Source organism: Pseudomonas sp. P1_A1 (assembly GCF_056406935.1).
On the sequence record NZ_JBFTZE010000010.1, the window covers coordinates 170,471 to 225,991 of the forward strand.

A 55,521-nucleotide genomic window follows, 5' to 3' on the forward strand; every position below is an offset into this window, starting at 1 on the left:
TTGGTGGCGACCGGTACTTCGACCGTTACTGTGGCCAGCAACAACGATGGTCTGAAAGCGTCGATCCAGAAGTTCGTCGATGCTTACAATGCTCTGGCCAACGGCATCACGGCATTGACCAAGCCTTCGCTCGACAATAATGGCAAGCCGACCGTTTCGGCTGCATTGACCGGCGACGCGTTGCCGCGTTCGATTCTCTCGTCCATACGCAGTCCGCTGGCGGAAACCGGAGCGGGTGACAAACTGACTGTTCTGGCGCAGCTGGGTATTACCACCGATCAAAAAACCGGTGCCCTCAACTTCGACAGCACCAAGTTCACCAGCGCCATGAATGACAAGAAGCTGGGCGGTGAAGTCCAGAAGATGTTTGTCGGTGACGCTGGCAGCGACAATGGTCTGTTGGCGCGCATGACGAAGGCTATCGCACCGTTCACCGATACTGGCGGTGTTCTGGATCAGCGCACAACAAGTCTGAACAAGACAAAGACCAAGTTGAGCAATGACCAGGACGCCCTGGATCGCCGAATAGAGACCCTGACCTCGGTACTGACCAAAAAGTACAATGACATGGATACGCTTGTCGGCAAGCTGAAAGCGACAGCCAGTAACATCACGTCGATGTTCGAAGCCATGACCGCGCAGCAGAAGAACTCGTAACACTCATAGTGCCAAAAGCCCGGCAGCGTTTACACGCTCCGGGCTTTTTGTTTTTGAATCTAAAGTTTTTTGACGCATCGTCGATACACTGGTTATGCGAACCACAGAATTCTGATGAGGTACAACATGAATCCAATGTTAGCCCTTCGCCAATACCAGAAGATTGGCGCTCAGGCGCAAACTTCCGAAGCCAGTCCCCATCGTCTGGTGCAGATGCTGATGGAAGGCGGTCTGGATCGTATCGCCCAGGCCAAAGGCGCGATGGAGCGTAAGGATATTCCGAACAAAGGTGTTCTGATCGGCAAGGCCATCGGCATTATCGGTGGATTGCGAGAGGGGCTGGACCTGGAGAAGCAGGCAGAGTCCGTCAGTGAGCTGGATAATCTCTACGCCTACATGATGAAGCGCTTGGCGGAAGCCAACCTCAGGACCGATCCAAAAATCCTCGACGAAGTCTCCGACCTGCTTCGCACGGTGAAAGACGGTTGGGATGCTATTGGCGCACCTGCTCCCCAGTTTTAAGGAGATCACCATGAGTCTTGTATTGCAGCGAATCGAGCATACCCGGGACGCCCTGGTCGAGGCATTGGCCGAGCGTAACTGGGAAGCCATCGGTGAATTGGACCTGGCTTGCCGTTCCTGCATGGAAGACGTCTTGAGTGAAGCTTCGGTGGACGAGACCGCGTTGCGCGAAAACCTGGAGGAGTTGCTGGGGGTGTATAAACAGCTTCTGGCAGCGGCGACGGGGGAGCGTCAGGCGATAGTCGACGAGATGTCGCAGATCCACCAAGCACAGAGCGCGGCAAAGGTTTACCATCTGTTTGGTTAATTAACCCTCAGTTAATCCAAACATAGTGCGCCATAAATTTGACTGTGCACGGTTTTTTGACTTAACTAGTGGCTGGTTCCAGATTTCAGGCGTCTACAGGCACAACGTGTCTGCAAGCGTCTAGCTTGCCCCTCATTTTGGGCATTGAGTTGACTAGGGAAGTTGCTATTGCATGTGGCGTGAAACCAAAATTCTGCTGATTGATGACGATAGCGTCCGCCGCCGCGATTTGGCGGTGATTTTAAATTTTCTCGGCGAAGAAAATTTACCCTGTGGCAGCCATGACTGGCAGCAGGCGGTCGGCTCTCTGTCATCAAGTCGTGAAGTAATCTGTGTCCTCATCGGGACGGTAAATGCTCCTGGTGCACTTTTGGGCCTGTTAAAGACACTCTCAACCTGGGATGAGTTCCTTCCAGTTTTGTTAATGGGCGATAATTCTTCCATTGACTTGCCGGAAGACCAGCGTCGCCGAGTGCTTTCCACGCTCGAAATGCCGCCCAGCTACAGCAAACTGCTCGATTCGCTGCACCGTGCCCAGGTCTATCGCGAGATGTATGACCAGGCCCGTGAGCGCGGTCGTCACCGTGAACCGAATCTTTTCCGCAGCCTTGTTGGCACCAGTCGGGCGATTCAACACGTCCGTCAGATGATGCAGCAAGTCGCCGACACCGACGCCAGCGTGCTGATCCTCGGTGAGTCCGGCACTGGCAAGGAAGTGGTCGCGCGCAATCTGCACTACCACTCCAAGCGTCGTGAAGCGCCGTTCGTTCCGGTCAACTGCGGGGCGATTCCGGCCGAGTTGCTGGAAAGCGAATTGTTCGGTCACGAGAAGGGCGCCTTCACCGGGGCGATCACCAGTCGTGCCGGGCGTTTCGAGCTGGCCAACGGCGGTACGCTGTTCCTGGATGAAATCGGCGACATGCCGTTGCCGATGCAGGTCAAGCTGTTGCGCGTCTTGCAGGAGCGCACCTTCGAGCGCGTGGGTAGCAACAAGACCCAAAGCGTCGATGTGCGGATCATTGCGGCAACTCACAAGAATCTCGAAAGCATGATCGAGATCGGCACGTTCCGCGAAGACCTCTACTATCGCCTGAATGTGTTCCCGATCGAGATGGCGCCACTGCGCGAGCGCGTCGAAGACATCCCGTTGCTGATGAACGAGTTGATCTCGCGCATGGAGCACGAGAAGCGCGGCTCGATCCGGTTCAACTCGGCGGCGATCATGTCGCTGTGCCGTCACGGCTGGCCGGGCAACGTTCGCGAGCTGGCCAACCTGGTGGAGCGCATGGCGATCATGCACCCGTACGGGGTGATCGGGGTGGTCGAGTTGCCGAAGAAATTCCGCTACGTCGATGACGAAGATGAGCAGTTGGTCGATAGCCTGCGCAGTGATCTCGAAGAGCGGGTGGCCATCAACGGTCATACCCCGGACTTCACCGCCAATGCGCTGCTGCCGCCGGAAGGCCTGGACCTGAAGGACTACCTCGGCGGTCTGGAGCAAGGGTTGATTCAGCAGGCGCTGGATGACGCCAACGGCATTGTGGCGCGGGCGGCCGAACGGCTGCGTATTCGTCGCACGACCCTGGTGGAGAAGATGCGCAAGTACGGCATGAGCCGTCGTGATGGTGATGAACAGGCGGATGATTGACGCCTGTTTTTCAACCCCTTCATTTATAGGCAGTTTTTTTTAGGCACGGGTATTGCTACATCCCTCGCAACGTTCCGTTTAACTGACGGTCAACCACGCGAGAGAGCACAATGCCCCAAGCCGCCCAGATGTCTCCTGTCCCTGATGTTTCGGGGCAACCGTCGTCCGTAGAGCAGGCAAGCCGGCTTGGCCTTGAGCAGGCGTTTGCGCTGTTCAACCAGATGTCGAGCCAATTGACCGATTCCTACAGCATGCTCGAAGCCCGGGTCACCGAGCTCAAGGGTGAGCTGGCGGTGGTCAGCGCCCAGCGCATGCAGGAGCTGGCGGAAAAAGAGCGTCTGGCCAACCGGCTGCAAAACCTCCTCGATCTATTGCCTGGCGGCGTCATCGTCATCGACGCCCAAGGCATCGTGCGTGAAGCCAATCCCGCCGCGTGTGAGTTGCTCGGCTTGCCCCTCGAAGGCGAGCTATGGCGCCACGTCATTGCTCGATGCTTTGCGCCGCGCGAAGACGACGGCCACGAAATCTCCCTCAAGGACGGTCGGCGCCTGTCGATCGCTACCCGCTCGCTGGATGCCGAACCCGGTCAGTTGGTGTTGCTCAACGACCTGACTGAAACCCGTCATCTACAAGATCAACTGGCCCGCCATGAGCGCCTGTCGTCGCTCGGTCGCATGGTCGCCTCGTTGGCCCATCAGATTCGTRCGCCGTTGTCAGCCGCGTTGCTCTATGCCAGTCATTTGACTGAGCAGGAGCTGCCGGTCGCCACGCAGCAGCGTTTTGCCGGCCGCCTGAAAGAGCGTCTGCATGAGCTGGAACACCAGGTGCGCGACATGCTGGTGTTCGCTCGCGGTGAGCTGCCGTTGACCGATCGCGTCACCCCAAAAATGCTGATGCAGTCGCTGCAAGCGGCGGCGCTGACTCATGTTCAGGATCTGCCGGTGCGTTGGCAATGCGACAGTCATGCCGGTGAGTTGCTGTGCAATCGCGACACGCTGGTCGGAGCGATCCTCAATCTGATCGAAAACGCTATTCAGGCCAGTGCCGGGGACGTCCGTTTGAAGGTTCACCTGTATACCCGCGACAACAACCTGCGCGTATCGGTCAGCGACAGCGGCAGTGGTATCGACACGAAAGTGTTGGCACGTTTGGGCGAGCCGTTTTTCACCACCAAAACCACGGGTACCGGTCTGGGGCTGACCGTGGTCAAGGCAGTGGCCCGTGCTCATCAGGGGGAATTGCAGTTGCGTTCGCGGCCGGGTCGCGGCACTTGCGCGCAGGTGATCCTGCCGCTTTTCGCGGGTGAGCAGTCCAGCGCTCAGGGAGTGAAGTGAAGGATATGACCATCAAGGTTTTACTGGTCGAGGATGATCGCGCGCTACGGGAAGCACTGGCCGATACGCTGGTGCTTGCCGGACACGATTACACCGCTGTCGGTTCGGCGGAAGAGGCGCTGGCTGCGGTTGGCACCGAGGCCTTTAACCTGGTGGTCAGTGACGTCAACATGCCGGGCATGGACGGTCATCAGTTGCTTGGATTGCTGCGGGCTCGTCAGCCGCAACTGCCGGTGTTGTTGATGACTGCTCACGGTGCGGTCGAGCGTGCGGTCGACGCCATGCGTCAGGGCGCGGCGGATTATCTGGTCAAGCCGTTCGAGCCCAAAGCCTTGCTCGATCTGGTGGCGCGCCACGCCTTGGGCAATCTCGGCGCGATCGAGAGCGAGGGGCCTGTGGCGTTCGAGCCGGCCAGTGCGCAATTGCTGGAATTGGCTGCGCGCGTGGCGCGCAGTGATTCCACGGTGTTGATCTCCGGTGAGTCCGGGACCGGCAAGGAAGTGCTGGCGCGTTACATCCATCAGCACTCCCATCGCGCCAGTCAGCCGTTCATTGCGATCAACTGCGCAGCGATCCCGGACAACATGCTTGAAGCTACTTTGTTCGGTCACGAAAAGGGTTCGTTCACCGGCGCCATCGCGGCGCAGGCCGGCAAGTTCGAGCAGGCCGATGGCGGGACGATCCTGCTCGATGAAATTTCCGAAATGCCCCTTGGTCTGCAGGCCAAGTTACTGCGCGTACTGCAGGAGCGTGAAGTCGAGCGAGTCGGCGCCCGCAAGCCGATCACGCTGGACATTCGAGTGGTCGCTACCACCAACCGTGACCTGGCCGGTGAAGTGGCGGCGGGGCGTTTCCGCGAAGATCTTTACTATCGCCTGTCGGTGTTCCCGTTGGCCTGGCGTCCGCTGCGCGAGCGCACCGCCGACATCCTGCCGCTGGCCGAGCGCCTGCTGGCCAAACACGTCAATAAAATGAAGCACGCCGCGGCAAAGCTTTCGCCCGAGGCGCAGGCGTGCCTGATTGGTTATCCGTGGCCGGGCAACGTGCGTGAACTGGATAACGCGATCCAGCGGGCCTTGATTCTGCAGCAGGGCGGTTTGATCCAGCCGCAGGATTTCTGCCTGGCCGGGCCTGTGGCGTGTGCGCCATTGCCAGCATTGACGCCGACGCCTGCGCGCGTTGTGGAGGTCGAAGCCGAATCGGCGGGCGCCCTCGGCGATGACCTGCGGCGCCGTGAGTTCCAGATGATCATCGACACCTTGCGCTCCGAGCGCGGTCGGCGCAAGGAAGCCGCCGAGCGACTGGGCATCAGCCCGCGCACCTTGCGCTACAAGCTGGCGCAGATGCGTGACGCTGGAATGGATGTGGAAGCGTATTTGTTCGCCACGTAACGGTCGGCAAACTAAAGCACAGGAGAGCTTTTGTTTAGAGCGGCCACGGAGCTGGCACCCTTGTTGCTAACACCTCACTACTCGCCGAGTGAGTGTCAAAAAATTGCGAGTAGCCAAAGAGAGCAGACCATGAGCCAAGGTATTGAATTCAACCGGTTGATGCTGGATATGCGCGCCATGCAAATGGATGCCATGTCTGCGCCGAAATCGACTGCCGCAGTCCCTGAAGTGGGTGGCAGCAGCTTTGCCGACATGCTCGGTCAGGCCGTCAATAAAGTGAACGACACCCAGCAGGCGTCCAATCAGTTGGCCAGTGCCTTCGAGATCGGTAAAAGCGGCGTTGACCTGACGGACGTGATGATTTCCTCACAGAAGGCCAGCGTGTCTTTTCAGGCACTGACCCAAGTGCGTAACAAGCTGGTTCAGGCTTACCAAGACATCATGCAGATGCCGGTTTAAGGACGAGATTGAGTCATGGCAGAAGCAATCGCCGATAATGTTCCGGCCAAGGCCACTCCAATAGACGGCAAACCGCCGCTGTTCGGATTGTCTTTCCTGGAAAACCTCTCCGAGATGACCATGTTGCGTCAGGTGGGCCTGTTGGTCGGCCTGGCTGCGAGCGTGGCGATTGGTTTTGCCGTGGTGTTGTGGTCCCAGCAGCCGGACTACCGGCCTCTGTACGGCAGCCTTGCCGGTATGGACGCCAAACAGGTCATGGAAACCCTGGCCGCCGCCGACATTCCCTATACCGTCGAACCGAATTCCGGTGCCTTGCTGGTCAAGGCCGATGACCTGTCCCGGGCGCGGCTCAAGCTCGCGGCCGCTGGTGTCACTCCCAGCGACGGCAACATCGGTTTCGAGATCCTCGACAAGGAACAAGGGCTGGGTACCAGTCAGTTCATGGAGGCGACGCGTTATCGTCGTGGCCTCGAAGGCGAACTGGCGCGGACCATTTCCAGCCTGAACAACGTCAAGGGTGCCCGCGTGCACCTGGCGATTCCGAAAAGTTCGGTGTTCGTGCGTGACGAGCGCAAGCCCAGCGCTTCTGTTCTGGTTGAACTGTATTCCGGTCGCTCGCTGGAGCCAGGTCAGGTCGTCGCCATCATCAATCTGGTGGCGACCAGTGTTCCCGAACTGAGCAAATCGCAGATCACCGTTGTCGACCAGAAGGGCAACCTGCTGTCGGATCAGGCGGAAAACTCCGAACTGACCATGGCCGGCAAGCAGTTCGATTACAGCCGTCGCATGGAAAGCATGCTCACCCAGCGCGTGCACAACATCCTGCAACCGGTGCTGGGCAACGATCGCTATAAAGCCGAAGTCTCGGCCGATGTGGATTTCAGCGCCGTCGAATCGACTTCCGAGCAGTTCAACCCGGATCAACCGGCGTTGCGCAGCGAGCAGTCGGTCAACGAACAACGTACCGCCAGCAATGGCCCGCAAGGTGTGCCGGGTGCCTTGAGCAACCAGCCGCCGTCGCCAGCCTCGGCGCCGCAAACCACTGGTGGCGCCACCGCGTCGGCCGGCATGGTGCAGCCAGGCCAGCCATTGCTCGATGCCAACGGTCAGCAAATCATGGACCCGGCCACCGGTCAGCCGATGCTGGCGCCGTACCCTGCGGACAAGCGTCAACAATCCACCAAGAACTTCGAACTCGACCGTTCCATCAGCCACACCAAGCAACAGCAGGGCCGTTTGAATCGCCTGTCGGTGTCGGTGGTGGTGGACGATCAGGTCAAGGTCAACGCGGCCAATGGCGAAACCACCCGAGCGCCGTGGAGCGCCGATGAATTGGCGCGCTTCACTCGCCTGGTGCAGGACGCGGTCGGTTTCGACGCCAGCCGTGGCGACAGCGTCAGCGTGATCAACATGCCGTTCTCCGCCGAGCGCGGTGAAGTGATCGCCGATATTCCGTTCTATTCCCAGCCGTGGTTCTGGGACATCGTCAAGCAAGTGCTGGGCGTGTTGTTCATCCTGGTGCTGGTGTTCGGTGTGCTGCGTCCGGTGCTCAAGAACATCACCGGCGGCGGCAAAGACAAGCAACTCGCTGGCTTTGGCGGCGACATGGAACTGGGTGGCATGGGCGGCCTGGACGGCGAACTGGCCAACGACCGCGTCAGCCTGGGTGGCCCGACCAGCATCCTGCTGCCGAGCCCGAGCGAAGGCTATGACGCACAGTTGAACGCAATCAAGAGTCTGGTGGCAGAAGATCCGGGTCGCGTGGCCCAGGTCGTGAAAGAGTGGATTAACGCAGATGAGTGATAACCGAGCCGCTGTCGCCAAACTGTCCCGGGTTGATAAAGCCGCGATTCTGCTGCTGTCCCTGGGTTCTACCGATGCCGCACAAGTGCTGCGCCACATGGGGCCCAAAGAGGTCCAGCGTGTGGGCGTGGCCATGGCCCAGATGGGTAACGTGCACCGCGAGCAGGTCGAACAGGTCATGAGCGAGTTCGTCGACATCGTCGGCGACCAGACCAGCCTGGGCGTCGGCTCCGACGACTACGTGCGCAAAATGCTCACCCAGGCCCTGGGCGAAGACAAGGCCAACGGCCTGATCGACCGGATTCTGCTGGGCGGCAACACCAGTGGCCTCGACAGCCTGAAGTGGATGGAGCCGCGCGCTGTCGCCGACGTGATCCGTTACGAGCACCCGCAGATCCAGGCGATCGTGGTGGCGTACCTCGATCCGGACCAGGCCGGTGAAGTGCTCGGCAACTTCGATCATAAGGTGCGACTGGACATCATCCTGCGGGTGTCTTCGCTGAACACCGTGCAGCCGGCGGCCCTGAAAGAGCTCAACCAGATTCTCGAGAAGCAGTTCTCCGGCAACTCGAATGCCTCGCGCACCACCCTGGGTGGCATCAAGCGCGCGGCAGACATCATGAACTTCCTCGACAGCTCGATCGAAGGTCAGCTGATGGACTCGATCCGCGAAGTCGACGAAGACCTGTCGGGTCAGATCGAAGACCTCATGTTCGTGTTCAACAACCTGTCCGATGTCGACGACCGCGGTATTCAGGCGCTGTTGCGCGAAGTGTCCTCGGACGTCCTGGTGCTGGCCCTCAAAGGCTCGGACGAAGGCGTCAAGGAAAAGATCTTCAAGAACATGTCCAAACGAGCGGCCGAACTGTTGCGCGACGACCTCGAGGCCAAAGGCCCGGTGCGTGTCAGCGACGTGGAAACGGCGCAGAAAGAAATCCTCACCATTGCCCGCCGTATGGCCGAAGCCGGAGAAATCGTTCTCGGCGGGAAGGGCGGCGAAGAGATGATCTAAGGTCACTATGTCGTCCAAACATGATGAGTCCCAGACCGACCTGATCCGTGGCAAGGCCGTCGCAGGTTTCGACGTCTGGGCGCTGCCCAGCTTCGACCCGTTTGTGCCGGAACCCGAGCCGGAACCTGAGCCCGAACCGCCGGAAATGGAAGAAGTGCCGCTGGAAGAAGTTCAGCCACTGACCCTCGAAGAGCTCGAAAGCATTCGCCAGGAGGCCTACAACGAAGGCTTCGCGGTTGGCGAGAAAGAAGGTTTCCACAGCACCACGCTCAAGGTCCGTCAGGAAGCCGAAGTGGCCCTGACGGCCAAGATCGCGCACCTGGAACAGTTGATGGTTAACCTGTTCGAGCCGATTGCCGAGCAGGACACCCAGATTGAAAAGTCGCTGGTCGACCTCGTTCGGCACATCACCAAACAGGTGATTCAGCGCGAGCTGGCCATCGACTCGACCCAGATCGAACACGTCATGCGTGAAGCGCTCAAGCTCTTGCCGCTGGGCGTGGGCAACGTGCGGCTGTACGTCAATCCGCAGGATTTCGAACAGGTCAAAGCCCTGCGCGAGCGCCATGAAGAAACCTGGCGCATCGTCGAGGACGAGTCCTTGTTGCCGGGCGGTTGCCGGGTCGAGACCGAACACAGCCGTATCGATGCGACCATCGAAACCCGTGTGACCCAGGTCATGGCCAAGCTGTTCGACCAATTGCACGATCAGGCGTTGCACCCGGCCGCGCCGGACCTCAGCCTGGAATTGCCGATCGACAAGAAGCCTGCCGCCACCCCGGTCGAACCGGAACTGGACCATCCCGATGCGCCTTGATCGCACCAGCTTCGCCAAACGCCTCGGCAGCTACGCCGAGGCCACGGAGCTGGCTGGCGCGCCGATCCTCGAAGGTCGCCTGTTGCGCATGGTCGGCCTGACCCTCGAAGCCGAAGGTTTGCGCGCCGCCATGGGCAGCCGCTGCATGGTCATCAACGATGACAGCTATCACCCGGTGCAGGTCGAAGCCGAAGTCATGGGCTTCTCCGGCAGCAAAGTTTTTCTGATGCCGGTGGGCAGTGTCGCGGGCATCGCCCCTGGCGCGCGCGTGGTTCCTTTGGCTGACGCCGGTCGTTTGCCGATGGGCATGAGCATGCTCGGGCGGGTGCTCGATGGCGCCGGTCGTGCGCTGGATGGCAAGGGCGGGATGAAGGCTGAAGACTGGGTGCCGATGGACGGTCCGACCATCAACCCGCTCAAGCGTGACCCGATCAGTCAGCCGCTGGACGTGGGCATTCGCTGCATCAACGGTTTGTTGACGGTCGGTCGCGGTCAGCGCCTCGGGCTGTTCGCCGGTACCGGCGTCGGCAAGAGTGTGCTGTTGGGCATGATGACCCGTTTCACCGAGGCCGACATTATCGTGGTCGGGCTGATCGGCGAGCGGGGTCGAGAAGTTAAAGAGTTCATCGAGCACATCCTCGGTGAAGAGGGGCTCAAGCGTTCAGTGGTGGTGGCGTCGCCGGCGGACGATGCGCCACTGATGCGTCTGCGCGCGGCCATGTACTGCACGCGGATCGCCGAGTATTTTCGCGACAAGGGCAAGAATGTCCTGTTGCTGATGGATTCCCTGACCCGTTTCGCCCAGGCCCAGCGGGAAATCGCCCTGGCCATCGGCGAACCGCCAGCAACCAAGGGCTATCCACCGTCGGTGTTCGCCAAGTTGCCGAAGTTGGTGGAGCGGGCCGGTAACGCCGAAAAGGGCGGCGGTTCGATCACCGCGTTCTACACGGTATTGTCTGAAGGCGACGACCAACAGGACCCGATTGCCGACTCGGCACGGGGCGTGCTCGACGGGCACATCGTGCTGTCCCGGCGTCTGGCCGAGGAAGGGCATTACCCGGCCATCGACATTGAAGCGTCCATCAGCCGGGTCATGCCATCGGTGGTCGGTATCAAACACCTGAATCACGCGCAGATGTTCAAGCAATACTGGTCGCGCTATCAGCAGAGCCGCGATCTGATCAGTGTCGGCGCCTACGTGCCCGGCGGTGACCGGGAAACCGACACCGCGATCAATCTGCAACCGGCCATGTCCCTGTACCTGCGCCAGGGCTTGAACGACAACATCAGCATGGGCGCCAGCGAAAACCATCTTGCTTCGGTCTTCGCGCCAGCGCCAGGCGGTTAACCGGTCATGGCCTCGAGTCGCGCGGCACGCCTGGCGCCTGTGGTGGACATGGCTGAAAAGGCCGAGAAAACCGCCGTCCAGCGCCTGGGGCACTTCCAGGGCCAGGTTCGTTTGGCGGAAAGCAAACTCGCCGACCTCGAAGCCTTCCGTCTCGACTACCAGGAGCAATGGATCGTGCGCGGCAGCGGCGGCGTTTCGGGCCAGTGGTTGCTGGGCTATCAGGGTTTTCTCGCGCAATTGGGCACGGCCATCGACCAGCAGCGCCAGAGCTTGAACTGGCATCAAAACAACCTGAACAAGGCCCGAGAAGCCTGGCAACAGGCATTTGCCCGGGTCGAAGGCTTGCGCAAACTGGTTCAGCGCTACATGGATGAAGCGCGGCAACTGGAAGACAAGCGCGAGCAGAAGCTGCTGGATGAGTTGTCCCAGCGGTTGCCGCGTCAGGATTCGTATTGAATCAAGTAGCCCGCGAAGGCGATTTCACAAACCGTACATTTTTTTCAGCCTTGCTCCAGCCCCCATCAGGTGCTAAACCTTCTACACGTACGTTCGCCAATGACAAGGAAGCCGTGAAATGTCAGTCGTTACAGAAGTATCCCCGGATGGGCAAAAGTTGACGATTTCGGTTAAGGGGCGATTCGATTTCGGTCGGCATCAGGAGTTTCGCGAGTCCTACGAGCGACTCAACAAGAAACCCGAGTCCATTGTCGTAGATCTGAAGGAAGCCACCTACCTCGACAGTTCGGCGCTTGGCATGCTGCTCTTGCTGCGTGATCACGCCGGTGGCGACAATTCCGATATTCGTGTCGTCAACAGCAGTTCCGATGTGAAGAAGATCCTCGCCATCTCCAACTTCGACAAACTGTTCGACATCAGTTGACCGTCATGCAGCCGCCGCTCGAGCCGCTGACGATACTGATTGCTGAAGACAGCGCGGCCGATCGCATGCTGCTGTCGACTATCGTCCGTCGTCAGGGCCATGAAGTGCTGACCGCCAGTAATGGCGCCGAGGCGGTCGAGGCGTTTTGCTCGCAGCGACCGCACCTGGTGCTGATGGACGCCATGATGCCGGTGATGGACGGCTTCGAGGCCGCGCAGCAAATCAAGGCGCTGGCCGGCGAAACCCTGGTGCCGATCATCTTTCTGACGTCGCTGACCGAAAGCGAAGCCCTGGCTCGTTGTCTGGAGGCCGGGGGCGACGACTTTCTGGCAAAGCCTTACAACCAGGTGATCCTCGCGGCCAAGATCAAGGCCATGGACCGCTTGCGGCGTTTGCAGGCCACGGTGCTGGAACAGCGCGATCTGATCGCCAGGCACCACGATTACCTGCTCAACGAACAGCGAGTGGCCAAAGCCGTGTTCGACAAGGTGGCCCACTCCGGTTGCCTGAATGCGCCGAACATCCGCTATCTGCAATCGCCCTATGCGCTGTTCAACGGCGATCTGCTACTGGCCGCGTTCACCCCGGCCGGCGACATGCATGTGTTGCTCGGCGATTTCACCGGCCATGGTTTGCCGGCCGCTGTCGGTGCCATGCCGTTGGCCGAAGTCTTCTATGGCATGACCGCCAAGGGTTACGGCTTGTCCGAAACCCTGCGCGAGATGAACGCCAAGCTCAAACGCATCCTGCCGGTCGACATGTTCTGCTGTGCGGCCATGCTGTGCCTGAGCTTTCAGCGAGGATCGGTGGAAGTCTGGAACGGCGGGATGCCGGACGGTTATCTGCACAGCATCGCCAGTGGCGAGCGTACAGCGCTGACGGCACGGCACTTGCCGCTGGGCGTGTTGAGCCCGCAAACCTTCGATGACCGCACCGAGGTGTTCCCGATGGCCGTCGGGGATCGGGTGTTCCTGTTGTCTGATGGAGTGATCGATACCAGCGATGCCAATGAGCAGTTGTTTGGCGTAGAGCGATTGGAGCAGGTGTTTGCAGTCAATCGTCAGCCTGATGCGCTGTTCGAAGAAATCGAACAGGCCCTGCGGGACTTTCGCGGCGAGGCTCGCGATGACGTGAGCATGGTTGAAGTCCGTCTGCTGGAAGCTGCGCAACTGAGCCTGCCGGCGCCGGTGTATTCCGACAGCGGCCAATCGAGCCCGCTGGACTGGTCGGTCAGTTTCGAGTTCCGTGCCACTACCCTCAAACGCTTCAACCCGCTGCCGTACCTGATGCAATTGCTGCTTGAGGTGCACGGCCTGCGGGCCCAGAGTGGCGCACTCTACAGTGTGCTGGCAGAACTTTATTCCAATGCCCTGGAGCATGGCGTGCTGGGCCTGGATTCAAACCTGAAGCGCGATGCTTCGGGTTTTGCTCGCTATTATCAGCAGCGCAATGCGCGCCTGGACGAATTGCGGGACGGCTATGTGCGAGTGCATTTGCAGGTGACGCCAAACGACGAGGGCGGTTGCCTGGCCGTCCGGGTCGAAGACAGTGGCAAGGGCTTCGATGTAGCGCGGGTGATGGAGCGTCCGGTCGATGATGTCCGTCTGTCGGGACGTGGCGTCAGTTTGATCCGCCAGTTGAGTCATCGTGCGCGCTGGTCCGATAATGGGCGCAGTGCTCACGTGGAGTTTTTCTGGGAGGCTCAGGCATAATCCCAGGCATTCTTGATCAAAGGAGTGAACAAGTGGACGACACACATCTGGATCGCGACGTGCTGAGCGCGCTGCAAGAGGTTATGGAAGACGGGTACCCAGAATTGCTCGATACCTTTCTCAGCGATTCCGAAGAGCGCTTGAGCTTGCTGCGCCAGGCTGACGATGCCGATCGGTTAGGCGCCACGGCGCACAGTTTCAAGGGCAGTAGCAGCAACATGGGCGCGACCCGGCTGGCCGAACTGTGCCATGAGCTGGAGCAGCGAGCCAAAGAGAAAAAACTTGAAGGCATTGAAGCGCTGGTTGGAGAAATCGACGGCGAATTCGCGATTGTTCGACCGCTTTTCGAGGCAGAGCGCCAGCGCTCCCTGGCTGAATAAGACAACCATCCGGCGCTTTTGGCGGCCAGCGAACAAAGCTGGCTCGACCCTTGCAGTCAACTTACTCAACTGTACCTACGATCCCAGTGCAGCGGAGACCGTTCCATGCCCGTTACCCCAAATATTCTTCTTCAGGCCGCGGCTGCGGCCAAGACTCAAGCCGTGTCCGCCAATACCCCGGCGTCGACGGCTGAGCCCGGGGACAAGGCGTCCAGCTTCGCTCAGGTCTACGCCAATCAGGCCCAGAACAAGCCTTCGTCCACGGCGGACGGATCGGCTAAACCCGTACGTGACAATGCCTCGGACAACACTGGCAAAAAGGACGTGGGCAACGACTCGTCTGCCGCCCAGGAACCGACGGTTGCCGATAGCGGCAAATCCTTGCCCGCCGATAAACCGGCGCAGGCCGATGACAAGACCGCCAGCGATGACGCGCCCGATACCGCCGAGCCGACGACGCCGGTAGTCGATACCGCGCCTGTCGATCCAGCCCTCGATCCGGCGTTGATGCAAGTGGTACAGCCGGTGCTGCCAGCCCCTGTGCCGGAAACCCCACCGGTTGTCGCCGCTGTGCAGTCAACCGTACAAACACCCGTCGCAGCCGCTGTTGCCGCGACAGCGACGCAGGCCGCTGCGACCACCGACCCTGATTTCGATCCCGAAGCCGATCCTCTCGATGCGCTGCCGGCCGTGCGCATGGCGATGGAGCAGAGCGGGCACGTTTCGGCCGCCAGCCAGGCTCAGCCAAAAGCGGCGCCGACTCAGGCTCACGTCGACGGCGAGCTGACCTCGGCACAGAACTTTGCCGCGGGCATGGCAAGCATGCTCGATGTGCAGGCCGATCAGGACAGTACCAGCCAGGGCGGCGAGAAGGCTTTCAGTGGCCTGATCGATGATGGCCTCAAGGATCTCAAGTCCGCCAGCAGCGACACCCGTGTCGATGACTTCGCCAATCGTCTGGCGGCTCTGACCCAGGCGGCAACACCCAAGACTGCCAATGCATTGCCGGTGAACCAACCGATCGCCATGCATCAGAGCGGTTGGACCGAAGAGGTGGTCAACCGGGTCATGTACCTGTCCAGCGCCAATCTCAAGGCGGCGGACATCCAGTTGCAACCGGCCGAACTGGGACGCCTCGATATTCGGGTGAACATGGTTCCGGATCAGCAGACCCAAGTGACCTTCATGAGCGCTCACCCAAGCGTTCGCGAAGCACTCGACGGGCAAATGCATCGCCTGCGGGACATGTTCGCGCAGCAGGGCATGGGCCAGGTCGACGTCAACGTTTCCGATCAGTCACGTGGCTGGCAGGGCCAGGGGCAGGAACAGGCTCAACAGGGGCAGGGCGGGCGCACCAATGCCAGTGGCGGTCGCCTCGATTCCATCGATGAGGAGCTTCCTGCGACGGTCGCTGACGTGGCCGCCAACACCACCAGCGTGATCGGCACCAGCGCGGTCGATTATTACGCCTGATAAATCAGGCCCCCCCCTCAAAAGATCGCAGCCTTCGGCAGCTCCTACAGGTGTACACCATCCAAATGTAGGAGCTGCCGAAGGCTGCGATCTTTTGATTTTCGTTGCCTGCCTGCCGCCTCCATATAGCCCCAGACACTTCTGGCATAACACTTGCTCTTGCCTTGCCGTGCGACTGTGAAAACCCGAATAGTGACGGATTATTGGCATGGCGAAGAGCGAAGCAGTAGTAAAAGACCCCGCAACCAAAGGCAAAATCAAGCTGATCATTGTGATCGTCGTGGCCCTGCTGCTGGCGATCGGCTTGTCCGTGGGGGCGACCTGGTTCTTCATGCACGGCGCCCAGAGCAAGCCTGCCGCCGCGGCTGAAACCGCTGTGGTCGGCAAGCAGCCGGCGATCTTCGAGCCAATGGCTCCAGCCTTCGTGGCCAACTACACCCAGAACGGCCGTCAGCGCTACATGCAGGTGAGCATCACCATGCTGGGGCGTAATCAGGCTGATCTGGAGGCGCTCAAAGTCCACATGCCAGTGATCCGCAATAACCTGGTCATGCTGTTTTCCGGTCAGGATTTCGCCACGCTGGCGACCCCGGTCGGCCAGGAGATGTTGCGTCAGAAAGCCACGGCCAGCGTGCAGGAAGTGGCGCAGAAAGAGCTGGGCAAAGTGGTGATCGAACAGTTGCTTTTCACTAATTTCGTACTGCAGTAGGAACACGACATGGCCGTGCAGGACCTGCTGTCCCAGGATGAGATCGATGCGCTGTTGCATGGCGTCGACGATGGTCTGGTACAGACCGATAACGCTGCCGAACCCGGCAGTGTCAAAAGCTACGACCTGACCAGCCAGGATCGCATCGTCCGTGGACGCATGCCGACGCTGGAAATGATCAACGAGCGTTTCGCCCGCTACACCCGCATCAGCATGTTCAACATGCTGCGCCGCTCGGCGGACGTTGCCGTCGGTGGTGTGCAGGTGATGAAGTTCGGCGAATACGTGCACTCGCTGTACGTGCCGACCAGCCTCAACCTGGTCAAGATCAAACCGCTGCGCGGCACCGCGCTGTTCATCCTCGACGCCAAACTGGTGTTCAAGCTGGTGGACAACTTCTTCGGCGGCGACGGCCGTCACGCGAAGATCGAAGGGCGTGAATTCACCCCCACCGAACTGCGTGTGGTGCGCATGGTGCTGGAGCAGGCTTTCGTCGATTTGAAGGAAGCCTGGCAGGCGATCATGGAAGTGAACTTCGAGTACATCAACTCGGAAGTGAACCCGGCCATGGCCAACATCGTCGGCCCGAGCGAAGCCATTGTGGTGTCGACGTTCCACATCGAACTCGATGGCGGTGGCGGCGACCTGCACGTGACCATGCCGTACTCGATGATCGAGCCGGTGCGCGAGATGCTCGATGCCGGCTTCCAGTCGGACCTCGACGATCAGGACGAACGCTGGATCAACGCCTTGCGCCAGGACGTGCTGGACGTCGACGTACCGATTGGTGCCACCGTTGCTCGCCGCCAGCTGCGCCTTCGCGACATCCTGCACATGCAGCCCGGGGATGTGATCCCGGTCGAGATGCCGGAAGAAATGATCATGCGCGCCAACGGCGTGCCGGCCTTCAAGGTCAAGATGGGCTCGCACAAAGGCAACCTCGCGTTGCAAGTGATCGAGCCGATCGAGCGCCGCTGACCGGCGCTCGTACCCCCTACGCATTTAACTGAATTGTTGCCCGCCGAGGACAAATGATGAACGACGATATGAACGCCCAGGACGACCAGGCACTGGCCGACGAATGGGCTGCGGCCCTGGAAGAAACCGGTGACGCCGGGCAGGCCGACATTGATGCGCTGCTGGCGGCCGATGCCGGTACGTCGGGCTCCAACCGTCTGCCGATGGAAGAGTTCGGCAGCGTGCCGAAGAACCACGATCCAGTGACGCTGGACGGTCCGAACCTGGACGTGATCCTCGATATCCCGGTGTCGATTTCCATGGAAGTCGGCAGCACCGACATCAACATCCGCAACCTGTTGCAACTCAACCAGGGTTCGGTAATCGAGCTCGATCGCCTGGCCGGCGAGCCGCTGGACGTGCTGGTCAACGGCACGCTCATCGCCCACGGCGAAGTGGTCGTGGTCAACGAAAAGTTCGGCATCCGCCTGACCGACGTGATCAGCCCAAGCGAACGCATCAAGAAGCTGCGCTGAGTGAACAAGGTTCTTGCGGTTCTGTTGGCCTTGCCATCCAGCGTACTGGCGGCCGAGTCGGTGACGACTGCTGCGACGGCGGCCGCCGCACCAGCCGTCAGCAGCGGTGTGGCCGGGCAATTGACGCAATTGGTGTTCGGCTTGCTGCTGGTGCTGGGGTTGATCTTCTTCCTCGCCTGGCTGCTACGCCGGGTCCAGCAGGCCGGGCCGGCGGGCAAGGGGCAAGTGATCGAGTTGATCGGTTCCCGAGCCCTCGGCCCCCGTGACCGTTTGATGCTGGTACAGGTCGGCAACGAACAGATTCTGCTCGGCCTGAGCCCCGGCACCATCACCGCGTTGCATGTGCTCAAGGAGCCGGTACAAGTGCCGAGCGCAACCGAGAAAGCGACTCCGGAGTTTGCCCAGCGTCTGTTGGAGATGCTCGGCAAGGATCAGAAGGATAAGAAGTAATGGGTGCGTTACGCATCGTCTTGACGCTGGCCCTGATGCTGGCTGCGCCACTGGCGTTCGCCGCCGATCCGTTGTCGATCCCGGCGATCACCCTGGGCACCAATGCCAATGGCGCTCAGGAATACTCGGTCAGCCTGCAAATCCTGCTGATCATGACGGCGCTGAGTTTCATCCCGGCGTTCGTCATGCTGATGACCAGTTTCACCCGGATCATCATCGTTTTCTCGATCCTGCGTCAGGCCCTGGGCTTGCAGCAGACACCGTCGAACCAGATCCTCACCGGCATGGCGCTGTTCCTCACCATGTTTATCATGGCGCCGGTGTTCGATCGGGTGAATCAGGATGCCTTGCAGCCGTATCTGGCGGAGAAACTCACCGCTCAGGATGCTGTCGCCAAGGCTCAGGTGCCGATCAAGGACTTCATGCTGGCCCAGACTCGCAGCAGCGATCTGGAGCTGTTCATGCGCCTGTCCAAGCGCACTGATATTGCTACGCCGGATCAGGCGCCGCTGACGATTCTGGTGCCGGCGTTCGTGACCTCGGAACTGAAAACCGCGTTCCAGATTGGCTTCATGATCTTCATTCCGTTCCTGATCATCGACCTGGTGGTGGCCAGTGTGCTGATGGCGATGGGTATGATGATGCTCTCGCCACTGATCATTTCCCTGCCGTTCAAAATCATGCTGTTCGTGCTGGTGGATGGCTGGGCGTTGATCATCGGCACGTTGGCCAGCAGCTTCGGCGGTGTTTCACCATGACGCCCGAAGTTGCCGTAGACATCTTTCGCGAAGCGCTGTGGCTGACCACCATGATGGTCGCCGTGCTGGTGATCCCGAGCTTGCTGGTGGGGCTGTTGGTGGCGATGTTCCAGGCGGCCACGCAGATCAACGAACAGACCCTGAGCTTCCTGCCGCGTCTGCTGGTGATGCTGGTGACGCTGATCGTTGCCGGCCCGTGGCTGGTGCAGACCTTCATGGAATACATTCTGCAGCTGTACCACAGCATTCCTCAGGTCATCGGTTAAGCCATGTCGCTGCTGCAGCTGACCGATACCCAGATCAGCACCTGGGTGGCGACGTTCATGTTGCCGCTGTTTCGCATCGGCTCGTTGCTGATGGTCATGCCGATTTTCGGCACGACGCTGGTGCCCAAGCGCGTGCGTTTGTACTTCGCGGTGGCGATCACTGTGGTCATCGCACCGGGTCTGCCGCCCATGCCCGCGGTCAACGCGCTGGACCTGAGCGCGATGCTGCTGATCGCCGAGCAAATCATCATCGGGGCGGTGTTGGGCTTCTCCTTGCAGCTGTTTTTCCAGGCATTCGTGGTCGCCGGGCAAATTGTCGCGATCCAGATGGGTATGGGTTTCGCTTCGATGGTCGACCCTACGAACGGCGTGTCGGTGGCGGTGATCGGGCAGTTTTTCACCATGCTGGTGACGCTGTTGTTCCTGTCGATGAATGGCCATCTGGTGGTGTTCGAAGTCCTCACCGAAAGTTTCACCACGCTGCCGGTCGGTGGCGGGTTGATGGTCAATCATTTCTGGGAGTTGGCCGGCAAGCTCGGCTGGGTGCTCGGTGCGGCGCTGTTGCTGGTGTTGCCGGCGATCACTGCGTTGCTGGTGGTCAACATTGCGTTTGGCGTGATGACCCGGGCGGCGCCGCAGTTGAACATCTTCTCGATCGGCTTTCCGCTGACCCTGGTACTTGGGCTGTTCATCGTTTGGGTCGGCCTGGCGGACATTCTCAATCAGTATCAACCGCTGGCCGCCGAGGCCTTGCAGTTGTTGCGCGAACTGGCACAGGCACGCTGAGTCATGGCTGAGAGCGAAAGCGGTCAGGACAAAACAGAAGACCCCACGGAGAAACGCAAAAAGGACTCCCGTGAGAAGGGCGAGATTGCGCGCTCCAAGGAGCTCAACACCCTGGCAGTGATGCTCGCCGGTGCCGGCGCTTTGCTGATTTTCGGTGGTGCCCTGGCCCAGGATTTGATGGAGCTGATGCGCATGAACTTCTCGCTCTCGCGAGAGGTGATTCTGGATCAGCGCTCCATGGCGACTTATCTGCTGCACTCGGGACAGATCGCCTTGTTCGCGATTCAGCCGGTGATGATCACCTTGCTGCTGGCCGCGCTGATCGGCCCGATTTCCCTGGGGGGCTGGCTGTTTGCGGCTGGCTCCATGGCGCCCAAGTTCAGTCGTATGAACCCTGCCGCAGGCCTGAAACGAATGTTCTCGGCCAAGGCGCTGGTGGAGTTGCTCAAGGCTCTGGCGAAGTTTTTCATCGTGTTGTTCGTGGCGTTGGCGGTCTTGTCGTCGGACATCGACGATCTGCTGCGCATCGCTCACGAGCCGCTGGACATGGCGATCATTCATAGCCTGCAAGTGGTCGGCTGGAGCACCTTGTGGATGGCTTGCGGGCTGATCATCATCGCAGCGGTCGACGTGCCGGTGCAGCTCTGGGAGAGCATGAATAAGCTCAAGATGACCAAGCAGGAAATCCGTGACGAGCACAAGGACCAGGAAGGGCGGCCGGAGGTCAAGCAACGCATTCGCCAGTTGCAGCGCGAGATGTCGCAGCGGCGGATGATGGCTGCGATCCCTGATGCCGACGTGGTCATCACCAACCCGACCCACTACGCCGTGGCGCTCAAGTACGATCCGGAAAAGGGCGGGGCGCCGATGCTGATCGCCAAGGGTAGCGACTTCCTGGCCTTGAAGATCCGCGAAATCGCCGTGGCCAACCAAGTGCAGTTGCTCGAATCGCCCGCCCTGGCGCGTTCGATTTACTACTCCACGGAACTGGATCAGGAAATTCCAGGTGGGCTGTATCTGGCGGTGGCTCAGGTATTGGCTTACGTCTACCAGATCCGCCAGTACCGCGCGGGCAAGGGCAAACGTCCGGATCCGCTGAAGGATGATTTGCCGATTCCGCCGGATCTGCGTCGCGATTCCTGATCGGGTCTACGGCTCTGAAATCAAAAAGATCCCCGCCTTCGGCAGCGCCTACGGGCGCTGATGCCGCCTATTGGCTTTTTCATTGCCGGGCTCTTTCGCGATACTGTTTTCCTGTTTCTTCCTGTCGTCCTGTTGCTTGGGCGCAACCAGATCGAAGCCTTTGGCATCGTTGAATGACTTGACCGCTTTCTTGGGCATGATCGCTGCTCCGGCGCTTGGTATTACCAACGCTGATGATCACCATCCAATACCCATAAGGCGGTTTTGGCTACTATCAAAACTTACGGCTGTGCAGGTCTCTGGACGAATGGCAGGGGCAGTGAGCTTGAGCGATGTCATGCCCTGCCTCTGATCCACCCTATTCGTAGCAGCTGCCGAGCCTGCTGCCCGGCTCAACAAATCTCTCTATTTCCCTCCTTGGCAAAAGTTGGAAGGCTTCTTGCAATAGCCGCCCTGCGCCTGCTTCAGGCGTCAAAAGTTTGCTTTAAAGGAACGGGGAAAACCGGTGGATCGCTCTCAGTTAATCAACAGTGCCCGCACAAACGTCGCCGACCTCAGTCGGGGCAATCTGGGTGTGCCGCTGTTGCTGCTGGTCATGCTGGCCATGATGATGTTGCCGGTGCCGCCGTTCCTGCTGGACGTGTTTTTCACGTTCAACATTGCCCTGTCCATTGTCGTGTTGCTGGTCTGTGTATACGCCTTGCGGCCGCTGGATTTTGCGGTGTTCCCGACCATTCTGCTGGTGGCGACGTTACTGCGGCTGGCGCTGAACGTAGCCTCCACGCGAGTGGTGATGCTCCACGGTCAGGACGGCCATGCCGCCGCCGGTAAGGTGATTCAGGCCTTCGGTGAAGTGGTGATCGGCGGTAACTACGTGGTCGGTATCGTGGTCTTCGCGATTTTGATGATCATCAACTTCGTTGTGGTCACCAAAGGCGCGGGGCGGATTTCCGAGGTGAGCGCGCGTTTCACCCTCGACGCGATGCCCGGTAAACAGATGGCGATCGACGCCGACTTGAACGCCGGCCTGATCGATCAGAACCAGGCGAAACTGCGCCGGATGGAAGTCGCCCAGGAGGCCGAGTTCTACGGTTCCATGGACGGTGCCAGCAAGTTCGTGCGCGGTGACGCCATCGCCGGCCTGCTGATTCTGTTCATCAACCTGATCGGCGGCATGGCGGTGGGTATCTTCCAGCACGGCATGAGCTTTGGTGATGCCGGCAAGGTTTATGCGCTGTTGACCATCGGTGACGGTTTGGTGGCGCAATTGCCATCACTGCTGTTGTCGACCGCCGCCGCGATCATGGTGACCCGTGCTTCCGGCTCGGAAGACATGGGTAAACAAATCAATCGTCAGATGTTCGCCTCGCCGAAAGCCTTGGCGGTGGCCGCAGGCTTGATGGCGGTGATGGGCCTGGTGCCCGGCATGCCGCACGTTTCCTTTCTGTCCATGGCAGCCCTGGCGGCCGGTGGCGCTTACCTGTTCTGGAAGAAGCAGAACGCGGTCAAGGTCCAGGCCCTGCAAGAGGTCAAACGTCAGCAGGAGTTGCTGCCGTCGCCGGCCCGGGCTCAGGAAACCAAGGAGCTTGGCTGGGATGACGTGACGCCGATCGACATGATTGGCCTGGAAGTGGGCTACCGCCTGATTCCGCTGGTGGATCGCAACCAGGGTGGGCAGTTGCTGGCGCGGATCAAGGGGGTGCGTAAAAAGCTCTCCCAGGACCTGGGCTTCCTGATGCCGACTGTGCATATCCGTGACAACCTCGACCTGGCGCCTAGCGCCTATCGCCTGACCCTGATGGGCGTGATCCTGGCTGAAGCGGAGATTTACCCGGAGCGCGAGCTGGCGATCAACCCGGGGCAGGTCTACGGCACGCTCAATGGCATCACCGCCAAAGATCCGGCTTTTGGCCTGGAAGCGGTGTGGATCGAAATCAGCCAGCGTGCCCAGGCGCAATCCCTCGGTTACACCGTGGTCGATGCCAGTACGGTGGTGGCGACCCACTTGAACCAGATTCTGTACAAGCACTCCAGCGAGCTGATCGGCCACGAAGAAGTCCAGCAACTCATGCAATTGCTGGCCAAAAGCTCACCGAAGCTGGCCGAAGAGTTGGTGCCAGGGGTGGTTTCGCTGTCGCAACTGCTCAAAGTCTTGCAGGCGTTGCTGGCCGAACAGGTGCCGGTGCGGGACATCCGCAGCATCGCCGAAGCCATCGCGAACAACGCTGCCAAGAGTCAAGATACCGCCGCTTTGGTGGCCGCGGTGCGCGTCGGCGTATCCCGTGCAATCGTGCAAAGCATTGTAGGCACTGAGTCGGAGCTGCCTGTGATCACCTTGGAACCAAGGTTGGAACAAATATTGCTCAATAGTCTTCAGAAGGCAGGACAAGGCTCGGAAGAGGGCGTTCTGCTGGAGCCAAGCATGGCGGAAAAACTGCAACGCTCGTTGATCGATGCGGCGCAGCGTCAGGAAATGCAAGGTCAGCCGGTGATTCTGCTGGTGGCCGGGCCGGTTCGCGCGATGCTCTCGCGATTCGGTCGGATGGCAGTGCCGGGTTTGCACGTGTTGGCTTACCAGGAAATTCCTGACAACAAGCAAGTGACCATCGTTGCGACAGTAGGGCCCAACGGCTGAGGTAGTGGTTTATGCAAGTTAAGCGTTTTTTCGCCGCCGATATGCGTCAGGCCATGAAACTGGTTCGTGATGAGCTGGGCGCTGATGCCGCCATCATTGGCAATCGCCGGATCGCCGGCGGTGTCGAGCTGACGGCTGCCCTGGATTACAAATTGTCGGCGCTGGCCCCGCGTGTTCCGAACATGGAACTCGAGGATGAGCTGCGCAAGACCCAGTCGCGGATCGTCACCGCCCAGGCCGAACTGAGCCTGCGCGGCGATGGCGAGAGCGACAAGACCACCAATCGCCAGTTGTTCGCCGGCCTGCCGTTGACCGCCGCCGAACCGCTGATCGAACCGGCGCTCGCCGAACCTCGGCGTCCGGCCCCCGCGCCTGCTGCGGCGACCGGTGTCGATCCGCGCGCCTTCGATTCGATGCGTTTCGAGCTCAACAGCCTGCGTGAACTGATGGAAGTGCAGCTTGGCTCGCTGGCCTGGAATCAGCTGCAAGGCAGCCGTCCGGCCCAGGCCAACCTCTGGCGTCGCCTGCAACGCATCGGCCTGTCCGGCCCGTTGTCGCGCGATCTGCTGGCACTGATTACCGACATTGAAGAGCCTCGTCAGGCCTGGCGCATGTTGCTCGCGCACCTGGCGCGGATGATCGCCACCCCGGAAGTCGAGCCACTGGAAGAGGGCGGTGTGATTGCCATGGTCGGTCCGGCCGGCATGGGCAAGACCACCACGCTGGCCAAGCTTGCGGCCCGTTACGTGCTCAAGTACGGCGCGCAGAACATCGCGCTGGTGAGCATGGACAGCTATCGCATTGGTGCCCAGGAGCAGCTCAAGACACTGGGCCGGATCCTCAATGTGTCGGTGACCCACGTTGACCCGGGCCAATCCCTGGTGCAGGCGCTGGAGCCCTTGCTGCGCAAACGCGTGGTGCTGATCGATACCGCCGGCCTTCAGGCCAGCGATCCGGCACTGCGGATGCAGCTCGAAAGCCTGGCCGGGCGCGGCATCAAATCAAAAAATTATCTGGTCCTGGCAACCACCAGCCAGAAACAGGTTCTAACCGCCGCTTATCACAGTTACAAACGCTGCGGCCTCGCCGGCTGCATCCTGACTAAACTGGATGAAACGGCAAGTCTGGGCGAGGTGTTGAGCCTGGCGATCAGTCATGAGTTGCCGGTGGCTTACCTGACCGATGGTCCGCGGATTCCGGATGATTTGCATCTGCCACGTCGTCATCAGTTGGTCAGCCGCGCCGTTAGCGTACAAATGCAGGAAGAACCCAGCGAAGAAGCCATGGCTGACATGTTCGCTGATATTTACCACAGCCCGACCAAGCAGGTTGGCTGAGGTGTTAATGAACATTTTTTGTACCTACATCGATGGTCTGCCATGCATTGTTCCGATGGTGAACGCGCAGCCAGTAATGTGGCCTCCGTCTAAGTAAGACAAGGTAAAGAAATAACATGGGCAGCATGCATCCCGTACAGGTGATCGCGGTGACCGGCGGCAAAGGTGGCGTCGGGAAGACTAACGTGTCAGTGAACTTGTCCCTGGCTCTAGCTGAGCTCGGCCGGCGCGTCATGCTGCTGGATGCCGATCTGGGGCTGGCGAACGTCGACGTTCTGTTGGGACTGACACCCAAACGCACGCTGGCCGACGTGATCGAAGGCCGCTGTGAGCTGCGCGACGTGCTGTTGCAAGGGCCTGGCGGTATCCGCATCGTTCCGGCCGCCTCCGGCACCCAGAGCATGGTTCATCTGAGCCCGGCCCAGCATGCCGGCCTGATCCAGGCATTCAGCGACATCGGCGACAACCTCGACGTATTGGTGATCGACACCGCTGCGGGCATTGGTGACTCGGTAGTCAGCTTCGTGCGCGCCGCGCAGGAAGTCTTGCTGGTGGTGTGCGACGAGCCGACCTCGATCACCGACGCCTACGCGCTGATCAAACTGCTTAACCGCGACTACGGCATGAACCGCTTCCGCGTCTTGGCCAACATGGCGCAGAGCCCGCAGGAGGGCCGCAACCTGTTTGCCAAGTTGACCAAGGTCACGGATCGCTTCCTCGACGTCGCCTTACAATATGTCGGTGCGGTGCCTTACGACGAAAGCGTGCGCAAGGCTGTGCAGAAGCAACGCGCGGTGTATGAAGCCTTTCCGCGTTCCAAGTGCGCCCTGGCGTTCAAGGCGATCGCACAGAAGGTCGATACCTGGCCACTGCCGGCCAACCCGCGTGGGCACCTGGAGTTTTTCGTCGAGCGCCTCGTGCAACAAACGGCAGGACCCGTGCTATGACAGCCAGCGGTTACAACCTCTACAAGAAGTCGGCACGTGACGCGCAGTACGAGCTGATCGAGCGTTACGCGCCACTGGTCAAACGCATTGCCTACCACTTGCTGGCGCGTCTGCCGGCCAGTGTCCAGGTCGAAGACCTGATCCAGGCCGGGATGATCGGCCTGCTTGAAGTATCAACCAAATACGACGCCAGCAAAGGCGCGAGTTTCGAGACGTACGCGGGCATTCGAATCCGCGGCGCGATGCTCGATGAAGTGCGCAAGGGGGACTGGGCGCCACGTTCGGTCCATCGCAATACCCGCATGGTCAGCGACGCGATTCGCTCGATTGAAGCTAAAACCGGCCGTGACGCTAAAGATCACGAAGTTGCGGCCGAACTCCAATTGAGTCTCGACGATTATTACGGGATTTTGAACGACACCCTGGGCAGCCGGTTATTCAGTTTCGACGATCTGTTGCAGGACGGCGAACACGAAGGGCTGCATGAGGATGGCGCGAGTGCTCATCTCGAGCCGTCACGCGATCTGGAAGATGAACGCTTCCAGGCGGCGCTGGCGGACGCGATTGCCAATTTGCCGGAGCGTGAGCGACTGGTGTTGGCGCTGTACTACGACGAAGAGTTGAATCTCAAGGAAATCGGTGAGGTCCTGGGGGTTAGCGAATCTCGGGTCAGCCAGTTACACAGCCAGTGCGCGGCCCGTTTGCGGGGGCGTTTGGGGGAGTGGCGAGCGCGCTGAAGGCAGTGTGGGGACACTGCGAATGGAGCTGGTGTGGTGTTGAACCGTACCGGTCTCGATCTGTTGTGCTCCAGACAGTCATTGAGTGCTTTGCCGGATTGATTGAAATGGCGCGTCCAGGTGCTGGGCGCGTTTAAGACTGCTTGGAGGTCGAATTGGACAAGAACATGAAAATCCTCATCGTTGATGACTTCTCAACGATGCGGCGGATCATAAAAAACCTGTTGCGTGACCTTGGGTTCACCAACACCGCCGAGGCCGATGACGGGTTGACCGGGTTGCCGATGCTGCAAAGCGGTAACTTCGATTTTCTGGTGACCGACTGGAACATGCCCGGGATGACCGGCATCGACCTGCTTCGTGCGGTGCGCGCCGATGAAAGGCTCAAGCATCTGCCGGTGCTGATGGTGACCGCTGAAGCCAAGCGCGAGCAGATTATCGAAGCGGCCCAGGCCGGTGTTAACGGCTATGTGGTCAAGCCCTTCACGGCCCAGGCGTTGAAAGAAAAAATCGAGAAGATTTTCGAACGCATTGGCTGATGTACTGCGCACGGGGGAGCTATGGAGCATAACGAATCTTCACAGGGCGATTTCGAGTCGACCCTGAAAAAACACGCGGTCGAACTGGTCGACAGCCTTGAAAAAGGCAAGTTCGGCGACGCTGTGCAACTGATCCATGAGCTCAACCAGACCCGTGACCGCGGCCTGTATCAGGAAGTGGGCAAGCTCACCCGCGAGCTGCATAGCGCGATCGTCAATTTCCAGATTGACCCGCACATGCCGCAAGCCGAGGAAGTGTCTCAGATCACGGATGCCACCGAGCGCCTGTCCTATGTGGTCAAGCTGACCGAGGCCGCGGCCAACCGCACCATGGACCTGGTGGAAAACGCCACGCCGCTGATCAACAGCCTGAGCGACGAAGCCCAGGCGCTGAGCACGGATTGGGGACGGTTCATGCGTCGCGAAGTCGGGGCTGAAGAGTTCCGCGAGCTGGCCCGGCGGGTCGACGGTTTCCTGACACGCAGCAGTGAAGACAACCGCGTCGTGTCGAGCAACCTCAACGACATTCTGCTGGCCCAGGATTACCAGGACCTCACCGGCCAGGTGATCAAGCGTGTGACCCAATTGGTCACCGAAGTTGAAAGCAACCTGCTCAAGCTCGTACTCATGGCCAGTCACGTAGACCGCTTTGCGGGTATCGAACATGACCGTGAGGCGATGCTGGCTGAAAAAGATCCACAAAAACATCTCTCTCAGGGTGAAGGTCCGCAGATTCATGCCGATAAAAGAGAAGACGTTGTGTCCGGTCAGGACGATGTGGACGATTTGTTATCCAGTCTTGGATTTTAGTTTTCTGGGTTTTTAGACCTGTAGGAGCACCCCCTTAATGAGCTTCGGCGCCGATGAAGAGATCCTTCAGGATTTCCTGGTTGAGGCCGGCGAGATTCTAGAGCAACTGTCCGAGCAGCTGGTCGAGCTGGAAAGCCGACCCGATGATGCGGACTTGCTCAATGCAATTTTTCGCGGTTTTCACACTGTAAAAGGGGGCGCCGGCTTCCTCCAGCTCAACGAGCTGGTGGAGTGCTGTCACATCGCCGAGAACGTGTTCGACATCCTGCGCAAGGGTGAGCGTCGCGTCGACTCGGAACTGATGGACGTGGTTCTCGAAGCGCTGGACGCGGTGAACAGCATGTTCAGCGAAGTCCGCGAACGCAGCCCGATCACGGCTGCCACGCCTGAATTACTCGCGGCGCTGGCCCGTCTGGCCGAGCCGCAAATGGAAGACGCACCGGCGCCGGTCGCTGAAGTGGTTGAAGCACCGGTCGCTGAAAGCGAATCGGGTGACATTACCGATAACGAATTCGAACAACTGCTGGACTCGCTGAACGCCGTCAAGGCCCAGGCCGAGGCGCCTGTAGCGGCTGCGCAGCCTGTTTCGCAGCCTGCTGCCGATGCAGCCGCCAGTGACGAAATCACCGATGCCGAGTTCGAGTCGTTGCTCGATCAACTGCACGGCAAAGGCCAGTTCGCCGCCGATGCAGTAGCCGCAGCGCCCGCCGCACCGGCTGCTCCGAAAGCCGCCGGCGACAGCTCCGACATCACTGACGACGAGTTCGAAGCACTGCTCGACCAGTTGCACGGCAAAGGCAACTTTGCGGTCGATGCGCTGGAATCGGCAATCGCTTCGGCGCCAGCCCCGGCTGCGCCAACCGCCGCTGCGGCCGGTAGCGACCTGATCTCCGATCATGAATTCGAATCGCTGCTCGACGAATTGCATGGCAAGGGCAAGTTCACTGAAGTGGGCACTGCTTCTGCTGTTGCTTCGGTAGCGACTCCGGTTGCCAAGGCGCCAGCACCTGTGGCCAAAGCTCCCGAGCCAAAAGCTGAAGCGCCGAAGCCTGCCGCCGCCGCAGCACCGGCTCCTGCTCGTGCCCCGGCCGCGCCGCCCGCAGAAAAACCGACCAGCGAAGCCGAGACCACCGTGCGGGTCGACACCGCGCGTCTCGACGAAATCATGAACATGGTCGGCGAGCTGGTACTGGTGCGTAACCGCCTGGTCCGTCTGGGCCTCAACAGCGGCGACGAAGCCATGTCCAAGGCCGTGTCGAACCTCGACGTGGTCACGGCCGACCTGCAAACCGCGGTCATGAAGACCCGGATGCAACCGATCAAGAAAGTCTTCGGGCGCTTCCCGCGTCTGGTTCGCGACCTGGCTCGCCAGCTCAAGAAAGAGATCAACCTGGAACTGGTCGGCGAAGAAACCGACCTCGACAAGAACCTCGTCGAGGCCCTGGCCGACCCGTTGGTCCACTTGGTGCGCAACTCGGTCGACCACGGTATCGAAGAGCCGGCTGATCGCGAAGCGATGGGCAAGCCTCGCAGCGGCAAAGTGATTCTGTCTGCAGAACAGGAAGGCGATCACATCCTGCTGTCCATCTCCGATGACGGCAAGGGCATGGACGCTGACGTTTTGCGCGCCATCGCCGTGAAAAAAGGTTTGATGGACAAGGATGCGGCGGACCGTCTCAGCGAGTCCGATTGCTTCAACCTGATCTTCGCGCCGGGCTTCTCGACCAAGACCGAGATCTCCGACGTGTCCGGTCGTGGCGTGGGCATGGACGTGGTGAAAACCAAGATCGCCCAGCTCAACGGCACCATCAATATCTACTCGACCAAGGGCAAAGGCTCGAAGATCGTCATCAAGGTCCCGTTGACCCTGGCGATCATGCCGACGCTGATGGTCATGCTCGGCAACCAGGCGTTCGCGTTCCCGCTGGTGAACGTCAACGAGATCTTCCACCTCGACCTGTCGCGCACCAACGTGGTGGACGGCCAGGAAGTGGTGATCGTGCGGGACAAGGCGCTGCCCTTGTTCTACCTCAAGCGCTGGCTGGTCAGCTCCGCCGCTCACGAAGAGCAGCGCGAGGGCCATGTGGTGATCCTTTCGGTGGGTACTCAACGGATCGGCTTCGTCGTCGATCAGTTGGTGGGCCAGGAAGAAGTGGTCATCAAGCCATTGGGCAAAATGCTCCAGGGAACCCCGGGCATGTCCGGCGCCACCATCACCGGTGACGGCCGCATTGCTCTGATTCTCGATGTTCCGAGCATGCTCAAGCGTTACGCCGCACGGCGTATTTGATTCTGGGGGAGCGGGGCGCCAGAGCCTCGCCCCGTCTAACGGAGTGTTTATGGCAGTCAAAGTCCTGGTGGTGGACGATTCGGGGTTTTTCCGCCGCCGCGTCTCGGAAATTCTTGCAGCGGATACAAATATCCAGGTCGTCGGTACGGCGACCAACGGAAAAGAGGCGATCGATCAGGCCCTGGCCCTCAAGCCAGACGTGATCACCATGGACTACGAGATGCCAATGATGGACGGCATCACGGCGGTGCGGCACATCATGCAGCGCTGCCCGACCCCGGTATTGATGTTTTCCTCGCTGACCCACGAAGGCGCCCGGGTCACTCTCGATGCGCTGGACGCCGGCGCGGTGGACTTCCTGCCGAAGAATTTCGAAGACATCTCCCGTAACCCGGAGAAGGTCAAGCAACTGCTGTGCGAGAAGATTCTCAGCATCTCGCGCAGTAACCGTCGTGTCAGTGCCTACACCCCTCCGGCGCCGGTCGCTGCGCCAGCCCCGACGCCTGCGCCTTCGAGCGTCGGCAGCTACGGCAGCAGCGCGCCTGCGCGTCCGGCACCGGCACCGATTGCGGCGCGCCCCCATGCAGCGGCTCCGTCATTTCCTGCGCCGAAACGCAAAGCCTACAAATTGGTCGCCATCGGTACCTCCACCGGCGGCCCTGTTGCGCTGCAACGGGTTCTGACCCAGTTGCCGGCCAACTTCCCGGCACCCATCGTGTTGATCCAGCACATGCCGGCAGCCTTCACCAAGGCCTTCGCCGAGCGTCTGGACAAGCTGTGCCGCATCAGCGTCAAGGAAGCCGAGGATGGCGACATCCTGCGTCCGGGCCTGGCGCTGCTGGCACCGGGTGGCAAGCAGATGATGATCGACGGCCGTGGCGCGGTGAAAATCCTGCCGGGCGACGAACGTCTGAACTACAAGCCGTGCGTGGACATTACCTTCGGTTCCGCGGCCAAGTCCTACGGCGACAAAGTTCTGGCGGTGGTACTGACCGGCATGGGCGCTGACGGTCGCGAAGGCGCGCGTCTGCTCAAGCAGGGCGGCAGTGCGATCTGGGCCCAGGATGAAGCCAGCTGCGTGATCTATGGCATGCCGATGGCCATCGTCAAAGCCGAACTCGCGGACGCGGTGTACAGCCTCGACGACATCGGTCGGCATCTGGTTGAGGCTTGCATCTGATGGATGTGCTCAGCCTTATCGGGATCATCATGGCGTTTGTCGCCATCATCGGCGGCAACTACCTTGAAGGCGGTCACCTTGGCGCGCTGGCCAACGGCCCGGCGGCGTTGATCGTACTCGGTGGCACCATCGGTGCCGCGCTGCTGCAATCGCCGATGAGTGCCTTCAAGCGCGCCATGCAGATTCTCGCCTGGATTCTGTTTCCGCCTCGCGTGGACCTGGCCGGCGGCATTGATCGCGTGGTGAACTGGAGCCTGACCGCTCGCAAGGAAGGTTTGCTCGGGCTGGAAGGAGTGGCCGACGCCGAACCCGACAGCTACTCGCGCAAAGGCCTGCAACTGCTGGTCGACGGTGCCGAGCCGGAAGCGATTCGCAGCATTCTGGAAGTGGATTTCTACACCCAGGAAAGCCGCGACATCGAAGCCGCCAAAGTCTTTGAAAGCATGGGCGGCTACGCGCCGACCATCGGTATCATCGGTGCGGTGATGGGCCTGATCCACGTCATGGGCAACCTGGCCGATCCATCGCAACTGGGCAGCGGCATTGCCGTCGCCTTCGTCGCCACCATCTACGGCGTGGCCAGTGCCAACCTGGTGCTGCTGCCGATTGCCGCCAAGCTCAAGTCCATCGCGTTGCGGCAGTCGCGCTATCGCGAAATGTTGCTGGAAGGGATCCTGTCGATCGCCGAAGGTGAAAACCCTCGCTCTATTGAGTTGAAGCTTCAGGGCTTCATGGATTGATGGGGGAAATGAATCATGGCTCGTCGCAGGCAACCTGAAGAACATGTGAACCATGAACGTTGGCTCGTCTCTTACGCCGACTTCATCACCTTGCTGTTCGCGTTTTTCGTGGTGATGTACTCGATCTCGTCGATCAACGAAGGCAAGTACAAGATCATTTCCGAGGCGTTGATCGGGGTGTTTACCGACTCTGACCGCGCCCTCAAGCCGATTCCCATCGGCGAAGAGCGACCGCAGACCGTGACCCCGGCCAAGCCATTGGTCAAGGACAGCGAGCAGGTCGACGCCGGCATTGCCGGTGCCAGCGACCCGCTCAAAAGCATCGCCGATGACATCAGCGCGGCGTTCGGCGACTTGATCAGTTCCAATCAGATGACCGTGCGCGGCAACGAGTTGTGGGTTGAGATCGAACTCAACTCCAGCCTGTTGTTCGGCAGCGGCGACGCGATGCCCAGCGACATCGCGTTCAACATCATCGACAAGGTTGCCGCGATCCTCCGGCCCTTCGACAACCCGATCCACGTCGAAGGCTTCACCGACGATCAACCGATCCGCACCGCGCAATACCCGACCAACTGGGAACTGTCCTCGGCCCGTTCGGCGAGCATCGTGCGGATGCTGGCGATGCAGGGTGTAAACCCCGGTCGTCTGGCGTCGGTGGGTTATGGCGAGTTCCAGCCAGTGGCCAACAACGCCACCGCCGAAGGTCGCGCGCGCAACCGTCGGGTGGTGCTGGTGGTGTCACGCAATCTTGATGTACGCCGTAGCCTCACCGGTACCGGAACGGCTCATGCACAACCGGATGCCGCATTGAAGCGGGCTGGCACACAAACTGCACCGACCCCGGTCAAGTCGCCGGGACGCGAGAGTGCCGTCAATTCTCCGTCACCCGCATTAATACGTTGAGCTATTTCTCGGTCGACGTTTTCGACCGGGAGGAACAATCCGAATGAGAGTCTGGGCAGTTGCCAATCAAAAGGGTGGTGTCGGTAAAACCACTTCCTCCATTGCTTTAGCCGGTTTACTGGCGGAGGCGGGCAAGCGCGTGGTTGTCGTCGATCTCGACCCCCACGGCTCCATGACCAGCTACTTCGGTTACGACCCCGACAGCCTGGAGCACAGCAGCTACGACCTGTTCCTGCACAAGGGCAGCGTGCCGCAAGGCTTGCCCGGTCAGTTGTTGATGCCCACCAGTGACGAACGCATTTCCCTGTTGCCATCGAGCACCGCGCTGGCCACCCTTGAGCGCCAGTCGCCGGGCCAGAGCGGTTTGGGCCTGGTGATCGCCAAGAGTCTGGCGCAGTTGTGGCAAGACTTCGATTACGCCGTGATCGACAGCCCGCCGTTGCTCGGCGTGCTGATGGTCAATGCCTTGGCGGCCAGCCAGCAGTTGGTGATTCCGGTGCAGACCGAGCACCTGGCGGTCAAAGGCCTGGAACGCATGGTCAACACGCTCGCGATGATCAACCGCTCGCGCAAACTGGCATTGCCGTTCAACATCGTGCCAACCCTGTTCGACCGCCGCACCCAGGCTTCCCTCGGCACCCTGCGCGTGCTGCGCGACAAGTACCCGGAAGAAATCTGGCAAGGCTACATCCCGATCGACACCCGCTTGCGTGACGCGAGCCGGGCAGGGCTGACGCCTTCGCAATTCGATGGCAAGAGTCGCGGCGTTCTCGCCTACCGCGCACTGCTCAAGCATCTGTTGGCCCAGCAACTTGTTCCGCAGGTGGCCTGACATGAACCCAATTATCTCTGTAGGAGCTGCCGCAGGCTGCGATCTTTTGATCTTGCTTTGTGGCGTTCCTGAAATGGTCAGAAGATCGCAGCCTGCGGCAGCTCCTACGGCGGTATTCGCATGACCCGGCCGGTGAAAATCACCTCGCGCCCGCAATTGGCCCTTCAGTCTTATCTGGATGGCTTGCTGCAGGACGCGACCGAAGAGCTGTTGCCTGAAGTCGAGGCGCTGCCCGAGGTTGTCGAGGCTGAAGCTGCTCTGGACGAGTTCCAGGCGGCGGTGCTCGAAGAGCAGGCGCGCGATGCGCAGACACCCGCAGTGGCCGCAGCCCCCATCGTCGCGCCAGTGGTGAAAGCACCGGTGACCGTGATCGAAGCGCCGGCACCGATTCTGGCGCCCGTGTCGACGATTGCGCCGTTGCTGCAAGCATTGGTGCCGCCGGTGGTGGAAGTTCATCTGCCGCCGAGCAATACACCGCCTCCGGTGGAAAACGACGGTCGCCCGGCATGGGCGGCCGAGCCGTTCGAATGCCTGTTGTTCGACGTCGCCGGGTTGACCCTGGCGGTGCCGCTGGTGTGCCTGGGTTCGATTTATTCCCTGGCCGGTCACGAGCTGACGCCGTTGTTCGGTCAGCCGGAATGGTTCCTCGGGATCCTGCCGAGCCAGGCCGGCAACCTGAAAGTGCTGGATACCGCACGCTGGGTCATGCCGGACCGCTACCGCGATGATTTCCGCCAGGGCCTGCAATACGTTATTTCGGTCCAGGGCTACGAATGGGGGCTGGCCGTGCATCAGGTCAGCCGCTCGTTGCGTCTGGACCCGAATGAAATCAAATGGAGAAGTCACCGGGGGCAGCGGCCATGGCTCGCCGGCACGGTGATTGAACACATGTGCGCCTTGCTCGATGTCGCCGCACTGGCCGAATTGATCGCCAGCGGCGGGGTGAAGCACATGGGCGGCAGTAAGCCGAACCACAAACCGACATAAAAACACGCATCGGCATTCAAGTGCCGGTGCACTGAATACACACCGCTAGGGCGGTTTTTCGAGGGGTCAGGGTATGAATGACAAGGCGACGGCGGCAAAAGGTTCCGAAGATCCGATCCTGCAATGGGTCACCTTCAAGCTGGACAATGAAACCTACGGCATCAACGTGATGCGCGTGCAGGAAGTCCTGCGCTACACCGAAATCGCTCCGGTGCCGGGTGCCCCGAGCTACGTGCTGGGTATCATCAACCTGCGTGGCAACGTGGTCACCGTGATCGACACCCGCCAGCGTTTCGGCCTGGGCACGGTCGACGTCAGCGACAACACCCGCATCGTCATCATCGAAGCCGACAAGCAAGTGGTCGGGATCATGGTCGACAGCGTGGCTGAAGTGGTTTATCTGCGTCAGTCGGAAATCGAGACCGCACCGAACGTCGGTAATGAAGAGTCCGCCAAGTTCATTCAAGGCGTGTGCAACAAGAACAACGAATTGCTGATCCTGGTCGAGCTGGACAAGATGATGAGCGAAGAAGAATGGTCGGAACTGGAGAGTATCTGATTGATTCTTGAGGTGGCTGTGATTGTCCTGTTCCTCTTGTGGGCAGGCACGCTGGCAATGTTCCTGGCGTACATCCGCGCTCAAAGGCAGATCGCCGCACAACAGGCCCAGGGCGATGCGCTGCGCGATCAGCGCATCAAGGACCTGGCCAAGCGCGTCGACGACTACCAGAACGGCAATGTGCGCATGGGGGAGGACCTGCACGAACTGCGCGCGGTGGTCGGGCCGTTGCCGGACAAACTGGCGCAGTTGGAACAGCGTGATCCGTCGAGCCTTTCATTCGCCCAGGCCGCGCGTCTGGTGGGGATGGGGGCCAGCGTCGATGAGCTGACTCAGTCTTGCGGCTTGACCCAGGCTGAGGCGGAGTTGATGAGCAAGTTGCACAGAAACTGAGAAGATCAAAAGATCGCAGTCTCGTTGCACTCGACAGCTCCTACAGGGCGTACACCATTCCAATGTAGGAGCTGTCGAGTGCAACGAGGCTGCGATCTTTTTGCATTCAACAAAGATTCAATAATCATCCCCGCGCTCGGTAATGTCCTTCTCCACCATCCCCACATCCGAATCATGCCCCGCCGGAAACTTGCCCTTCAAATTCCACGCAAACGCAATGATCTCGGCAATCGTGCGGTACAACTCCTCGGGAATACTCTCTCCCAATTCCATCCGCGCCAGCAGTTTCACCAACTCGGCGTTCTCGTAAATTGGCACTTCATAATCCCGGGCGATCCGCAGAATTTCTTCAGCCAGTTCTTCGTCGCCTTTGGCCGTGAGGGTAGGGGCGTGGCTGCCGTCGTATTTTAGGGCGATGGCCTGGCGTGGTGCGGTGGATTCGTTCATGCGGTTTCGTCGACCCAGCGTTGTTCGAGGCGGGTTTGAGGGCCTTGTGGCGGTGTGCCGAGGTGGCAATCCAGATCGCCGACGTTCAGCCCGGAATCCAGCAGGCGCTGGCGCAGCGCGGCCAGATTGCTTTCGATCAGGCTCGCGGTGTACGGCCGTTCGGCCCACAGCTGACTGGAGAGGCTGCCTTTGATCAGTTGGGCCTGTATCTGCAACGGCCCCAATGGTTCCATGTCGAACGCCAGCTCGACGCGCCATAGCGGTTGCTTGGGTTCGCGTTCGTCGCGGCGTTCGCGCGGTTGTTCTTTTTCGGGGGCTTCTTCGCGCTGGAATTTGACCTGTAACGGCACGATGTCCTGCAGGTTGCGCATGGGGATTTCCAGTTGCCAGGTGCTCATCAAACGCCCGTCGCTGGTCACACCAGTCTGCTCAAGACTCGACAGCTGATGACTTTGCAAACGTGAAACCGCCGCCGCAGCCAGGCGCAGCAGGTGCTCGAGATCATCTTCGCCTTCGGCGCTTTGCAGCAGGCGCTCGGGCAGTGGGAAGCTGGTCGGCGACGGCTTGGCACTGACTTGCCCGAGCATGCCGAGGGCATTGCGCACGAAACTCGGCATGGCCTGGACCAGGGTGTTGGCGGCGATGATTGCGTTGAAATTGGTGTTGGCCGGCAGGCCCGGCGTCAGTTGGGCGATCAGCTTGAGCAGGTCGCCTTTCATGTCTGGCGCCAGCGTCGGGTTTTGTCCGGTCAGTAATTTAGCTTCAAGAAACAGACCGCTATTGGCCAGCGCCTGGGCCAAGCCTTTGGGCGTACTCAATTGTTGGACGTCCGGCAGGCCGGCGAGCAATTTGTCCACGGCGGCGCGCAGGTCGCTGGAGGTCTGATCCGACGGCGGCAGGTTTTGCAGGACCTTGACCAAGCCATCCAGAGAACCCTGGCGACTTTGCTGGCTGACCAATTGTTGCGTCACCGCCAACTGTTCCTGACGGCTGCTCAGCGGCACGAATTTGAGGGTCTGGGTGTCCTGCACCAGGGCGCTCAGCAAGGTGCCGATGCGCAGCGGTGTCGGGCTGTCGATGCTCAGCGTGCTGCCGCTCAGCGCGGTGTTGAGCAGGCTTACCATCGAGCGAAACACTGTCGGCTGGCCCGGCACCTGCGGCATCACCTGAGAGGTCAGCACTTTGCCTTGCAGCAGGGTGCCGACCGGCAGTTGCGCGGTGTCGATACGGGTAAGGGTGGCGACGCTGGAGGCGATGGCCTGTTGCACCGTGACCGACAGATTGCCCGCCGACGGCTGGGTGATCGACAGACTGGTGCCCTGGGGCAAAGGCTGAGTGCTGGTGGCCTGGACCGTGGTCTGGCGGCCGTTGTCGAGGGTGACCTTGAGCAACAGTTGAAAGGTCTGATCCGCCTGCTTGAGCGACAGCACTTCAGCCTTGGCGGTCTGACCGGCCGTGATCAGGCCCTCCACCGGCGTCAGCAGCTTGAGCAGCTCGCCGCTGATCACCAACGGACGCGCAGTCGCCGGGGTGGTTGGCGGGAGCGGGAGGATGTTCATTTCGCCTGTCATACGCGGACACAACCTGAGGAAATTGCACTCTTGAGAGTGAGACACGGCATGTATAATGCCGCCCGTCTTCCGCTGAGTGGCGAAAACATTGCAATTGATTGACGCAGCTCTCTAGAACAAGCCGTCATAGCATCTATGCTGCATCTCTTTAACGGCCGCGCCAGAGCCGACTTGAACCGCATAAGGCCCTTGAACCCTTGACCAGTCCTGTCCTGCAAACCGTTGCCCTTGCCTGTGAGCGAGACCTTCGGCTGCTTTTCGAAAATCTCGAATTGCGACTGGCCAGTGGCGAAATGTTACAGATCAGCGGCCCCAACGGCAGTGGCAAGACCAGCCTGTTACGTCTGCTTTGTGGCTTGATGCACCCAACCGCCGGTCAAGTGTTGCTCAACGGCCTGCCACTGAACGAACAGCGCAGCGAACTGGCGCGCAACCTGCTGTGGATCGGCCACGCCGCCGGCATCAAGGACCTGCTGACCCCCGAAGAAAACCTCAGCTGGCTCTGCGCCTTGCATCAACCGGCCTCCCATGAGGCGATCTGGCAAGCGCTGGCGGCGGTGGGGCTGCGCGGTTTCGAGGATGTTCCCTGTCACACCCTGTCTGCCGGCCAGCAACGTCGTGTGGCGTTGGCGCGGTTGTACCTGGACAGCCCGCCGCTATGGATCCTCGACGAGCCGTTCACTGCGCTCGACAAACAAGGCGTGGCGCAACTCGAAGAACACCTGGCCGCGCACTGCGAGCGGGGCGGCATGGTGGTGCTGACCACTCACCACACGCTGAGCCGGATGCCGGCCGGCTATCGCGACATTAATTTGGGGAATTGGGCCGTATGAGTGTTTTCGGCCTGTTGGTCGCCCGTGAGGCCCGTTTGCTGTTCCGCCGTCCCGCCGAATTGGCGAACCCGTTGGTATTTTTCGCCATCGTCGTTTCCTTGTTCCCGCTGGCGGTCGGTCCCGAGACTCAATTGTTGCAAACCTTGTCTCCGGGACTGGTCTGGGTGGCGGCGCTTTTATCGGTTTTGCTCTCGCTGGACGGGCTCTTCCGCAGTGATTTCGAAGACGGATCCCTTGAACAGTGGGTCCTTTCGTCGCACCCTCTGCCTCTTCTGGTGCTGGCCAAGGTGCTGGCACACTGGGCCTTTTCTGGCCTGGCACTGGTTTTGCTCGCGCCATTGCTGGCGCTGATGCTCGGTTTGCCTGCCGCTTGTCTGCCGGTGTTGCTGCTTTCTTTATTGCTCGGTACACCGGTGTTGAGCCTGCTCGGTGCGGTGGGCGCAGCGCTGACGGTAGGATTGAAGCGTGGTGGCCTGTTGCTGGCGCTGCTGATTCTGCCGCTGTATATCCCGGTGTTGATTCTCGGCAGTGGCGCCTTGCAGGCGGCATTGCAGGGCATGCCGGCGACCGGTTATCTCTTGTGGCTTGGTAGCCTGACCGCCCTGGCGATAACCCTGGCACCTTTTGCAATAGCTGCTGGCCTGAAGATCAGTGTCGGCGAATAATGAGGTCTGGTTAAAATTTAACCAGTAAAGACCCTTTGGCTGCTTCGTGATAACGAACAGCAACCGTGATGGAAACAGCAATGAACTGGACCTGGTTTCATAAGCTCGGCTCGCCCAAATGGTTTTACGGCATCAGTGGCAAATTGCTGCCCTGGCTGAGCGTCGCGGCGTTGCTGCTGATTAGCGTCGGCGTGGTCTGGGGCCTGGCCTTCGCACCGCCGGACTACCAGCAAGGCAACAGCTTTCGAATCATCTATATCCACGTTCCCGCCGCCATGCTGGCGCAATCGATCTACGTGATGCTGGCCGTGTGCGGCATTGTCGGGCTGGTGTGGAAAATGAAACTGGCCGACGTCGCCTTGCAATGCGCCGCCCCGATCGGTGCCTGGATGACCGCCGTGGCGCTGGTCACCGGGGCGATCTGGGGCAAACCGACCTGGGGTTCGTGGTGGGTCTGGGATGCGCGACTTACGTCCATGTTGATTCTGCTGTTTCTGTACTTCGGTCTTATTGCGCTGGGCAACGCCATCAGCAATCGTGACAGCGCGTCCAAGGCCTGCGCGGTGCTGGCGATTGTCGGTGTGATCAACATCCCGATCATCAAATATTCGGTGGAGTGGTGGAACACCCTGCACCAGGGCGCGACGTTCACCCTCACCGAAAAACCGGCGATGCCCGCCGAGATGTGGCTGCCGCTGCTGCTGACGGTGTTGGGTTTCTACTGTTTCTTCGGCGCGGTGCTGTTGCTGCGCATGCGCCTTGAAGTGCTCAAGCGCGAAGCCCGGGCGAGCTGGGTGAAATCCGAAGTGCAGAACAGTCTGGAGGCCGCTCGATGAGTTTCGCTTCATTCGGCGACTTTCTCGCCATGGGCCATCACGGCCTGTATGTCTGGTCAGCCTATGGCATTTGCCTGGCGGTGCTGGCCCTCAACGTGGCGGCGCCGATCCTGGCCCGCAAGCGGTATCTGCAACAAGAGGCGCGTCGTTTGCGCCGGGAGAACGGCCAGTGAATCCGCTGCGTAAAAAGCGTCTTGTCATCATTCTCGCGATCCTGGTCGGTGTCGGCGCTGCCGTCGGCCTGGCCCTGAGCGCCCTGCAGCAGAACATCAATCTGTTTTACACCCCGACCCAGATCGCCAACGGCGAAGCGCCGCAAGACACGCGCATCCGTGCGGGCGGCATGGTCGAAAAAGGCTCGCTGCAACGTTCCGGCGATTCCCTGGACGTGAAATTCATCGTCACCGACTTCAACAAATCCGTGACCATCAGCTATCGCGGCATCCTCCCGGACCTGTTCCGCGAAGGGCAGGGCATCGTTGCCCTCGGCAAGCTCAACGCTGAAGGCGTGGTGGTGGCCGACGAAGTGCTGGCCAAGCACGACGAGAAGTACATGCCGCCGGAAGTGACCAAGGCGTTGAAAGACAGTGGTCAGTCGGCACCTACGCCAGCCAAGGAGGGCTAACGGATGACTTCCGCACTTTACAGCTCGGGGCTGTTTATCCCCGAACTCGGCCATCTGGCCATGATCCTGGCGTTGTGTTTTGCGTTGGTGCAGGCCGTGGTGCCGTTGCTCGGCGCCTGGCGCGGCGACCGTTTGTGGATGAGCCTGGCCCAGCCGGCCGCGTGGGGGCAGTTCGCGTTTTTGCTGTTCGCCTTCGGTTGCCTGACGTATGCGTTCATGGCGGACGACTTCTCCGTCGCCTACGTGGCCAGCAACTCCAACAGCGCGCTACCGTGGTACTACAAGTTCAGCGCCGTATGGGGCGCTCACGAAGGTTCGTTGTTGCTGTGGGCGTTGATCCTCGGCGGTTGGACCTTCGCCGTATCAGTGTTCTCCCGGCAGTTGCCGCAAGTGATGCTGGCTCGGGTGCTGGCGGTGATGGGCATGATCAGCACCGGTTTCCTGCTGTTCCTGATCCTGACGTCCAACCCGTTCACCCGGATCCTGCCGCAGATGCCGGCGGACGGGCGCGATCTGAATCCTCTGCTGCAAGACATCGGCCTGATTGTTCATCCGCCGATGCTGTACATGGGTTACGTCGGCTTTTCCGTGGCCTTCGCCTTCGCCATCGCCGCGCTGTTGGGCGGTCGTCTCGATGCGGCGTGGGCGCGCTGGTCCCGTCCGTGGACCATCGTCGCCTGGGCCTTCCTTGGCATCGGTATCACGTTGGGTTCCTGGTGGGCCTACTACGAACTCGGCTGGGGCGGCTGGTGGTTCTGGGACCCGGTGGAAAACGCCTCCTTCATGCCTTGGCTGGTGGGCACGGCGCTGATTCACTCGTTGGCGGTCACGGAAAAACGTGGCGTGTTCAAGAGCTGGACCGTGCTGTTGGCCATCGCCGCGTTTTCATTGAGCCTGCTGGGGACTTTCCTGGTGCGTTCCGGGGTGCTGACCTCGGTTCACGCCTTTGCCTCCGATCCTGCACGGGGCGTGTTCATCCTGATTTTCCTGCTGTTTGTGGTCGGTGGTTCGCTGACGCTGTTCGCCTTGCGCGCGCCGGTGGTCAAGAGCCACGTCGGTTTCAACCTCTGGTCCCGGGAAACCCTACTGCTGGGCAACAACCTGGTGCTGGTGGTGGCTGCTTCGATGATTCTGCTGGGCACCTTGTATCCGCTGATCCTTGATGCGATGACCGGTGCCAAGCTATCGGTCGGCCCGCCGTACTTCAACGCGCTGTTCATTCCGTTGATGGCGATCCTGATGGTAGTGATGGCGGTCGGCGTGGTGGTGCGCTGGAAAGACACCCCGGTCAAATGGCTGGTGAGCATGCTGACCCCGGTATTACTCGGCAGCGCCGCGCTGGCCGTCGTGGCGGGCGTTGCTTACGGCGATTTCAACTGGGCGGTGTTGGCGACCTTCATGCTGGCTGCCTGGGTGTTGTTGGCCGGTGTGCGGGATATTTTCGACAAGACTCGCCACAAAGGCCTGATCAAAGGACTGCCGACCCTGACCCGCAGTTATTGGGGCATGCAAATCGCGCATTTGGGCATTGCCGTCTGCGCGCTGGGTGTCGTGTTGTCGAGCCAGAATAGCGCCGAGCGCGATCTGCGCCTGGCGCCGGGTGAATCCATGAGCCTGGCCGGTTATCAGTTTGTATTCGAAGGCGCCAAGCACTTCGAAGGCCCGAACTTCACCTCCGACAAGGGCACCATCCGGGTGATCCGCGACGGTAAGGAAGTCAGCGTGCTGCACCCGGAAAAACGCCTGTACACCGTGCAGAGCTCGATGATGACCGAGGCCGGGATCGACGCCGGTTTCACCCGTGACCTGTACGTCGCACTGGGCGAGCCGTTGGGCGAGGGCGCCTGGGCGGTTCGCGTGCACGTCAAACCGTTCGTGCGCTGGATCTGGTTCGGTGGGCTGCTCACAGGTGTAGGCGGGTTGCTGGCGGCGCTGGATCGCCGTTATCGAGTCAAGGTAAAAAGCCGCGTGCGTGAAGCACTCGGCATGACGGGAGCCACCGCATGAGACGTTGGTTGATGCTGTTGCCGCTGGCGATTTTTCTGGTGGTTGCTGTTTTCTTGTATCGGGGGCTGTACCTGAACCCGGCCGAGTTGCCCTCGGCGATGATCGACAAGCCGTTCCCGGAGTTTTCCCTGCCCTCGGTGCAGGGCGACAAAACCCTGACCAGAGCGGACGTTCTGGGTAAACCGGCACTGGTCAATGTGTGGGGCACCTGGTGCATTTCCTGCCGGGTCGAGCACCCGGTGTTGAACAAACTGGCCGAGAAGGGCGTGGTGATCTACGGCATCAACTACAAGGACACCAATGCAGATGCCTTGAAGTGGCTGGCCGAGTTCCACAACCCGTATCAACTGGACGTCCGTGACGATGAAGGCACCCTGGGCCTGAACCTCGGCGTGTATGGCGCACCGGAAACCTTCTTCATCGACGCCAAGGGCATCATCCGCGACAAATTCGTCGGGGTGATCGACGAACAGGTCTGGCGCGAAAAACTGGCGGCCAAGTATCAGGCGCTGGTCGACGAGGTCAAGCCATGAAGCGCTGGATTGCCGCCGCCGTTCTGGGGTTGAGCATGGCCGGCGTGGCCCACGCCGCCATCGATACCTATGAGTTCGCCAAAGAAGGCGATCGCGAGCGTTTTCGCGAGCTGACCAAAGAGCTGCGTTGCCCCAAGTGCCAGAATCAGGACATCGCCGACTCCAACGCACCGATCGCCGCCGACCTGCGCAAAGAGATTTTCCGCATGCTCGGCGAGGGCAAGGACAACCAGCAGATCATCGACTTCATGGTCGACCGCTATGGTGATTTCGTCCGTTATAAACCTGCTCTGAATGCCAAGACCGCATTGCTCTGGTTCGGCCCGGCCGGCCTGCTGCTGGGCGGTTTTGTGATCATCGCCGTGATCGTCCGCCGTCGTCGCGTGCAACGTGCCGACAGCAAGGATGAGCTTTCTTTTGATGAGCGCGAGCGCCTCGACCACCTGTTGGATAAAACCAAGCATGATTGATTTCTGGCTCGCTGCAGGCCTGCTGCTTCTGGTAGCCCTTAGTTTTTTGTTGATCCCCGTTCTGCGCGGTCGTCGCGCCCAGCTTGAAGAGGATCGCACGGCCCTGAACGTCGCGCTGTATCAGGAGCGCGTGGCTGAGTTGCAGACTCAGCAGGAAGAAGGCGTGCTCAACGCCGAGCAAATGAATGCCGGCCGCGCCGAAGCCGCCCGTGAACTGCTTGCCGACACCGAAGGCGTCGAGGCACCGCGAGTGTCGCGTCTGGGCAAGCCGTTGCCATTGCTGGCGGCGATTCTGGTGCCTGTGCTGGGCCTTGGGTTGTACCTGCATTTCGGTGCCAGCGACAAAGTCGAGCTGACCCGAGAGTTCGCCCAGGCACCGCAGTCGATGGAAGAGATGACCCGTCGCCTGGAGCGTGCGGTTGCGGCCCAACCGGATTCGGCCGAGGGCCTGTACTTCCTCGGCCGCACTTACATGGCTCAGGACCGCCCTGGCGATGCGGCGAAGATCTTCGAGCGTACCGTGAACCTGGCCGGTCGCCAGCCGGAACTGCTCGGGCAGTGGGCTCAGGCCCAATACTTTGCCGATGGCAAAAAATGGTCGGACAAGGTCCAGAGCCTGACCGACGAAGCGCTGAAAGCCGATCCGAAGGAAGTCACCAGTCTCGGTCTGCTGGGCATCGCGGCCTTTGAAGGCGAGCGTTATCAGGACGCCATTGACTACTGGAATCGCCTGCTGGTGCAACTGCCACCGGATGACCAATCCCGTGTCGCGCTGCAAGGCGGCATCGCTCGGGCCGCCGAGAAGCTTGAAGCCAGCGGTGGCAAGGTGGCTCAGGCGCCTGCAGCCAAAGCTGCAGCACGGCTCAAGGTGCATGTCGATCTGGCGCCCGACTTGAAAGCCAGGGTCCAGCCCGGCGACAGCGTGTTCATCTTCGCCCGCGCCACCGCAGGCCCGCCCGCACCATTGGCGGCCAAGCGTCTGACCGTTGCCGACCTGCCAGCGACCGTCGAGCTGGGCGATGCCGATGCAATGATGCCTCAGTTGAAACTGTCGAACTTCCCCGAAGTCCAACTGGTTGCGCGCATCTCCCGCGCCGGCCAACCGACTGCCGGCGAATGGATCGGTCGTAGCCAACCTTTGGCCACCAGCACCACCGCGCCACAAAAACTGACCATCGACAGCCCGGATAAATGACAGGAAACGCCACCATGACCGCCTTCGCTCGTATCACTCTCCTCAGCATGATGGTTTTGGGGCTAAGCGCGTGTGCGGTCCAGGAGTACGAACCGGAACGGTTGCCGCCAATCCCGCCCTCGCAGCCGAGCACCAAACCGACCACACCGAGCAAACCGGTCACGCCGAGCAAACCATCGAAGCCGGTGCCACGCACCTCCGCCAGCTTCGCCCCGCCACCGGGGGGCAACAGCCATTGGGATGCGAAACTCGGTGTTTACGTCCTCGACAATCAAACCAACACCTTCTACCGCCAGCGCACCTATTACCGCTGGAACAACGGCTGGAGCCGCTCGATCAGCCCGAACGGGCCATGGGAAGAGACGGACATCCATGGTGTACCGGGTGGGTTGGGCAGACAATTCGGGCAGTGAATGGAAACGGCGATCTGAGGATCGCCGTTTTGCTTTTCGGCATTTATGAAGGGCGATTAAAGAATCGCCTGATAGTGGGTCAACGCCTTGCTCGACCGATTCAGGCCCTGGCGTAACAGCAGTTCGAGATAAGTGGTGACATCCATCGGCGGCGTCTTTAGCTGTTTGCGTTGTCGTTGTGCTGCCGCAACAACTGCTGCCGGGTCCAGATCAAAGAGGTTATCGACGAACTCGTCAGGATGCTGGGCTTCGATGCCAAAGGTTCCCAGTGTTTCATCCGGAAAATCTTTCTGGTTAAAGGTCACGATGACACTGGCATTGCAGCGTATAGCGGCAGCCAGAACATGTCGGTCATCGACATCAGGCAGTGTTAGCCCTTCGATCAGCCTTTCGTAACCGTAGACGCAAGCATCAGGTATGGCCTGATCCATCAAGTCGGACGTGCGATCCAACTGCTCTGTTGTCAGGTCCGGGCGGTTCTTCAGTAGATTGCGCTTCCATTCGTTATGTATCTCCAGTGACCATCGCGCCCTGAAGCGCCCGGAGAGCGCGAGCCACATCAAAAAATCTCTCAAGGGGGCGGGGTACAAAACACATGCGTCGTATACAGCGGTAAAAGGGGAGTGCCTCACTCGTATCCTGTCCTTAACGCTTGTGCCTGCTCGGCGAGAAGCGTCATTGCTTGCTCGCTGGCTATGTCGCGCTGGGTTTTATAGTCCATCAAATCGGTAAAGCGCACACGTCGGTGCTTGCCGGTTTTGTGGTAGGACAACTCACCGGACTCCAGCAGTTTGATCAGGTGCGGGCGTGAGACATTGAGCAAGTCCGCCGCTTCCTGGGTGGTCAGTTCAGCGTGTACCGGGACCACTTTGACGGCGTTGCCTGCAGCGAGCTCTGCCAGGATGTCGACAAGCAACCGAAGCGCTGAGGTGGGAAGTTCGACGCTGTGTGCTTCATTCTGCTCATCGAAAATCTGGATATGCTGAGTTTCGAATTGGGTGGCGAGGTAGGCAGCCAAGGCGCGCTGACCTTCGATAGCGGCCTGGACCTCACGCTCCATGGGCAGGTTAAGGGGGGGATGGATAACTGGTGACATGATGCTTTCCAATATTCTGAATAATCGATATTGGAAGGCTATTCGAATCAAACGAAAATCGCAATAAACGAAACGACCGGCTTTTCAGCTCCTTATGCAGTCGCGTTAGTACTGGAGATCGGGTGTGTAGGCTTGTTCGCGAAGGCGGTGTGACATTTAGCAGAAATGTCGACTGACCTGACGCTTTCGCGGGCAAGCCCGCTCACACAGGGACTTACGTTTGTTCACGATGTTTCTAACGTTGTTACGCCGTCGCCAGTGCAGGCTTCTCCGAAGCACTCAAAAACCGCAACAACGCCAGCAACGGAAACACGCTGCCGACAATCACGATCCACAACCAGCCGCCCTGTTCGTACACCGCACTGGCCACCGATGAGCCGAACGCGCCGCCGATGAAGATACTGGTCATGTACAGCGCATTCAGACGGCCGCGGCTCTTGGCATCGAGGGTGTAGACCGCGCGCTGGCCGAGGACCATGTTCATCTGCACACAGAAATCCAGCACCACGCCCGTCACGGCCAGGCCGATGACGCTGTAGACCGGGTGGATGAAGGCCGGCAGGAAGCTCAGGCTGGCGAACAGCATCGCCAGCAGCGAGGCGAGGCGGGTGTGGCCGGCATCGGCCAGTCGACCGGCGATGGGCGCGGCAATCGCGCCGATGGCTCCGACCAGGGCGAAAATCGCGATCTGGGTTTGCGACAAGCCATGATTGCGCGTCAGTTCCAGCGGCACGGCGGTCCAGAACAGGCTGAAGGTGGCGAACATGCAAGCCTGATAAAAGGCCCGCTGACGCAACACCGGTTGCTGGCGCAGCAGCGTCCAGAGCGAACCCAGTAACTGGCCATAAGAGGCGCTGTGATCAGGCTGGCGCTTGGGCACTGTCAGGGCCAGGACGATGCTGATTGCAGCCATCAACGCTGCGGCAATGACGAACATCGCGCGCCAGCCGAAGTGGTCAGCCACTACGCTGGACACCGGCCGTGCCAGCAGAATCCCCAGCAGCAGACCGCCCATGATCCCGCCAACCACGCGGCCGCGCGACGCTTCCGGTGTCAGGTGGGCGGCCAGCGGAATCAGGATCTGTACCGAGACCGAGCTGAAACCCACCAGCAACGAAATCAGCAGAAACACGTTCGGCTGATCGGTGAACGCCGCACCCAGCAGGCTGGCAATCGCCACCACGGTGGTGATGATCATCAAGCGGCGGTTTTCCAGCAGATCCCCCAGTGGCACCAGGAAGAACAGGCCCAGCGCATAACCAATCTGTGTCAGCGAAACGATCAGGCTGGCCATGGTGTCGGTCAGGCCGATGTCCGGCGCGATCAGGCCGATGATCGGCTGGGCGTAGTAGATGTTGGCGACGATCGCGCCACAGCAGAAGGCAAAGAGCAGCACCATCCCTCGGGTCATTGTCGCGGTACCGTGGGGCGCCTGAGTCGCTGGATTCATAACATGGCTCGCTGAACAAGAAGGAATGCGCAGAGGCTAATCGGCTGGCTAGAGCGGCGGAAGAGGGTTTGGAGTGATAGTCATCATTCCTTTGCGCAATGAGTGACGCCCATGAGCGGTCTGCGATGAATCTGTGCCCGACCATCGGGATCCGATGATACATTCACTGTTCTTCGATAGCGTGCTTATGTTCTCTTTCGTTCCATAAACCGGAAGGCACTTCAACATGAATGCGATGTTCCGTCACCTGATCCGCAGTGCTTCAGTGGTTACCTTGATCAGCTTGTTTACGGCTGGTCTTGTTCAGGCCGGCGACGCACCGGGGATGCGTATCGGTGTGCGCGGCGAGATCACTGGTGTCAGCGCCGACGTGTTGAAAGTCCACGTCAGCAGCGGCGAAAACGTGGTGATCAACCTGACCAAGGACACCAAAATCCGCGCCGTCACCCTGGCTAATATCGAAGACATCAAGCCCGGCAGTTACATCGGCTCGGCCGCCGTGCCCCAGGAAGACGGCACTCTCAAAGCGCTGGAAGTCCATGTCTTCCCGCCGGAACTGGCCGGCAGCGGCGACGGCCATCGGCCTTTTGATCTGGTCAAGGGCAGCAGCATGACCAATGGCAGCGTAGGCGATCTGGTGGTCAGCAACGGCCGGGTTCTGACCGTCAATTACAAGGGCGGCCAACAGACGATTCTGGTGCCGGAAGATGTGCCGATCGTCAATCTTGTGCCGGGGGATCGCAGCTTGCTGAAGGTGGGCGTGAAGATCGTGACGTTTGTGACCCAGAGTGCCGACGGGACACTGACCGCTCAATCCATTTCGGCCGGCAAGGACGGTGTGACACCGCCGATGTAACGGTATCCCACAAAAAAGGCGACCTTCACAGGTCGCCTCTTTCATTGAACTCAGTGATTACTGGCCGTTGTAAATCTGGTCGAAAACCCCACCATCATTGAAGTGGGTCTTCTGCACGGTGCGCCAGTCACCAAAGGTCTTTTCCACCGACAGGAAATCCACTTTCGGGAAGCGATCGGTGTACTTCGCCAACACCGCCGGATCACGCGGACGCAGGTAGTTGGCAGCCGCAATTTCCTGACCTTCCGGCGACCACAGGTATTTCAGATACTCCTCGGCAGCCGCGCGAGTGCCTTTCTTCTCGACGACTTTGTCGACCACCGACACCGGCGGCTCGGCTTCAGCGGAAACACTCGGGTAAATCACTTCAAACTGATCACGACCAAACTCGCGAGCAATCATTTCCGCTTCGTTTTCGAAGGTCACCAGCACGTCGCCGATCTGGTTGGTCATGAAAGTAGTCGTGGCGGCGCGGCCACCGGTATCCAGCACCGGCGCTTGTTTGAACAGTTTGCCGACGAAGGCTTTTGCCTTGTTTTCGTCACCGCCGTTTTTCAGCACATAACCCCAGGCCGAGAGGTAGGTGTAGCGGCCGTTGCCCGAGGTTTTCGGGTTGGGGACGATCACCTGTACGCCGTCCTTGAGCAGGTCCGGCCAATCTTTCAGGGCTTTCGGGTTACCTTTGCGCACGATGAATACGGTGGCCGAAGTGAACGGCGCGCTGTTGTTCGGCAGGCGTGTGACCCAGTTGTCCGGGACCAGTTTGCCGTTGTCCGCCAGGGCGTTGATGTCGGTGGCCATGTTCATGGTGATGACGTCAGCCGGCAGGCCATCGATCACCGAGCGCGCCTGTTTGCTGGAGCCACCGAAGGACATCTGCAGCGTGATGTTTTCGTTGTGCTCGGCTTGCCAATGCTTCTGAAAGGCAGCGTTGTAGTCCTTATAGAAATCTCGCATCACGTCGTAGGAAACGTTAAGCAGGGTCGGTGCGGCCTGAGCCAGGCTGCTCAAGGCCAGGCCAGCGGCCAGAAGTGAGGCGCCAAAGAGTTTTTTCACTGCGCATTCCTTGTTTTATCAAACGTGTTCGATGGAGATTATTGGCAATTTGCCAGCGACTATAGCCGGACTCGCATAGTCGCTTAAAGATTAAAAAACACTTTGCTTATTCCATTTTCTTGAACAACGCATTGCCACAACGAGAGCAGAACGCCGCGCTATGCTCGTGGCTGTTTTTCTTGCAGATTGGGCAATCGTGTTGCAGTTGTTCACCGCGCATGGCGTTGGCCAGTTCCGCGGTAAAGATCCCCGTCGGCACGGCGATGATCGAATAACCGGTGATCATCACCAGGGATGAAATCACCTGACCCAGTGGCGTCTTGGGCACGATGTCGCCAAAGCCCACGGTGGTCAGCGTCACGATAGCCCAATAGATGCCTTTGGGAATGCTGGTGAAGCCGTGCTCCGGGCCTTCGATCACGTACATCAAGGTGCCGAACACCGTCACCAGGGTGCTGACACTGAGCAAAAACACCACGATCTTCTGCTTGCTGCCGCGCAACGCCGACATCAAATAGTTGGCTTGTTTCAGATACGGGCTGAGCTTGAGCACGCGGAAAATCCGCAGCATTCGTATGATCCGGATGATCAGCAGGTACTGCGCATCGCTGTAATACAGCGCGAGAATGCCGGGCACGATCGCCAGCAAATCCACCAACCCATAGAAGCTGAACGCGTAGCGCAGCGGCTTGGGCGAGCAATACAGCCGCAGGCCGTATTCGATGACGAAAATGACGGTGAAGCCCCATTCGATGTACGCCAGCACGTCGGCGTAGTTCTGGTGAACGCTGTCGATACTGTCCAGAACCACGATCACCAGGCTGGCGAGGATGATCAACAGCAAGATGCTGTCGAAGCGCCGACCGGCCTGGGTGTCGGTCTGGAAGATCATGACGTAAAGCGCTTCACGCCAGTTTTTGCTGCTGTCCATGGATAACGCCTGAATCGAGAATCAGCGCAGCCTAGGGTGATTCTCCCCGCTAGCGCAAGGTGCGCTGTCCATGGTGGCCTGACGCAACACCCGAATGCCTGCGCGAATCAGCCAGCAGGCAAGAATGAACGGCGCGGTCAGCGTTGCCAGGCCCAGTGCGGCGAACCCCGGCGTGAGCAATACCGCGAGCAGAATGCCGAGCAGCGGCAGCCAGGGTTGGCGGCGTTGCGGGCTGAAGGCGAGGGCGGCGAGTACCGCGTTGTAACCGCTCAAACCCTGCAAGGCATTTGAAGTTTCGCCATGCAGAAGGGCAAATCCGAGTCCGGCGGCGGAGCCCAGCAGCGCCCACACAAAGGCGTGGCGATCGGCGATCAGCAACCCGGCGGCAATCAGCGCGCCGGCCAGGGGATGGCCGAGAAACATGACTTGCCCCAGGCCTTTCAATTCGGCGGCGAGCAGGTTGAGGGTGTTCAGTTCGATCAGCGGCGCGGGTTGCTGTGGTGCGGCAAAGCCGAGCAATAACCAGCTCAACCCAACGAAGGGTGCGGTGTACGCTGGTAGACATTGATGATCGCGAGCACCTTTGAGCCATTGCTGAGTGAGCATCGCACTCAGGCCGCCGCAGGCGATGATCAGCGGTGGCAACAGTACTGACCATGGGAAATACAGGCTCAGCAGCAGGCCGAGCAAAATACCGTTGTAACTGAATAGTCCGGCCTGACGATCCGTCTTGGCATACCCGCGACGTTGCGCGGTGAGCAGCCCGGCGACACCGCCGAGCAGCGCACCGCCGAGCAGAGCGGGTGCGGTGAAAAGAATCGCTAACAGACACAACAGCCCGCACAGCGGATGGCGCTGGAGGAATATCTGGCTGAAGCCGTTGAGCAGGGCGGTCGCCCAGTCGGGGCAGTGGGTGTTGAAGTGGTTGGCAGGCATGGGTGGGGTCTAGGGCAGAGGAAAATCCAGGGTCTTGCGCAAATCTGTGGCGAGGGAGCTTGCTCCCGCTGGGCTGCGGAGCAGCCCTGAAATCAGCAATGCGGTCTTTCTGTTGAAACCGTCATGCCAAAGCGACGACTGCTTCGCAGCCGAGCGGGAGCAAGCTCCCTCGCCACAGGGGTAGTTCTTACCGGGGTAGCTCTTACAGGGGGAGTTCTTTAGAGCAATGTCTCGATGCGCAACGAATTGGTTGACCCCGGCTGCCCGAAGGGCACGCCCGCGGTAATCAGCAACGTATCCCCGCGCTGAGCCATCCCCTGTGCCTGGGCGATTTCCAGCGCCGTCGAGCACACTTCATCCACCTGCCGCAGCCGATCGTTGACCACCGAATGCACGCCCCACGCCACCGTCAAACGCCGTGCGGTCTGCAGGTTCGGCGTCAGGTTGAGGATCGGCACCGTCGGCCGTTCCCGTGCGGCCCGCAGGCTCGAGGTGCCGGACTCGCTGTAGTTCACCAGCACTGCCACCGGCAGCACGTTGCTGATACGGCGGATCGCGCAGCTGATGGCGTCCGACACCGTGGCCTCGGCTTTTGGCCGGCTCACGTCCAGTTGGGTCTGATAATCCGGGCCGTTTTCCACCTGGCGGATGATCTTGCTCATCATCTGCACGGCTTCCAGCGGGTACTCGCCGGACGCGGTTTCCGCCGACAGCATCACCGCGTCCGCGCCTTCGGCCACCGCGTTGGTAACGTCGGTGACTTCGGCACGGGTCGGGGCCGGGGAGAAGCGCATCGACTCCAGCATCTGCGTCGCCACCACCACCGGTTTGCCGAGTTGGCGGCAGGTGCCGATGATGTTTTTCTGAATCTGCGGCACGCTTTCGGCCGGCACTTCCACGCCCAGATCACCGCGAGCGACCATGATCGCATCGCTCAATTCAGCGATTTCCCGCAGCTGAGCCACGGCCGATGGCTTCTCGATCTTGGCCATCAAGAACGCTTTGTCCCCGATCAGCGCGCGGGCTTCGCGGATGTCTTCCGCGCGTTGCACGAACGACAGCGCGACCCAGTCCACCCCCAACTCCAGACCGAAGCTCAAATCACGGCGGTCCTTGGCGGTCAGCGGGCTCAGGTCGAGCACCGCTTGCGGCACGTTGACGCCTTTGCGGTCCGACAGTTCGCCGCCGTTGAGCACCGTGGTGTCGATGGCGTCGGCGTACTTGGTCACCACTCGCAGACGCAACTTACCGTCATCCAGCAGCAGGTCCATGCCGGGCTCCAGCGCGGCGATGATTTCCGGGTGAGGCAAGTTGACCCGGCGCTCGTCCCCCGGCGTCGCATCCAGATCCAGGCGCAGCGCCTGGCCGCGATATAGCTGCACTTTGCCCTGGGCGAATTTGCCGACCCGCAGTTTCGGGCCTTGCAGGTCCATCAGAATCCCCAGCGGATAATTCAACTGGCGCTCGACCTCACGAATCCACCGATAGCGCTGCGCGTGGTCGGCGTGATCGCCGTGGCTGAAGTTCAGGCGAAAGATATTGACCCCGGCGCGCACCAGTTCACGGATATCGTCGATCCCGTCGGTGGCCGGGCCGAGGGTGGCGAGGATTTTGACCTTCTTGTCAGGCGTCATGTTTAGGGCTCTCGAGAATCAGAATGGCGCGGAAGTCGTTGACGTTGGTACGGGTCGGCTCGGTGACGATCAGTGCGTCGAGCGCCGCGAAGTAGCCATAGCCATTGTTATTGTCCAGCTCATCGCTGGCGTTCAGGCCGAGGGCGGCGGCACGGGCATAGCTGTCCGGAGTCATGATGGCGCCGGCGTTGTCTTCGGAGCCGTCGATGCCGTCGGTGTCACCGGCCAGGGCGTAGACGCCGGGCAGGCCTTTGAGGCTGTCGGTCAGGCTCAACAGGAATTCGGCGTTGCGCCCGCCACGGCCATTGCCGCGCACGGTGACGGTGGTTTCGCCGCCGGACAGAATCACGCACGGCGCCGCCAGCGGCTGGCCGTGCTGGACGATCTGCCGCGCAATGCCGGCGTGGACCTTCGCCACTTCCCGGGATTCACCTTCCAGGTCGCCGAGAATCAATGGGCTGAAACCAGCCTGACGGGCTTTCACCGCCGCCGCTTCCAGTGACTGCTGTGGGCGGGCGATCAATTGGAAATGACTGCGGGCCAGGCTCGGATCGCCGGGTTTGACCGTTTCCGACTCGGGGCTTTGCAGCCAGTTGCGCACCGAGGCCGGGGCTTCGATGGCATAACGCTTGAGGATCGCCAACGCTTCAGCCGAGGTGCTCGGGTCGGCCACGGTGGGGCCGGAAGCGATGACCGTGGCGAGGTCGCCCGGCACATCGGAAATCGCATAGGTGTAAACCGTGGCCGGCCAGCAGGCTTTGCCCAGACGGCCGCCCTTGATCGCCGAGAGGTGCTTGCGCACGCAGTTCATCTCGCCAATGGTCGCGCCGGATTTGAGCAGGGCTTTGTTGATCGATTGTTTGTCGGCCAGGGTGATGCCGGCTGCGGGAAGTGCCAACAATGCCGATCCACCGCCGGACAGAAGGAAGATCACACGGTCGTCTTCGCTCAGGTTGCTGACCAGTTCCAGAACCCGTTTCGCGACGGCCAGACCGGCAGCGTCCGGCACCGGATGCGCGGCTTCGACCACTTCGATTTTTTCGCACGGGGCGCCGTGGCCGTAGCGGGTCACCACCAGGCCAGACACTTCACCCTGCCAGCAGCGTTCGACCACCTGGGCCATGGCTGCGGCGGCTTTACCGGCGCCGATGACGATCACCCGACCGCTGCGGTCAGTTGGCAAATGGGCTTCAAGGACATGCTGCGGATGGGCCGCGTCGATGGCTGTGGCAAACAGCTCGCGCAGCAATTGTTGCGGATCGACCGACATGGCGGGCTCCAATTTTTATTGTTCTGGGTATGGTGCTAATGATCGTTCCCACGCAGAGCATGGGAATGATCGGTAAGGGGCAGGTGTTATTTGTCGCGAATCGAGAAATTCGCCATGTGTTCCAGGCCCTTGATCAACGCCGAGTGATCCCAGTTGCTGCCACCGATGGCCGCGCAGGTGCTGAACACTTGCTGGGCGTTGGCGGTGTTCGGCAGGTTGATGTTCAGCTCGCGCGCACCGGCCAGGGCCAGGTTCAGGTCCTTCTGGTGCAGGCTGATGCGGAAGCCCGGGTCGAAGGTGCCCTTGATCATGCGCTCGCCGTGAACTTCCAGGATCTTCGACGAGGCGAAACCACCCATCAGCGCTTCACGTACTTTCGCTGGGTCGGCACCGTTTTTCGAGGCGAACAGCAGCGCTTCGGCCACGGCCTGGATGTTCAGCGCGACGATGATCTGGT

General features: G+C 60.3%; 61 protein-coding genes (2 of these 61 only partly in view). 49 read left to right on the forward strand and 12 right to left on the reverse strand.

Translation table 11 applies throughout. From position 1 onward, the window contains the following. The 24 genes from fliD to flhB form a co-directional block, all read left to right on the forward strand. On the forward strand, positions 1-657 hold the final stretch of the coding sequence (gene fliD, locus AC1D2Q_RS16965; RefSeq protein ID WP_428632225.1) for a flagellar filament capping protein FliD. It extends 780 nt beyond the left edge of the window; 657 of the gene's 1,437 nt are visible here — the last part of the coding sequence; the start codon falls outside the window, past its left edge; it ends in the stop codon at positions 655-657. A gap of 126 nt (positions 658-783) precedes the next feature. Then, positions 784-1,179: a flagellar export chaperone FliS gene (fliS, locus tag AC1D2Q_RS16970; protein WP_428632222.1), complete on the forward strand. Its 396-nt coding sequence runs from the start codon at positions 784-786 to the stop codon at positions 1,177-1,179. A 10-nt stretch (positions 1,180-1,189) separates the two neighbouring features. After that, positions 1,190-1,486 carry a flagellar protein FliT gene (gene fliT, locus AC1D2Q_RS16975; protein ID WP_428632220.1) on the forward strand — a complete coding sequence of 99 codons (297 nt, stop codon included), beginning with the start codon at positions 1,190-1,192 and terminating at the stop codon, positions 1,484-1,486. A 172-nt stretch (positions 1,487-1,658) separates the two neighbouring features. Then, complete coding sequence (locus AC1D2Q_RS16980; protein WP_026345697.1) at positions 1,659-3,134, forward strand: sigma-54 dependent transcriptional regulator; 1,476 nt, start codon at positions 1,659-1,661, stop codon at positions 3,132-3,134. A 128-nt stretch (positions 3,135-3,262) separates the two neighbouring features. Further along, the gene (locus AC1D2Q_RS16985) at positions 3,263-4,468 is read left to right on the forward strand and encodes a sensor histidine kinase (protein ID WP_477813964.1); all 1,206 of its coding nucleotides are present in this window, start codon (positions 3,263-3,265) and stop codon (positions 4,466-4,468) included. A gap of 5 nt (positions 4,469-4,473) precedes the next feature. Beyond that, positions 4,474-5,859, forward strand: a complete 1,386-nt coding sequence (locus tag AC1D2Q_RS16990; protein ID WP_477813918.1) for a sigma-54-dependent transcriptional regulator — start codon at positions 4,474-4,476, stop codon at positions 5,857-5,859. Positions 5,860-5,988: 129 nt separating this feature from the next. Then, the gene (fliE, locus tag AC1D2Q_RS16995) at positions 5,989-6,318 is read left to right on the forward strand and encodes a flagellar hook-basal body complex protein FliE (protein WP_018925042.1); all 330 of its coding nucleotides are present in this window, start codon (positions 5,989-5,991) and stop codon (positions 6,316-6,318) included. Between the two features lie 15 nt (positions 6,319-6,333). Beyond that, positions 6,334-8,121: a flagellar basal-body MS-ring/collar protein FliF gene (gene fliF, locus AC1D2Q_RS17000; RefSeq protein ID WP_477813919.1), complete on the forward strand. Its 1,788-nt coding sequence runs from the start codon at positions 6,334-6,336 to the stop codon at positions 8,119-8,121. Further along, a complete protein-coding gene (gene fliG, locus AC1D2Q_RS17005) occupies positions 8,114-9,133 on the forward strand; it encodes a flagellar motor switch protein FliG (RefSeq protein ID WP_003184041.1) in 1,020 nt (339 codons plus the stop codon). The genes fliF and fliG overlap by 8 nt, the downstream gene beginning before the upstream one ends. 7 nt (positions 9,134-9,140) lie before the next feature. Further along, complete coding sequence (gene fliH, locus AC1D2Q_RS17010; RefSeq protein ID WP_477813920.1) at positions 9,141-9,950, forward strand: flagellar assembly protein FliH; 810 nt, start codon at positions 9,141-9,143, stop codon at positions 9,948-9,950. Next, a complete protein-coding gene (gene fliI / locus AC1D2Q_RS17015; RefSeq protein WP_477813921.1) occupies positions 9,940-11,298 on the forward strand; it encodes a flagellar protein export ATPase FliI in 1,359 nt (452 codons plus the stop codon). Before fliH ends, fliI begins: the two co-directional genes overlap by 11 nt. A 6-nt stretch (positions 11,299-11,304) precedes the next feature. Beyond that, complete coding sequence (gene fliJ, locus AC1D2Q_RS17020) at positions 11,305-11,754, forward strand: flagellar export protein FliJ (RefSeq protein WP_018925046.1); 450 nt, start codon at positions 11,305-11,307, stop codon at positions 11,752-11,754. A 118-nt stretch (positions 11,755-11,872) separates the two neighbouring features. After that, a complete protein-coding gene (locus AC1D2Q_RS17025) occupies positions 11,873-12,178 on the forward strand; it encodes an STAS domain-containing protein (protein WP_019579575.1) in 306 nt (101 codons plus the stop codon). Positions 12,179-12,183: 5 nt separating this feature from the next. Beyond that, positions 12,184-13,890 (forward strand): ATP-binding SpoIIE family protein phosphatase, encoded by a 1,707-nt coding sequence (locus AC1D2Q_RS17030; protein ID WP_477813922.1) that lies wholly within the window; start codon positions 12,184-12,186, stop codon positions 13,888-13,890. Between the two features lie 32 nt (positions 13,891-13,922). Then, the gene (locus AC1D2Q_RS17035; protein WP_007938634.1) at positions 13,923-14,270 is read left to right on the forward strand and encodes an Hpt domain-containing protein; all 348 of its coding nucleotides are present in this window, start codon (positions 13,923-13,925) and stop codon (positions 14,268-14,270) included. A 105-nt stretch (positions 14,271-14,375) separates the two neighbouring features. Continuing rightward, positions 14,376-15,743 (forward strand): flagellar hook-length control protein FliK, encoded by a 1,368-nt coding sequence (locus AC1D2Q_RS17040; protein WP_477813923.1) that lies wholly within the window; start codon positions 14,376-14,378, stop codon positions 15,741-15,743. A gap of 208 nt (positions 15,744-15,951) precedes the next feature. Further along, positions 15,952-16,452 (forward strand): flagellar basal body-associated protein FliL, encoded by a 501-nt coding sequence (gene fliL, locus AC1D2Q_RS17045; RefSeq protein WP_258612525.1) that lies wholly within the window; start codon positions 15,952-15,954, stop codon positions 16,450-16,452. 9 nt (positions 16,453-16,461) lie between these two features. Beyond that, positions 16,462-17,430, forward strand: a complete 969-nt coding sequence (gene fliM, locus AC1D2Q_RS17050; protein ID WP_007938639.1) for a flagellar motor switch protein FliM — start codon at positions 16,462-16,464, stop codon at positions 17,428-17,430. A gap of 56 nt (positions 17,431-17,486) precedes the next feature. Beyond that, the gene (fliN, locus tag AC1D2Q_RS17055) at positions 17,487-17,945 is read left to right on the forward strand and encodes a flagellar motor switch protein FliN (RefSeq protein ID WP_019579580.1); all 459 of its coding nucleotides are present in this window, start codon (positions 17,487-17,489) and stop codon (positions 17,943-17,945) included. Continuing rightward, positions 17,946-18,395, forward strand: coding sequence for a flagellar biosynthetic protein FliO (fliO, locus tag AC1D2Q_RS17060; protein ID WP_019579581.1), 450 nt, complete (start codon positions 17,946-17,948; stop codon positions 18,393-18,395). Next, positions 18,395-19,153 carry a flagellar type III secretion system pore protein FliP gene (fliP, locus tag AC1D2Q_RS17065; RefSeq protein ID WP_007938646.1) on the forward strand — a complete coding sequence of 253 codons (759 nt, stop codon included), beginning with the start codon at positions 18,395-18,397 and terminating at the stop codon, positions 19,151-19,153. Before fliO ends, fliP begins: the two co-directional genes overlap by 1 nt. Continuing rightward, positions 19,150-19,419 carry a flagellar biosynthesis protein FliQ gene (gene fliQ, locus AC1D2Q_RS17070; RefSeq protein WP_007938648.1) on the forward strand — a complete coding sequence of 90 codons (270 nt, stop codon included), beginning with the start codon at positions 19,150-19,152 and terminating at the stop codon, positions 19,417-19,419. Before fliP ends, fliQ begins: the two co-directional genes overlap by 4 nt. A 3-nt stretch (positions 19,420-19,422) precedes the next feature. After that, positions 19,423-20,205 (forward strand): flagellar biosynthetic protein FliR, encoded by a 783-nt coding sequence (gene fliR / locus AC1D2Q_RS17075; RefSeq protein ID WP_477813924.1) that lies wholly within the window; start codon positions 19,423-19,425, stop codon positions 20,203-20,205. Positions 20,206-20,208: 3 nt separating this feature from the next. Continuing rightward, positions 20,209-21,348 (forward strand): flagellar biosynthesis protein FlhB, encoded by a 1,140-nt coding sequence (flhB, locus tag AC1D2Q_RS17080; RefSeq protein WP_477813925.1) that lies wholly within the window; start codon positions 20,209-20,211, stop codon positions 21,346-21,348. Positions 21,349-21,396: 48 nt separating this feature from the next. Here flhB and AC1D2Q_RS17085 read toward each other — a convergent pair whose 3' ends face one another. Continuing rightward, entirely contained in the window at positions 21,397-21,546 is a 150-nt protein-coding gene (locus AC1D2Q_RS17085; RefSeq protein WP_019648112.1) for a hypothetical protein, read from the reverse strand. Positions 21,547-21,853: 307 nt separating this feature from the next. Between AC1D2Q_RS17085 and flhA the strand changes: the two genes are divergently transcribed. The 14 genes from flhA to AC1D2Q_RS17155 all read left to right on the forward strand — a co-directional run bounded on the left by flhA (position 21,854) and on the right by AC1D2Q_RS17155 (position 36,240). Continuing rightward, positions 21,854-23,983, forward strand: a complete 2,130-nt coding sequence (flhA, locus tag AC1D2Q_RS17090) for a flagellar biosynthesis protein FlhA (RefSeq protein WP_477813926.1) — start codon at positions 21,854-21,856, stop codon at positions 23,981-23,983. Positions 23,984-23,994: 11 nt separating this feature from the next. Further along, a complete protein-coding gene (gene flhF, locus AC1D2Q_RS17095; protein WP_018925058.1) occupies positions 23,995-25,320 on the forward strand; it encodes a flagellar biosynthesis GTPase FlhF in 1,326 nt (441 codons plus the stop codon). A gap of 116 nt (positions 25,321-25,436) precedes the next feature. Then, positions 25,437-26,267, forward strand: a complete 831-nt coding sequence (fleN, locus tag AC1D2Q_RS17100; protein ID WP_003222917.1) for a flagellar synthesis regulator FleN — start codon at positions 25,437-25,439, stop codon at positions 26,265-26,267. Further along, entirely contained in the window at positions 26,264-27,004 is a 741-nt protein-coding gene (fliA, locus tag AC1D2Q_RS17105) for an RNA polymerase sigma factor FliA (protein WP_007894214.1), read from the forward strand. The genes fleN and fliA overlap by 4 nt, the downstream gene beginning before the upstream one ends. Before the next feature lie 167 nt (positions 27,005-27,171). Continuing rightward, positions 27,172-27,543 carry a chemotaxis response regulator CheY gene (locus AC1D2Q_RS17110; RefSeq protein ID WP_167331167.1) on the forward strand — a complete coding sequence of 124 codons (372 nt, stop codon included), beginning with the start codon at positions 27,172-27,174 and terminating at the stop codon, positions 27,541-27,543. A 21-nt stretch (positions 27,544-27,564) separates the two neighbouring features. Further along, on the forward strand, positions 27,565-28,353 hold the full coding sequence (locus tag AC1D2Q_RS17115; protein ID WP_018925061.1) for a protein phosphatase CheZ: 789 nt from the start codon (positions 27,565-27,567) through the stop codon (positions 28,351-28,353). A gap of 37 nt (positions 28,354-28,390) precedes the next feature. Next, positions 28,391-30,643, forward strand: coding sequence for a chemotaxis protein CheA (locus AC1D2Q_RS17120; protein ID WP_477813927.1), 2,253 nt, complete (start codon positions 28,391-28,393; stop codon positions 30,641-30,643). Positions 30,644-30,692: 49 nt separating this feature from the next. Further along, positions 30,693-31,823, forward strand: coding sequence for a protein-glutamate methylesterase/protein-glutamine glutaminase (locus AC1D2Q_RS17125; protein WP_477813928.1), 1,131 nt, complete (start codon positions 30,693-30,695; stop codon positions 31,821-31,823). Further along, positions 31,823-32,563, forward strand: coding sequence for a flagellar motor protein (locus AC1D2Q_RS17130; RefSeq protein ID WP_007938659.1), 741 nt, complete (start codon positions 31,823-31,825; stop codon positions 32,561-32,563). Before AC1D2Q_RS17125 ends, AC1D2Q_RS17130 begins: the two co-directional genes overlap by 1 nt. Positions 32,564-32,575: 12 nt before the next feature. Next, entirely contained in the window at positions 32,576-33,469 is an 894-nt protein-coding gene (gene motD / locus AC1D2Q_RS17135; protein WP_477813965.1) for a flagellar motor protein MotD, read from the forward strand. Between the two features lie 43 nt (positions 33,470-33,512). After that, entirely contained in the window at positions 33,513-34,301 is a 789-nt protein-coding gene (locus tag AC1D2Q_RS17140; protein WP_007938661.1) for a ParA family protein, read from the forward strand. 120 nt (positions 34,302-34,421) lie between these two features. Further along, complete coding sequence (locus AC1D2Q_RS17145) at positions 34,422-35,288, forward strand: CheW domain-containing protein (RefSeq protein WP_477813929.1); 867 nt, start codon at positions 34,422-34,424, stop codon at positions 35,286-35,288. Between the two features lie 73 nt (positions 35,289-35,361). After that, on the forward strand, positions 35,362-35,847 hold the full coding sequence (locus AC1D2Q_RS17150) for a chemotaxis protein CheW (protein WP_007938663.1): 486 nt from the start codon (positions 35,362-35,364) through the stop codon (positions 35,845-35,847). Beyond that, positions 35,848-36,240 carry a DUF2802 domain-containing protein gene (locus AC1D2Q_RS17155; protein WP_105339832.1) on the forward strand — a complete coding sequence of 131 codons (393 nt, stop codon included), beginning with the start codon at positions 35,848-35,850 and terminating at the stop codon, positions 36,238-36,240. Positions 36,241-36,357: 117 nt separating this feature from the next. Here the strand turns inward: AC1D2Q_RS17155 and AC1D2Q_RS17160 are convergent, their stop codons facing one another. Continuing rightward, positions 36,358-36,687, reverse strand: a complete 330-nt coding sequence (locus AC1D2Q_RS17160) for an EscU/YscU/HrcU family type III secretion system export apparatus switch protein (protein ID WP_477813930.1) — start codon at positions 36,685-36,687, stop codon at positions 36,358-36,360. Beyond that, on the reverse strand, positions 36,684-38,258 hold the full coding sequence (gene fliK, locus AC1D2Q_RS17165) for a flagellar hook-length control protein FliK (RefSeq protein ID WP_477813931.1): 1,575 nt from the start codon (positions 38,256-38,258) through the stop codon (positions 36,684-36,686). The genes AC1D2Q_RS17160 and fliK overlap by 4 nt, the downstream gene beginning before the upstream one ends. 197 nt (positions 38,259-38,455) lie before the next feature. Here fliK and ccmA point away from each other — a divergent pair, with 197 nt between their 5' ends. From ccmA to AC1D2Q_RS17215, 10 genes are all read left to right on the forward strand, one after another. Further along, positions 38,456-39,091 carry a cytochrome c biogenesis heme-transporting ATPase CcmA gene (ccmA, locus tag AC1D2Q_RS17170; RefSeq protein ID WP_477813932.1) on the forward strand — a complete coding sequence of 212 codons (636 nt, stop codon included), beginning with the start codon at positions 38,456-38,458 and terminating at the stop codon, positions 39,089-39,091. After that, the gene (gene ccmB / locus AC1D2Q_RS17175) at positions 39,088-39,756 is read left to right on the forward strand and encodes a heme exporter protein CcmB (protein ID WP_007939195.1); all 669 of its coding nucleotides are present in this window, start codon (positions 39,088-39,090) and stop codon (positions 39,754-39,756) included. Before ccmA ends, ccmB begins: the two co-directional genes overlap by 4 nt. Positions 39,757-39,836: 80 nt before the next feature. Then, positions 39,837-40,592: a heme ABC transporter permease gene (locus AC1D2Q_RS17180; protein ID WP_477813933.1), complete on the forward strand. Its 756-nt coding sequence runs from the start codon at positions 39,837-39,839 to the stop codon at positions 40,590-40,592. Further along, on the forward strand, positions 40,589-40,765 hold the full coding sequence (gene ccmD, locus AC1D2Q_RS17185) for a heme exporter protein CcmD (protein WP_007939192.1): 177 nt from the start codon (positions 40,589-40,591) through the stop codon (positions 40,763-40,765). Before AC1D2Q_RS17180 ends, ccmD begins: the two co-directional genes overlap by 4 nt. After that, complete coding sequence (gene ccmE, locus AC1D2Q_RS17190) at positions 40,762-41,217, forward strand: cytochrome c maturation protein CcmE (protein ID WP_477813934.1); 456 nt, start codon at positions 40,762-40,764, stop codon at positions 41,215-41,217. Before ccmD ends, ccmE begins: the two co-directional genes overlap by 4 nt. A gap of 3 nt (positions 41,218-41,220) precedes the next feature. Beyond that, positions 41,221-43,224, forward strand: coding sequence for a heme lyase CcmF/NrfE family subunit (locus tag AC1D2Q_RS17195; protein ID WP_477813935.1), 2,004 nt, complete (start codon positions 41,221-41,223; stop codon positions 43,222-43,224). Further along, the gene (locus AC1D2Q_RS17200) at positions 43,221-43,757 is read left to right on the forward strand and encodes a DsbE family thiol:disulfide interchange protein (RefSeq protein WP_477813936.1); all 537 of its coding nucleotides are present in this window, start codon (positions 43,221-43,223) and stop codon (positions 43,755-43,757) included. Before AC1D2Q_RS17195 ends, AC1D2Q_RS17200 begins: the two co-directional genes overlap by 4 nt. Then, on the forward strand, positions 43,754-44,227 hold the full coding sequence (locus AC1D2Q_RS17205) for a cytochrome c-type biogenesis protein (protein ID WP_477813937.1): 474 nt from the start codon (positions 43,754-43,756) through the stop codon (positions 44,225-44,227). Before AC1D2Q_RS17200 ends, AC1D2Q_RS17205 begins: the two co-directional genes overlap by 4 nt. Further along, the gene (ccmI, locus tag AC1D2Q_RS17210) at positions 44,220-45,422 is read left to right on the forward strand and encodes a c-type cytochrome biogenesis protein CcmI (protein WP_477813938.1); all 1,203 of its coding nucleotides are present in this window, start codon (positions 44,220-44,222) and stop codon (positions 45,420-45,422) included. The genes AC1D2Q_RS17205 and ccmI overlap by 8 nt, the downstream gene beginning before the upstream one ends. 14 nt (positions 45,423-45,436) lie before the next feature. Next, on the forward strand, positions 45,437-45,835 hold the full coding sequence (locus AC1D2Q_RS17215) for a hypothetical protein (RefSeq protein WP_019648126.1): 399 nt from the start codon (positions 45,437-45,439) through the stop codon (positions 45,833-45,835). A 56-nt stretch (positions 45,836-45,891) separates the two neighbouring features. On the opposite strand, the gene AC1D2Q_RS17220 is transcribed toward AC1D2Q_RS17215, so the two are convergent. The 3 genes from AC1D2Q_RS17220 to AC1D2Q_RS17230 form a co-directional block, all read right to left on the reverse strand. Then, the gene (locus AC1D2Q_RS17220; protein WP_477813939.1) at positions 45,892-46,467 is read right to left on the reverse strand and encodes a PIN domain-containing protein; all 576 of its coding nucleotides are present in this window, start codon (positions 46,465-46,467) and stop codon (positions 45,892-45,894) included. Next, positions 46,464-46,931: a helix-turn-helix domain-containing protein gene (locus AC1D2Q_RS17225; protein ID WP_018925078.1), complete on the reverse strand. Its 468-nt coding sequence runs from the start codon at positions 46,929-46,931 to the stop codon at positions 46,464-46,466. The genes AC1D2Q_RS17220 and AC1D2Q_RS17225 overlap by 4 nt, the downstream gene beginning before the upstream one ends. A 244-nt stretch (positions 46,932-47,175) precedes the next feature. After that, positions 47,176-48,381: an MFS transporter gene (locus AC1D2Q_RS17230; protein WP_477813940.1), complete on the reverse strand. Its 1,206-nt coding sequence runs from the start codon at positions 48,379-48,381 to the stop codon at positions 47,176-47,178. Between the two features lie 226 nt (positions 48,382-48,607). Between AC1D2Q_RS17230 and AC1D2Q_RS17235 the strand changes: the two genes are divergently transcribed. Further along, positions 48,608-49,237 carry a hypothetical protein gene (locus AC1D2Q_RS17235; protein WP_477813941.1) on the forward strand — a complete coding sequence of 210 codons (630 nt, stop codon included), beginning with the start codon at positions 48,608-48,610 and terminating at the stop codon, positions 49,235-49,237. Between the two features lie 57 nt (positions 49,238-49,294). Here AC1D2Q_RS17235 and AC1D2Q_RS17240 read toward each other — a convergent pair whose 3' ends face one another. From AC1D2Q_RS17240 to AC1D2Q_RS17265, 6 genes are all read right to left on the reverse strand, one after another. Continuing rightward, a complete protein-coding gene (locus tag AC1D2Q_RS17240) occupies positions 49,295-50,293 on the reverse strand; it encodes a sulfate ABC transporter substrate-binding protein (protein WP_477813942.1) in 999 nt (332 codons plus the stop codon). A 106-nt stretch (positions 50,294-50,399) separates the two neighbouring features. Then, on the reverse strand, positions 50,400-51,224 hold the full coding sequence (locus AC1D2Q_RS17245) for an ion transporter (protein WP_477813943.1): 825 nt from the start codon (positions 51,222-51,224) through the stop codon (positions 50,400-50,402). A 21-nt stretch (positions 51,225-51,245) separates the two neighbouring features. Further along, positions 51,246-52,160, reverse strand: coding sequence for an urea transporter (locus tag AC1D2Q_RS17250; protein WP_477813944.1), 915 nt, complete (start codon positions 52,158-52,160; stop codon positions 51,246-51,248). A gap of 218 nt (positions 52,161-52,378) precedes the next feature. Next, positions 52,379-53,794: a pyruvate kinase gene (gene pyk / locus AC1D2Q_RS17255; RefSeq protein ID WP_477813945.1), complete on the reverse strand. Its 1,416-nt coding sequence runs from the start codon at positions 53,792-53,794 to the stop codon at positions 52,379-52,381. After that, on the reverse strand, positions 53,784-55,064 hold the full coding sequence (locus AC1D2Q_RS17260; protein ID WP_477813946.1) for a glycerate kinase type-2 family protein: 1,281 nt from the start codon (positions 55,062-55,064) through the stop codon (positions 53,784-53,786). The genes pyk and AC1D2Q_RS17260 overlap by 11 nt, the downstream gene beginning before the upstream one ends. Positions 55,065-55,150: 86 nt before the next feature. Continuing rightward, a protein-coding gene (locus AC1D2Q_RS17265) for a 2-hydroxy-3-oxopropionate reductase (RefSeq protein ID WP_477813947.1) crosses the window boundary here: on the reverse strand, positions 55,151-55,521 show its final stretch. The gene runs 520 nt beyond the window's last position; the window shows 371 of its 891 coding nt (coding positions 521-891); the start codon falls outside the window, past its right edge; it ends in the stop codon at positions 55,151-55,153.

Coding starts and splice junctions, on each gene's coding strand:
- AC1D2Q_RS17025 (WP_019579575.1), top strand. CDS start 11,873: ATGTCAGTCGTTACAGAAGTATCCCCGGATGGGCAAAAGTTGACGATT.
- AC1D2Q_RS16980 (WP_026345697.1), top strand. CDS start 1,659: ATGTGGCGTGAAACCAAAATTCTGCTGATTGATGACGATAGCGTCCGC.
- AC1D2Q_RS17180 (WP_477813933.1), top strand. CDS start 39,837: ATGAACTGGACCTGGTTTCATAAGCTCGGCTCGCCCAAATGGTTTTAC.
- AC1D2Q_RS17215 (WP_019648126.1), top strand. CDS start 45,437: ATGACCGCCTTCGCTCGTATCACTCTCCTCAGCATGATGGTTTTGGGG.
- AC1D2Q_RS17250 (WP_477813944.1), bottom strand. CDS start 52,160: ATGCCTGCCAACCACTTCAACACCCACTGCCCCGACTGGGCGACCGCC.
- AC1D2Q_RS17030 (WP_477813922.1), top strand. CDS start 12,184: ATGCAGCCGCCGCTCGAGCCGCTGACGATACTGATTGCTGAAGACAGC.
- AC1D2Q_RS17085 (WP_019648112.1), bottom strand. CDS start 21,546: ATGCCCAAGAAAGCGGTCAAGTCATTCAACGATGCCAAAGGCTTCGAT.
- fliK (WP_477813931.1), bottom strand. CDS start 38,258: ATGACAGGCGAAATGAACATCCTCCCGCTCCCGCCAACCACCCCGGCG.
- fliF (WP_477813919.1), top strand. CDS start 6,334: ATGGCAGAAGCAATCGCCGATAATGTTCCGGCCAAGGCCACTCCAATA.
- AC1D2Q_RS17200 (WP_477813936.1), top strand. CDS start 43,221: ATGAGACGTTGGTTGATGCTGTTGCCGCTGGCGATTTTTCTGGTGGTT.
- ccmI (WP_477813938.1), top strand. CDS start 44,220: ATGATTGATTTCTGGCTCGCTGCAGGCCTGCTGCTTCTGGTAGCCCTT.
- flhF (WP_018925058.1), top strand. CDS start 23,995: ATGCAAGTTAAGCGTTTTTTCGCCGCCGATATGCGTCAGGCCATGAAA.
- AC1D2Q_RS16990 (WP_477813918.1), top strand. CDS start 4,474: ATGACCATCAAGGTTTTACTGGTCGAGGATGATCGCGCGCTACGGGAA.
- AC1D2Q_RS17040 (WP_477813923.1), top strand. CDS start 14,376: ATGCCCGTTACCCCAAATATTCTTCTTCAGGCCGCGGCTGCGGCCAAG.
- AC1D2Q_RS17260 (WP_477813946.1), bottom strand. CDS start 55,064: ATGTCGGTCGATCCGCAACAATTGCTGCGCGAGCTGTTTGCCACAGCC.
- AC1D2Q_RS17195 (WP_477813935.1), top strand. CDS start 41,221: ATGACTTCCGCACTTTACAGCTCGGGGCTGTTTATCCCCGAACTCGGC.
- fliR (WP_477813924.1), top strand. CDS start 19,423: ATGTCGCTGCTGCAGCTGACCGATACCCAGATCAGCACCTGGGTGGCG.
- fliL (WP_258612525.1), top strand. CDS start 15,952: ATGGCGAAGAGCGAAGCAGTAGTAAAAGACCCCGCAACCAAAGGCAAA.
- fliN (WP_019579580.1), top strand. CDS start 17,487: ATGAACGACGATATGAACGCCCAGGACGACCAGGCACTGGCCGACGAA.
- ccmB (WP_007939195.1), top strand. CDS start 39,088: ATGAGTGTTTTCGGCCTGTTGGTCGCCCGTGAGGCCCGTTTGCTGTTC.
- fleN (WP_003222917.1), top strand. CDS start 25,437: ATGGGCAGCATGCATCCCGTACAGGTGATCGCGGTGACCGGCGGCAAA.
- AC1D2Q_RS17110 (WP_167331167.1), top strand. CDS start 27,172: ATGAAAATCCTCATCGTTGATGACTTCTCAACGATGCGGCGGATCATA.
- flhB (WP_477813925.1), top strand. CDS start 20,209: ATGGCTGAGAGCGAAAGCGGTCAGGACAAAACAGAAGACCCCACGGAG.
- AC1D2Q_RS17205 (WP_477813937.1), top strand. CDS start 43,754: ATGAAGCGCTGGATTGCCGCCGCCGTTCTGGGGTTGAGCATGGCCGGC.
- pyk (WP_477813945.1), bottom strand. CDS start 53,794: ATGACGCCTGACAAGAAGGTCAAAATCCTCGCCACCCTCGGCCCGGCC.
- AC1D2Q_RS17130 (WP_007938659.1), top strand. CDS start 31,823: ATGGATGTGCTCAGCCTTATCGGGATCATCATGGCGTTTGTCGCCATC.
- AC1D2Q_RS17245 (WP_477813943.1), bottom strand. CDS start 51,224: ATGGACAGCAGCAAAAACTGGCGTGAAGCGCTTTACGTCATGATCTTC.
- AC1D2Q_RS17235 (WP_477813941.1), top strand. CDS start 48,608: ATGAATGCGATGTTCCGTCACCTGATCCGCAGTGCTTCAGTGGTTACC.
- fliG (WP_003184041.1), top strand. CDS start 8,114: ATGAGTGATAACCGAGCCGCTGTCGCCAAACTGTCCCGGGTTGATAAA.
- fliM (WP_007938639.1), top strand. CDS start 16,462: ATGGCCGTGCAGGACCTGCTGTCCCAGGATGAGATCGATGCGCTGTTG.
- fliT (WP_428632220.1), top strand. CDS start 1,190: ATGAGTCTTGTATTGCAGCGAATCGAGCATACCCGGGACGCCCTGGTC.
- AC1D2Q_RS17150 (WP_007938663.1), top strand. CDS start 35,362: ATGAATGACAAGGCGACGGCGGCAAAAGGTTCCGAAGATCCGATCCTG.
- fliQ (WP_007938648.1), top strand. CDS start 19,150: ATGACGCCCGAAGTTGCCGTAGACATCTTTCGCGAAGCGCTGTGGCTG.
- AC1D2Q_RS17160 (WP_477813930.1), bottom strand. CDS start 36,687: ATGAACGAATCCACCGCACCACGCCAGGCCATCGCCCTAAAATACGAC.
- fliS (WP_428632222.1), top strand. CDS start 784: ATGAATCCAATGTTAGCCCTTCGCCAATACCAGAAGATTGGCGCTCAG.
- fliH (WP_477813920.1), top strand. CDS start 9,141: ATGTCGTCCAAACATGATGAGTCCCAGACCGACCTGATCCGTGGCAAG.
- ccmD (WP_007939192.1), top strand. CDS start 40,589: ATGAGTTTCGCTTCATTCGGCGACTTTCTCGCCATGGGCCATCACGGC.
- AC1D2Q_RS17145 (WP_477813929.1), top strand. CDS start 34,422: ATGACCCGGCCGGTGAAAATCACCTCGCGCCCGCAATTGGCCCTTCAG.
- AC1D2Q_RS17120 (WP_477813927.1), top strand. CDS start 28,391: ATGAGCTTCGGCGCCGATGAAGAGATCCTTCAGGATTTCCTGGTTGAG.
- AC1D2Q_RS17140 (WP_007938661.1), top strand. CDS start 33,513: ATGAGAGTCTGGGCAGTTGCCAATCAAAAGGGTGGTGTCGGTAAAACC.
- fliA (WP_007894214.1), top strand. CDS start 26,264: ATGACAGCCAGCGGTTACAACCTCTACAAGAAGTCGGCACGTGACGCG.
- fliI (WP_477813921.1), top strand. CDS start 9,940: ATGCGCCTTGATCGCACCAGCTTCGCCAAACGCCTCGGCAGCTACGCC.
- AC1D2Q_RS17225 (WP_018925078.1), bottom strand. CDS start 46,931: ATGTCACCAGTTATCCATCCCCCCCTTAACCTGCCCATGGAGCGTGAG.
- fliJ (WP_018925046.1), top strand. CDS start 11,305: ATGGCCTCGAGTCGCGCGGCACGCCTGGCGCCTGTGGTGGACATGGCT.
- fliP (WP_007938646.1), top strand. CDS start 18,395: ATGGGTGCGTTACGCATCGTCTTGACGCTGGCCCTGATGCTGGCTGCG.
- fliE (WP_018925042.1), top strand. CDS start 5,989: ATGAGCCAAGGTATTGAATTCAACCGGTTGATGCTGGATATGCGCGCC.
- AC1D2Q_RS17115 (WP_018925061.1), top strand. CDS start 27,565: ATGGAGCATAACGAATCTTCACAGGGCGATTTCGAGTCGACCCTGAAA.
- AC1D2Q_RS17125 (WP_477813928.1), top strand. CDS start 30,693: ATGGCAGTCAAAGTCCTGGTGGTGGACGATTCGGGGTTTTTCCGCCGC.
- AC1D2Q_RS17230 (WP_477813940.1), bottom strand. CDS start 48,381: ATGAATCCAGCGACTCAGGCGCCCCACGGTACCGCGACAATGACCCGA.